The organism is Weissella sp. LMG 11983 (assembly GCF_025908495.1).
GTDB lineage: Bacteria > Bacillota > Bacilli > Lactobacillales > Lactobacillaceae > Weissella > Weissella fermenti.
In genome coordinates this window covers 458,578-514,253 of the sequence record NZ_JAOZFD010000001.1, presented here as the reverse complement: position 1 = coordinate 514,253, position 55,676 = coordinate 458,578, and the positions used below count along the sequence as shown (strand labels likewise).

64 protein-coding genes, 16 tRNA genes, 3 rRNA genes and 1 pseudogene (2 of these 84 only partly in view) are annotated in these 55,676 nt (G+C 42.3%); 53 read left to right on the top strand and 31 right to left on the bottom strand.

Going from position 1 to position 55,676, the window contains the following annotated elements:
• The 3 genes in view from OIT45_RS02790 to rpoZ are tightly spaced (at most 39 nt apart) and all read left to right on the top strand, a layout consistent with a single transcriptional unit that may run on beyond the window.
• Window positions 1-514, top strand: the final stretch of a protein-coding gene (locus tag OIT45_RS02790) for a patatin-like phospholipase family protein (protein WP_264339849.1). The gene continues 1,046 nt to the left of window position 1, outside the view; 514 of the gene's 1,560 nt are visible here — the last part of the coding sequence; its start codon lies beyond the left edge, outside the window; its stop codon occupies window positions 512-514.
• 39 nt (window positions 515-553) lie between these two features.
• The gene (gene gmk, locus OIT45_RS02785; RefSeq protein ID WP_003610267.1) at window positions 554-1,171 is read left to right on the top strand and encodes a guanylate kinase; all 618 of its coding nucleotides are present in this window, start codon (window positions 554-556) and stop codon (window positions 1,169-1,171) included.
• Complete coding sequence (rpoZ, locus tag OIT45_RS02780; RefSeq protein WP_003610265.1) at window positions 1,168-1,398, top strand: DNA-directed RNA polymerase subunit omega; 231 nt, start codon at window positions 1,168-1,170, stop codon at window positions 1,396-1,398. The genes gmk and rpoZ overlap by 4 nt, the downstream gene beginning before the upstream one ends.
• A 112-nt stretch (window positions 1,399-1,510) precedes the next feature.
• Here rpoZ and OIT45_RS02775 read toward each other — a convergent pair whose 3' ends face one another.
• The 3 genes from OIT45_RS02775 to OIT45_RS02765 form a co-directional block, all read right to left on the bottom strand.
• Complete coding sequence (locus tag OIT45_RS02775) at window positions 1,511-2,371, bottom strand: IS3 family transposase (RefSeq protein WP_264329905.1); 861 nt, start codon at window positions 2,369-2,371, stop codon at window positions 1,511-1,513.
• An 8-nt stretch (window positions 2,372-2,379) separates the two neighbouring features.
• Window positions 2,380-2,862 (bottom strand): helix-turn-helix domain-containing protein, encoded by a 483-nt coding sequence (locus tag OIT45_RS02770; protein WP_264339848.1) that lies wholly within the window; start codon window positions 2,860-2,862, stop codon window positions 2,380-2,382.
• A 62-nt stretch (window positions 2,863-2,924) separates the two neighbouring features.
• On the bottom strand, window positions 2,925-3,590 hold the full coding sequence (locus OIT45_RS02765; RefSeq protein WP_199405041.1) for a VTT domain-containing protein: 666 nt from the start codon (window positions 3,588-3,590) through the stop codon (window positions 2,925-2,927).
• Window positions 3,591-3,737: 147 nt separating this feature from the next.
• Between OIT45_RS02765 and OIT45_RS02760 the strand changes: the two genes are divergently transcribed.
• From OIT45_RS02760 to OIT45_RS02645, 24 genes are all read left to right on the top strand, one after another.
• A complete protein-coding gene (locus OIT45_RS02760; protein ID WP_135797377.1) occupies window positions 3,738-4,319 on the top strand; it encodes a peptidylprolyl isomerase in 582 nt (193 codons plus the stop codon).
• A gap of 62 nt (window positions 4,320-4,381) precedes the next feature.
• On the top strand, window positions 4,382-4,783 hold the full coding sequence (locus tag OIT45_RS02755; protein ID WP_135797378.1) for a CvfD/Ygs/GSP13 family RNA-binding post-transcriptional regulator: 402 nt from the start codon (window positions 4,382-4,384) through the stop codon (window positions 4,781-4,783).
• Between the two features lie 18 nt (window positions 4,784-4,801).
• On the top strand, window positions 4,802-5,188 hold the full coding sequence (locus tag OIT45_RS02750) for a hypothetical protein (RefSeq protein WP_135797379.1): 387 nt from the start codon (window positions 4,802-4,804) through the stop codon (window positions 5,186-5,188).
• Window positions 5,189-5,603: 415 nt separating this feature from the next.
• Window positions 5,604-7,180: ribosomal RNA gene (locus OIT45_RS02745) — 16S ribosomal RNA — on the top strand.
• Window positions 7,181-7,429: 249 nt separating this feature from the next.
• Window positions 7,430-10,343: ribosomal RNA gene (locus OIT45_RS02740) — 23S ribosomal RNA — on the top strand.
• 103 nt (window positions 10,344-10,446) lie between these two features.
• A 5S ribosomal RNA gene (gene rrf, locus OIT45_RS02735) occupies window positions 10,447-10,563 on the top strand.
• Together the 16S, 23S and 5S rRNA genes with 16 tRNA genes alongside form the textbook arrangement of a ribosomal RNA operon.
• Window positions 10,564-10,567: 4 nt before the next feature.
• A tRNA-Val gene (locus OIT45_RS02730) sits at window positions 10,568-10,640 on the top strand.
• Between the two features lie 2 nt (window positions 10,641-10,642).
• Window positions 10,643-10,715, top strand: a tRNA-Lys gene (locus tag OIT45_RS02725).
• 46 nt (window positions 10,716-10,761) lie between these two features.
• Window positions 10,762-10,834 (top strand) — tRNA-Thr (locus OIT45_RS02720).
• 4 nt (window positions 10,835-10,838) lie between these two features.
• Window positions 10,839-10,911 (top strand) — tRNA-Gly (locus OIT45_RS02715).
• 3 nt (window positions 10,912-10,914) lie between these two features.
• A tRNA-Leu gene (locus tag OIT45_RS02710) sits at window positions 10,915-10,998 on the top strand.
• A gap of 9 nt (window positions 10,999-11,007) precedes the next feature.
• A tRNA-Arg gene (locus OIT45_RS02705) sits at window positions 11,008-11,080 on the top strand.
• 38 nt (window positions 11,081-11,118) lie between these two features.
• Window positions 11,119-11,192, top strand: a tRNA-Pro gene (locus OIT45_RS02700).
• A 24-nt stretch (window positions 11,193-11,216) separates the two neighbouring features.
• Window positions 11,217-11,290, top strand: a tRNA-Met gene (locus OIT45_RS02695).
• Window positions 11,291-11,306: 16 nt separating this feature from the next.
• Window positions 11,307-11,380, top strand: a tRNA-Ile gene (locus OIT45_RS02690).
• Between the two features lie 21 nt (window positions 11,381-11,401).
• Window positions 11,402-11,491, top strand: a tRNA-Ser gene (locus OIT45_RS02685).
• A 31-nt stretch (window positions 11,492-11,522) separates the two neighbouring features.
• Window positions 11,523-11,596, top strand: a tRNA-Met gene (locus tag OIT45_RS02680).
• Window positions 11,597-11,633: 37 nt separating this feature from the next.
• A tRNA-Asp gene (locus tag OIT45_RS02675) sits at window positions 11,634-11,707 on the top strand.
• A gap of 7 nt (window positions 11,708-11,714) precedes the next feature.
• Window positions 11,715-11,787 (top strand) — tRNA-Phe (locus OIT45_RS02670).
• 29 nt (window positions 11,788-11,816) lie between these two features.
• A tRNA-Gly gene (locus OIT45_RS02665) sits at window positions 11,817-11,888 on the top strand.
• Between the two features lie 12 nt (window positions 11,889-11,900).
• Window positions 11,901-11,974: transfer RNA gene (locus OIT45_RS02660), tRNA-Ile, on the top strand.
• A gap of 26 nt (window positions 11,975-12,000) precedes the next feature.
• Window positions 12,001-12,088, top strand: a tRNA-Ser gene (locus OIT45_RS02655).
• Between the two features lie 386 nt (window positions 12,089-12,474).
• Complete coding sequence (locus OIT45_RS02650) at window positions 12,475-12,762, top strand: helix-turn-helix domain-containing protein (RefSeq protein WP_264339846.1); 288 nt, start codon at window positions 12,475-12,477, stop codon at window positions 12,760-12,762.
• 86 nt (window positions 12,763-12,848) lie between these two features.
• Window positions 12,849-13,316 carry a hypothetical protein gene (locus tag OIT45_RS02645; RefSeq protein WP_264339844.1) on the top strand — a complete coding sequence of 156 codons (468 nt, stop codon included), beginning with the start codon at window positions 12,849-12,851 and terminating at the stop codon, window positions 13,314-13,316.
• 44 nt (window positions 13,317-13,360) lie between these two features.
• Here the strand turns inward: OIT45_RS02645 and OIT45_RS02640 are convergent, their stop codons facing one another.
• On the bottom strand, window positions 13,361-14,305 hold the full coding sequence (locus OIT45_RS02640; RefSeq protein WP_199404889.1) for an NAD(P)-dependent oxidoreductase: 945 nt from the start codon (window positions 14,303-14,305) through the stop codon (window positions 13,361-13,363).
• A 321-nt stretch (window positions 14,306-14,626) separates the two neighbouring features.
• Here OIT45_RS02640 and OIT45_RS02635 point away from each other — a divergent pair, with 321 nt between their 5' ends.
• From OIT45_RS02635 to mobP2, 12 genes are all read left to right on the top strand, one after another.
• Window positions 14,627-14,788, top strand: coding sequence for a hypothetical protein (locus tag OIT45_RS02635; protein ID WP_199404888.1), 162 nt, complete (start codon window positions 14,627-14,629; stop codon window positions 14,786-14,788).
• Window positions 14,789-14,857: 69 nt separating this feature from the next.
• Window positions 14,858-15,784 carry a replication initiator protein A gene (locus OIT45_RS02630; RefSeq protein ID WP_264340016.1) on the top strand — a complete coding sequence of 309 codons (927 nt, stop codon included), beginning with the start codon at window positions 14,858-14,860 and terminating at the stop codon, window positions 15,782-15,784.
• A 17-nt stretch (window positions 15,785-15,801) separates the two neighbouring features.
• Window positions 15,802-16,038, top strand: coding sequence for a hypothetical protein (locus OIT45_RS02625; protein ID WP_199404886.1), 237 nt, complete (start codon window positions 15,802-15,804; stop codon window positions 16,036-16,038).
• The gene (locus tag OIT45_RS02620) at window positions 16,028-16,465 is read left to right on the top strand and encodes a hypothetical protein (protein ID WP_199404885.1); all 438 of its coding nucleotides are present in this window, start codon (window positions 16,028-16,030) and stop codon (window positions 16,463-16,465) included. Before OIT45_RS02625 ends, OIT45_RS02620 begins: the two co-directional genes overlap by 11 nt.
• A complete protein-coding gene (locus tag OIT45_RS02615) occupies window positions 16,455-16,871 on the top strand; it encodes a single-stranded DNA-binding protein (RefSeq protein WP_199404884.1) in 417 nt (138 codons plus the stop codon). The genes OIT45_RS02620 and OIT45_RS02615 overlap by 11 nt, the downstream gene beginning before the upstream one ends.
• Before the next feature lie 11 nt (window positions 16,872-16,882).
• Entirely contained in the window at window positions 16,883-17,899 is a 1,017-nt protein-coding gene (locus tag OIT45_RS02610) for a hypothetical protein (RefSeq protein WP_199404883.1), read from the top strand.
• 230 nt (window positions 17,900-18,129) lie between these two features.
• Window positions 18,130-18,477 carry a hypothetical protein gene (locus OIT45_RS02605; protein ID WP_199404882.1) on the top strand — a complete coding sequence of 116 codons (348 nt, stop codon included), beginning with the start codon at window positions 18,130-18,132 and terminating at the stop codon, window positions 18,475-18,477.
• 18 nt (window positions 18,478-18,495) lie between these two features.
• Window positions 18,496-19,257 (top strand): DNA/RNA non-specific endonuclease, encoded by a 762-nt coding sequence (locus OIT45_RS02600; protein WP_199404881.1) that lies wholly within the window; start codon window positions 18,496-18,498, stop codon window positions 19,255-19,257.
• A 53-nt stretch (window positions 19,258-19,310) separates the two neighbouring features.
• Complete coding sequence (locus tag OIT45_RS02595; RefSeq protein ID WP_199404880.1) at window positions 19,311-19,613, top strand: hypothetical protein; 303 nt, start codon at window positions 19,311-19,313, stop codon at window positions 19,611-19,613.
• A gap of 16 nt (window positions 19,614-19,629) precedes the next feature.
• Window positions 19,630-20,274, top strand: a complete 645-nt coding sequence (locus OIT45_RS02590) for a hypothetical protein (protein ID WP_199404879.1) — start codon at window positions 19,630-19,632, stop codon at window positions 20,272-20,274.
• A 5-nt stretch (window positions 20,275-20,279) separates the two neighbouring features.
• Window positions 20,280-20,600, top strand: a complete 321-nt coding sequence (locus OIT45_RS02585; protein ID WP_199404878.1) for a hypothetical protein — start codon at window positions 20,280-20,282, stop codon at window positions 20,598-20,600.
• On the top strand, window positions 20,584-22,074 hold the full coding sequence (gene mobP2, locus OIT45_RS02580; protein ID WP_199404877.1) for a MobP2 family relaxase: 1,491 nt from the start codon (window positions 20,584-20,586) through the stop codon (window positions 22,072-22,074). Before OIT45_RS02585 ends, mobP2 begins: the two co-directional genes overlap by 17 nt.
• Window positions 22,075-22,412: 338 nt before the next feature.
• On the opposite strand, the gene OIT45_RS02575 is transcribed toward mobP2, so the two are convergent.
• From OIT45_RS02575 to OIT45_RS02490, 18 genes are all read right to left on the bottom strand, one after another.
• Window positions 22,413-23,240 (bottom strand): IS3 family transposase, encoded by an 828-nt coding sequence (locus OIT45_RS02575; RefSeq protein ID WP_264329899.1) that lies wholly within the window; start codon window positions 23,238-23,240, stop codon window positions 22,413-22,415.
• 2 nt (window positions 23,241-23,242) lie between these two features.
• Complete coding sequence (locus tag OIT45_RS02570; RefSeq protein ID WP_264330248.1) at window positions 23,243-23,434, bottom strand: transposase; 192 nt, start codon at window positions 23,432-23,434, stop codon at window positions 23,243-23,245.
• A 191-nt stretch (window positions 23,435-23,625) separates the two neighbouring features.
• The gene (locus OIT45_RS02565) at window positions 23,626-23,955 is read right to left on the bottom strand and encodes a hypothetical protein (RefSeq protein ID WP_199405003.1); all 330 of its coding nucleotides are present in this window, start codon (window positions 23,953-23,955) and stop codon (window positions 23,626-23,628) included.
• Between the two features lies 1 nt (window position 23,956).
• Window positions 23,957-24,148 carry a hypothetical protein gene (locus tag OIT45_RS02560; RefSeq protein ID WP_199405004.1) on the bottom strand — a complete coding sequence of 64 codons (192 nt, stop codon included), beginning with the start codon at window positions 24,146-24,148 and terminating at the stop codon, window positions 23,957-23,959.
• A 97-nt stretch (window positions 24,149-24,245) separates the two neighbouring features.
• Window positions 24,246-24,578, bottom strand: a complete 333-nt coding sequence (locus OIT45_RS02555) for a hypothetical protein (protein ID WP_199405005.1) — start codon at window positions 24,576-24,578, stop codon at window positions 24,246-24,248.
• Between the two features lie 52 nt (window positions 24,579-24,630).
• Window positions 24,631-27,123: an SEC10/PgrA surface exclusion domain-containing protein gene (locus OIT45_RS02550; RefSeq protein ID WP_199405006.1), complete on the bottom strand. Its 2,493-nt coding sequence runs from the start codon at window positions 27,121-27,123 to the stop codon at window positions 24,631-24,633.
• 83 nt (window positions 27,124-27,206) lie between these two features.
• Window positions 27,207-27,575, bottom strand: a complete 369-nt coding sequence (locus tag OIT45_RS02545) for a hypothetical protein (protein ID WP_199405007.1) — start codon at window positions 27,573-27,575, stop codon at window positions 27,207-27,209.
• Window positions 27,576-28,063: 488 nt separating this feature from the next.
• A complete protein-coding gene (locus OIT45_RS02540; protein WP_264329899.1) occupies window positions 28,064-28,891 on the bottom strand; it encodes an IS3 family transposase in 828 nt (275 codons plus the stop codon).
• A gap of 2 nt (window positions 28,892-28,893) precedes the next feature.
• Window positions 28,894-29,154, bottom strand: a complete 261-nt coding sequence (locus OIT45_RS02535) for a transposase (RefSeq protein ID WP_264329950.1) — start codon at window positions 29,152-29,154, stop codon at window positions 28,894-28,896.
• A complete protein-coding gene (locus tag OIT45_RS02530; protein WP_264339841.1) occupies window positions 29,138-29,479 on the bottom strand; it encodes a hypothetical protein in 342 nt (113 codons plus the stop codon). Before OIT45_RS02530 ends, OIT45_RS02535 begins: the two co-directional genes overlap by 17 nt.
• 302 nt (window positions 29,480-29,781) lie before the next feature.
• A complete protein-coding gene (locus tag OIT45_RS02525; RefSeq protein WP_199404995.1) occupies window positions 29,782-30,306 on the bottom strand; it encodes a hypothetical protein in 525 nt (174 codons plus the stop codon).
• Between the two features lie 527 nt (window positions 30,307-30,833).
• Entirely contained in the window at window positions 30,834-31,097 is a 264-nt protein-coding gene (locus tag OIT45_RS02520; RefSeq protein ID WP_199404994.1) for a hypothetical protein, read from the bottom strand.
• Window positions 31,098-31,367: 270 nt separating this feature from the next.
• The gene (locus OIT45_RS02515; RefSeq protein ID WP_199404993.1) at window positions 31,368-31,637 is read right to left on the bottom strand and encodes a hypothetical protein; all 270 of its coding nucleotides are present in this window, start codon (window positions 31,635-31,637) and stop codon (window positions 31,368-31,370) included.
• A 193-nt stretch (window positions 31,638-31,830) separates the two neighbouring features.
• Entirely contained in the window at window positions 31,831-32,118 is a 288-nt protein-coding gene (locus OIT45_RS02510; protein ID WP_199404992.1) for a hypothetical protein, read from the bottom strand.
• Between the two features lie 17 nt (window positions 32,119-32,135).
• The gene (locus OIT45_RS02505; protein ID WP_264339839.1) at window positions 32,136-32,387 is read right to left on the bottom strand and encodes a hypothetical protein; all 252 of its coding nucleotides are present in this window, start codon (window positions 32,385-32,387) and stop codon (window positions 32,136-32,138) included.
• Window positions 32,388-32,716: 329 nt separating this feature from the next.
• Entirely contained in the window at window positions 32,717-33,181 is a 465-nt protein-coding gene (locus OIT45_RS02500; RefSeq protein WP_199404990.1) for a hypothetical protein, read from the bottom strand.
• Window positions 33,178-33,612 (bottom strand): hypothetical protein, encoded by a 435-nt coding sequence (locus OIT45_RS02495; RefSeq protein ID WP_199404989.1) that lies wholly within the window; start codon window positions 33,610-33,612, stop codon window positions 33,178-33,180. The genes OIT45_RS02500 and OIT45_RS02495 overlap by 4 nt, the downstream gene beginning before the upstream one ends.
• Before the next feature lie 11 nt (window positions 33,613-33,623).
• Window positions 33,624-33,926: a hypothetical protein gene (locus OIT45_RS02490; protein ID WP_199404988.1), complete on the bottom strand. Its 303-nt coding sequence runs from the start codon at window positions 33,924-33,926 to the stop codon at window positions 33,624-33,626.
• 434 nt (window positions 33,927-34,360) lie between these two features.
• Between OIT45_RS02490 and OIT45_RS02485 the strand changes: the two genes are divergently transcribed.
• Together OIT45_RS02485 and OIT45_RS02480 are read left to right on the top strand one after the other, a co-directional pair.
• On the top strand, window positions 34,361-34,861 hold the full coding sequence (locus tag OIT45_RS02485) for a KAP family NTPase (protein WP_264339837.1): 501 nt from the start codon (window positions 34,361-34,363) through the stop codon (window positions 34,859-34,861).
• 95 nt (window positions 34,862-34,956) lie between these two features.
• Entirely contained in the window at window positions 34,957-35,262 is a 306-nt protein-coding gene (locus OIT45_RS02480) for a hypothetical protein (RefSeq protein ID WP_264339835.1), read from the top strand.
• On the opposite strand, the gene OIT45_RS02475 is transcribed toward OIT45_RS02480, so the two are convergent.
• Window positions 35,236-36,228: an IS30 family transposase gene (locus OIT45_RS02475; protein ID WP_264329956.1), complete on the bottom strand. Its 993-nt coding sequence runs from the start codon at window positions 36,226-36,228 to the stop codon at window positions 35,236-35,238. The genes OIT45_RS02480 and OIT45_RS02475 overlap by 27 nt on opposite strands.
• Before the next feature lie 220 nt (window positions 36,229-36,448).
• On the opposite strand from OIT45_RS02475, the gene OIT45_RS02470 reads away from it, so the two are divergent.
• The 3 genes from OIT45_RS02470 (at window position 36,449) to OIT45_RS02460 (ending at window position 39,091) form a co-directional block, all read left to right on the top strand.
• Window positions 36,449-37,573: a hypothetical protein gene (locus OIT45_RS02470; protein WP_264339833.1), complete on the top strand. Its 1,125-nt coding sequence runs from the start codon at window positions 36,449-36,451 to the stop codon at window positions 37,571-37,573.
• A 95-nt stretch (window positions 37,574-37,668) separates the two neighbouring features.
• Entirely contained in the window at window positions 37,669-38,739 is a 1,071-nt protein-coding gene (locus OIT45_RS02465) for a hypothetical protein (RefSeq protein WP_264339831.1), read from the top strand.
• Window positions 38,717-39,091: an ASCH domain-containing protein gene (locus OIT45_RS02460; protein WP_199404583.1), complete on the top strand. Its 375-nt coding sequence runs from the start codon at window positions 38,717-38,719 to the stop codon at window positions 39,089-39,091. Before OIT45_RS02465 ends, OIT45_RS02460 begins: the two co-directional genes overlap by 23 nt.
• Window positions 39,092-39,154: 63 nt before the next feature.
• On the opposite strand, the gene OIT45_RS02455 is transcribed toward OIT45_RS02460, so the two are convergent.
• From OIT45_RS02455 to OIT45_RS02425, 8 genes and pseudogenes are all read right to left on the bottom strand, one after another.
• Window positions 39,155-39,391, bottom strand: coding sequence for an ASCH/PUA domain-containing protein (locus OIT45_RS02455; protein ID WP_199404584.1), 237 nt, complete (start codon window positions 39,389-39,391; stop codon window positions 39,155-39,157).
• A gap of 392 nt (window positions 39,392-39,783) precedes the next feature.
• Window positions 39,784-39,936 (bottom strand): IS3 family transposase, encoded by a 153-nt coding sequence (locus tag OIT45_RS12620; protein WP_199404608.1) that lies wholly within the window; start codon window positions 39,934-39,936, stop codon window positions 39,784-39,786.
• Between the two features lie 12 nt (window positions 39,937-39,948).
• Window positions 39,949-40,257: a DDE-type integrase/transposase/recombinase gene (locus OIT45_RS02450; RefSeq protein ID WP_264340015.1), complete on the bottom strand. Its 309-nt coding sequence runs from the start codon at window positions 40,255-40,257 to the stop codon at window positions 39,949-39,951.
• A gap of 6 nt (window positions 40,258-40,263) precedes the next feature.
• Window positions 40,264-40,380: pseudogene (locus OIT45_RS02445) on the bottom strand (IS3 family transposase); the annotation flags it as partial.
• A gap of 154 nt (window positions 40,381-40,534) precedes the next feature.
• Entirely contained in the window at window positions 40,535-40,753 is a 219-nt protein-coding gene (locus OIT45_RS02440) for a transposase (protein WP_242458287.1), read from the bottom strand.
• A 602-nt stretch (window positions 40,754-41,355) separates the two neighbouring features.
• The gene (locus OIT45_RS02435) at window positions 41,356-41,580 is read right to left on the bottom strand and encodes a hypothetical protein (RefSeq protein WP_199404586.1); all 225 of its coding nucleotides are present in this window, start codon (window positions 41,578-41,580) and stop codon (window positions 41,356-41,358) included.
• Window positions 41,581-42,160: 580 nt separating this feature from the next.
• Window positions 42,161-42,463, bottom strand: a complete 303-nt coding sequence (locus OIT45_RS02430) for a hypothetical protein (protein ID WP_199404587.1) — start codon at window positions 42,461-42,463, stop codon at window positions 42,161-42,163.
• Window positions 42,464-42,579: 116 nt separating this feature from the next.
• The gene (locus tag OIT45_RS02425) at window positions 42,580-43,374 is read right to left on the bottom strand and encodes a ParA family protein (RefSeq protein WP_199404588.1); all 795 of its coding nucleotides are present in this window, start codon (window positions 43,372-43,374) and stop codon (window positions 42,580-42,582) included.
• A gap of 432 nt (window positions 43,375-43,806) precedes the next feature.
• Between OIT45_RS02425 and OIT45_RS02420 the strand changes: the two genes are divergently transcribed.
• From OIT45_RS02420 to OIT45_RS02380, 9 genes are all read left to right on the top strand, one after another.
• Window positions 43,807-44,094 carry a hypothetical protein gene (locus OIT45_RS02420; protein WP_199404589.1) on the top strand — a complete coding sequence of 96 codons (288 nt, stop codon included), beginning with the start codon at window positions 43,807-43,809 and terminating at the stop codon, window positions 44,092-44,094.
• Entirely contained in the window at window positions 44,078-46,711 is a 2,634-nt protein-coding gene (locus OIT45_RS02415; protein ID WP_264339830.1) for a toprim domain-containing protein, read from the top strand. Before OIT45_RS02420 ends, OIT45_RS02415 begins: the two co-directional genes overlap by 17 nt.
• Complete coding sequence (locus OIT45_RS02410; protein ID WP_199404591.1) at window positions 46,712-47,341, top strand: hypothetical protein; 630 nt, start codon at window positions 46,712-46,714, stop codon at window positions 47,339-47,341. It abuts the gene before it with no gap.
• The gene (locus OIT45_RS02405) at window positions 47,342-47,563 is read left to right on the top strand and encodes a hypothetical protein (protein WP_264339829.1); all 222 of its coding nucleotides are present in this window, start codon (window positions 47,342-47,344) and stop codon (window positions 47,561-47,563) included.
• Between the two features lie 27 nt (window positions 47,564-47,590).
• Window positions 47,591-49,285, top strand: coding sequence for an AAA family ATPase (locus OIT45_RS02400; protein ID WP_264339828.1), 1,695 nt, complete (start codon window positions 47,591-47,593; stop codon window positions 49,283-49,285).
• Window positions 49,260-52,598 (top strand): type IV secretory system conjugative DNA transfer family protein, encoded by a 3,339-nt coding sequence (locus tag OIT45_RS02395; RefSeq protein WP_264339827.1) that lies wholly within the window; start codon window positions 49,260-49,262, stop codon window positions 52,596-52,598. The genes OIT45_RS02400 and OIT45_RS02395 overlap by 26 nt, the downstream gene beginning before the upstream one ends.
• On the top strand, window positions 52,595-54,763 hold the full coding sequence (locus OIT45_RS02390; protein WP_199404594.1) for a pLS20_p028 family conjugation system transmembrane protein: 2,169 nt from the start codon (window positions 52,595-52,597) through the stop codon (window positions 54,761-54,763). Before OIT45_RS02395 ends, OIT45_RS02390 begins: the two co-directional genes overlap by 4 nt.
• 71 nt (window positions 54,764-54,834) lie before the next feature.
• Window positions 54,835-55,350 (top strand): hypothetical protein, encoded by a 516-nt coding sequence (locus tag OIT45_RS02385; RefSeq protein WP_199404595.1) that lies wholly within the window; start codon window positions 54,835-54,837, stop codon window positions 55,348-55,350.
• A 128-nt stretch (window positions 55,351-55,478) separates the two neighbouring features.
• Window positions 55,479-55,676, top strand: the 5' portion of a protein-coding gene (locus tag OIT45_RS02380; protein ID WP_199404596.1) for a hypothetical protein. Its footprint extends 156 nt past the window's final position; only the first 198 of its 354 coding nucleotides appear in the window; its start codon is at window positions 55,479-55,481; its stop codon lies off the right edge, out of view.

Sequence of the window (55,676 nt, the reverse complement as noted above, 5' to 3'; positions counted from 1 at the left end):
ACCGCTGCTCGACTTTTTCCCCGATTTAAGTGCGACTTACGTACGTCTAGGTGAAATTAGAACCCGCCAAGTACTTGGTGAACTAGGTGGCTACTATTATGCGTTACCGGCCGACGTTGATTTTAGCTGGCTGGGTGGTAGTCAATTGGTTAAGTGGTTGGCAACCAATCCGGTGACAGCGCCAATTGCAGCCCTTCTAACTGATTTGCCAGTCTGGCTGGCTTGGCAACAGTGGATTCGCCGTGATGCCGACCCAGAACAAAAGGAGACGCCAGCTGGTCAAGGGTTAGCGACGGTCGAACGATTAGCAAGATTGTTAGATGTTGATAAGTTGACGGAGTATGATTTGACGTCCTTTATCGAAGCAATTGTTAATGCCGGTAAGGAAAATCGTAATGTGCTACCGATGCCAACTGGCACGGTGAGTCGCACATATATCCTAGCTAATTTAGATGTCGTGCTAAGTGCCGTGTTGTTCTTGTTGTCTAAGTCGGAAAAAACGAGTAGAATATAAAATTGATTAGCTAGAGAAAAAGATAGGAGTAAGAGTACCATGAAGCGTGGCGTATTGATCGTACTATCGGGTCCGTCAGGTGTTGGTAAAGGGACTGTGCGAAAGGCTTTGTTTGAAGAAACAGACATCGACTTTCAATATTCAATCTCAATGACCACACGACACCCCCGAGCAGGTGAAGTAGACGGAGAGGATTATTTCTTCGTAACTCGTGAAGAGTTTGAGGCAGAAATCGCCAACGACGGTATGTTAGAGTACGCCGAGTACGTGGGAAACTACTATGGCACACCAAAGAGTTTTATTGAAAAGACTTTGGCAGCCGGCCGTGACGTCCTATTGGAAATCGATGTCCAAGGTGCTTTGCAAGTGAAGGAAAAGATGCCAGAAGGTGCTTACATCTTCTTGACGCCACCTGATCTTGGTGCATTGAAGGAACGTTTGATTGGTCGCGGTACTGAAGCGATGGAAGTTATCGACCGTCGTGTCTCTGCTGCAACTGCTGAAATTCGTATGATGGCTAACTATGATTATGCTGTCGTGAATGACGAAGTACCTTTGGCGGTTGACCGTATTAAGGATATTATCAAGGTTGAACGTTTGCGCGTTAACCGTGTGTTGCCAGAATATATTGCAATGATTGAGGAGCTAGAATCATGATTTTATACCCATCAGTTGATAAGTTGTTGGAACGTGTTGACTCACGTTACAAGTTGATTGCTTTGGGAGCTAAGCGCGCCCACGAGTTGGAGCAAGGTGCATTGCCAACGTTGGCTCACTTTGACTCAGTTAAGCCAATTGGCCAAGCGTTTGAAGAAATCGAAGCCGGTAACGTTGTTATCGACGAAGAAGCTACTAAGTTGGAAGCCGAGCACTTGGCTGACTAATAGCACTAAAAAAGGCCATCCATTAGTTTGGATGGTCTTTTTGTATAGTTAGGTACAAAAAAAGGTCGCGACATCCAATCGCTGAACTGAACCCCAAAAATTGGAGTGAAGTTTAAGCAGATAACTGGTCGGAAAGATTTCGGTATTGAACCGGAGTTTTTCCGGCCAGTTTTGTTTTTATCCGCTTGTTGTTGTAGTAATAGACATAGTTAGTTATGGCGGACTTTAATTCGTCATAGCTTTGATAGTGGTTGTTATGTACCGTTCCTACCTTCAAGATGTGGAAGATACTCTCAGCCATTGCGTTATCTAGGCATGTCGCTTTGCGACTCATGCTTTGGAACACACGGTTAGTCTTTAACCGTGATACATACTCATAATTTTGATACTGGAAACCTTGGTCAGAGTGAATTGTCATTCGATAATTCAACTCTGGTCTGTTTTCTAGCAGCTCATCTAACGGCTGTGTGACAAACTCGACGGTTGGATTTAAATCGATATTCCAAGTGAGAATTTCACCACTATAAACGTCGATATATGCAGTGAAATAAGCACGTTCTGCCATTGTGCCTGATCCCCAGCGAACTTCCGTGACGTCAGTGAGAACCTTCTGATATGGACGGTCCGTTGTGAACCGACGGTTAACACGATTTGGTGATATGTGACCAACAGTGCCAGCGTAAGAATTGTACTTCCGTGTTAAACGTTTGAAAGCAGTACAGAGAAGCCCATTGATCTTCATGATTTTCAGCACAACCTTATGGTTGGTATTGAAGCCACGATTACTAAGTTCTTGTGTGACACGACGATAACCGTAGTCGGGGTTATCGTCACGAATTGATGTAATCGCATCGATCAACTCACGTGGATACTCCTTGTACGCACGCTTGCACGAATCGTGATAACTACTGCTAGACATCTCAGCTACTTGAAGAAGCAACTTTAATTTGCACTTCAATTCTTGCCTTAGCACAGTGATTACTACCGCTTTGTCTTGGTTTGTAATTTTTTCTTTTCCTGTGCTAAGGCCTCTAGTTTTTCCAGATAGGCCACCTTGATGCGAAGTAGTTCGTTCTCTTCAAGCTTCTTAATCTTGTCGTGTTCTTGCTTATTCATGGTTTGGTTCCGCCTTCGTTTATCAGGTTTTAGACGACCGGATTCCAACGCGCGTTCCCACTGCCAAATTTGAGCAGGAGTCCGTATACGGAACTTCTTCGCTGCTACAGGTAGAGAAGCGTGATGTTCTAATCGCCATCTTATAACCTTGATTTTAAAGGAGTATGAATAGTTTGTCTTGCTTCGACTTGGATTATTAAGACCTTCGATCCCAAGCATCTTAATGTTGGTTAGCCAATTAAGAATGGTGGCGTCACCTTTGATTCCAAACTTCTTCCGTATCTGCTTAGGTGGCACGCCTTTCAGATACATACTAACTGCTTCAAGTTGTACTTCCTTTGAAAACATAACAAAACCCCGTAAGTTAGATTTACTCCAACTTACGGGGTTCAGTTCACGCGACCTTTTTATTATTGTTGATTCATTTGCTTTTGCTTCTTGCTGATAATTGATTGACGTACCGCGCTGATGATAGCAGGCAATGCCGTTACCACCAAGATACCGATAATAACCAATGAGAAGTGCTCGCTGACAAATGGAATACCACCGAAGTAGTAACCGGCTTCAACGGCGACAACAACCCAAATAGTTGCAGCGATAACTTCAAGCATCAAAAAGTTTTTGTACTTGAAGCCTGAAATGGCAGCCGTAAATGGCACCAAAGTACGAATGATTGGCAAGAAACGGCCCAAAATAACAGCCATCTTACCGTGCTTTACGAAGAAATCGTTTGCTTCCGCTAGGTGTTCGTCCTTAATAAAGCGACCAAGTAGCGGGTGTTTAACCAATTTCAACCCAACCGTGCGCCCCAAGAAGAAGTTCAATGAGTCACCAGATACAGCGGAAATCCAGAACATAATCATTAATACCCAGTGGTTAAGGATGCTACCATGCAATGCTGAAATTGATCCGGCTGCAAAAAGTAGTGAATCTCCAGGCAAGAACGGGAAGATAACTGATCCCGTTTCGATGAAGATGACAGCAAAAAGCGCGACGTATGACCAAATGCCCCATGCGTTAACCAGATTGTTCAAATGAACATCAAGGTGCAGGAACAAATCGATAATGTGCATCATAATATTTGTTTACTCCCAGTAATCTGTTTGAATGTCTGTTGACAACCAGACTTTAGTTTACCATGTTTTCAGGGGCAGTGTGAGTGGTCTTAATGTTTATGTTATAATACAAGCAGTGAATTTTAAGATTTAGAGGAGAATGAAGATATGGCATTGCCACAATTTGATTTGGCTGCAGTAGATGGCCCAGTTGCTGTTTTGGAAACGACAAAGGGTACGGTTAAGATTCAATTATTCCCAGCACAAGCACCTAAGACGGTAGAAAACTTCGTTGGTTTGATTGAAAAGGGTTACTACGATGGTATTATTTTCCACCGTGTAATCAGCGACTTCATGATTCAAGGTGGAGACCCTACTGGAACTGGTATGGGTGGTGAGTCACTTTGGGGCGATTCTTTCGAAGATGAATTCTCAGATGAAGTCTTTAACTTGCGTGGTGCTTTGTCTATGGCGAACGCTGGTCCAAACACAAACGGTTCACAATTCTTTATTGTGCAAGCTTCACGTGTACCAGCGAACATGTTGCGTCAACTAAAGGGACTTGTACCTGATGAAGTTGTGTCAGCATACGGTGAGCAAGGTGGTACGCCATGGCTAGACAAGCGTCACACTGTATTCGGCCACGTTATCGAAGGTATGGATGTTGTTGATGACATGGCTAAGGTTCGTGTTAACTACGCAGACAAGCCACTTGAAGACATCAAAATTATCAAGGCAACGATTGCATAATGTTGTCACTCGGGGAATCCCGAGATACATATAGTAAGGAAAACTAATTAGAGGAGGTTATTATGACTTATCATATTGGTGAGGTCGTACAAGGAACCGTTACAGGTATCCAACCATACGGGGCTTTTGTACAACTAGATGATCATACACAGGGACTAATACATATTTCAGAGTGTCGTTCAGCGTTTATTCGACATGTCGGGGACGAATTGCACGTTGGTCAGGTGATTGACGTGATGATTCTGGATGTCGATCAGTATAATGAAAAGATTTCGTTGTCTCGTCGTAGTGTGTTGGATGCTAATCAAAAGGTACGTACCGATCGTGAAAACCAACGTGTTGATAACTGGCATCATCATTACTGGACTAATCAACACTTAAATATCGGTTTTGATACGATTGCTGATAACCGTGATGATATGATTGCGGAAGCATTGCAACGTTTGAACGCACACGTTCACTAATTAAAGGGGGATGGCATAATGTCACTAATTGCAGGAACAGTTGTCTTTACTCGAAATGATCAATCATACTTCTTGGTGACTGATGAAGTACCAACGCCACGTTTCTATACCGTTAAGATGCACAAGCATGACGGTGATACTGCATTGGGTTCGCTATTAACGGGGATGAAGGATGAACTTGGCTTTGATATTGACAATCTTCGTCTAGGAGAATTGGCGGCGTGGCATGGTCAAGGTCTGGAGTCGGCGGAAGATTTAATTTCACTGTATACATTTGAACCAGTAGATGCGACACACTTCAATATGGATCGTCTTGGCTTACTTGGCTTACAGTTTATGAATGCGAAGGATGCAGCTGACTTACTGCGTAACGTCGATATGACAGGCGTTGCACGATTGGATTAAATTGGGGCTTGCATTTGTTTTAGATGTTCGGTATTATATTCAAGTTGAGTTTTTCAAACGAATCTAATTCGCATGCAAAACAATGCAAAATGAATTGAAATTGGTTGTTGACAATCATGAATCAATTCGATATGATATATAAGTTGCTTGCGACGGGAAATATGTTCAAACTGTGAATGAGTTGTTTAAACAATTTGAAATAAGTTGTTGACATCTGCTTCATGAGTTGGTAAGATATAAAACGTTGCTGATGAGCAATGTCGAGATAGTTCTTTGAAAACTGAATATCGTTTCGATGAAACAAATGTGTAGGGTCATCAAGCTAAGCTTGATGCAAAAACATTTGCGAAGTCAATTCGCTAGTAAATTCGTTTAACTTCTGTTAAACAACAAAAATTGAGTTATACTCAAACTTCAAATTGAGAGTTTGATCCTGGCTCAGGATGAACGCTGGCGGCGTGCCTAATACATGCAAGTCGAACGCTTTGTGGTTCAACTGATTTGAAGAGCTTGCTCAGATATGACGATGAACATTGCAAAGAGTGGCGAACGGGTGAGTAACACGTGGGAAACCTACCTCTTAGCAGGGGATAACATTTGGAAACAGATGCTAATACCGTATAACAATGACAACCGCATGGTTGTTATTTAAAAGATGGTTCTGCTATCACTAAGAGATGGTCCCGCGGTGCATTAGCTAGTTGGTAAGGTAATGGCTTACCAAGGCGATGATGCATAGCCGAGTTGAGAGACTGATCGGCCACAATGGGACTGAGACACGGCCCATACTCCTACGGGAGGCAGCAGTAGGGAATCTTCCACAATGGGCGAAAGCCTGATGGAGCAACGCCGCGTGTGTGATGAAGGGTTTCGGCTCGTAAAACACTGTTGTAAGAGAAGAATGACATTGAGAGTAACTGTTCAATGCGTGACGGTATCTTACCAGAAAGGAACGGCTAAATACGTGCCAGCAGCCGCGGTAATACGTATGTTCCAAGCGTTATCCGGATTTATTGGGCGTAAAGCGAGCGCAGACGGTTATTTAAGTCTGAAGTGAAAGCCCTCAGCTCAACTGAGGAATTGCTTTGGAAACTGGATGACTTGAGTGCAGTAGAGGAAAGTGGAACTCCATGTGTAGCGGTGAAATGCGTAGATATATGGAAGAACACCAGTGGCGAAGGCGGCTTTCTGGACTGTAACTGACGTTGAGGCTCGAAAGTGTGGGTAGCAAACAGGATTAGATACCCTGGTAGTCCACACCGTAAACGATGAGTGCTAGGTGTTTGAGGGTTTCCGCCCTTAAGTGCCGCAGCTAACGCATTAAGCACTCCGCCTGGGGAGTACGACCGCAAGGTTGAAACTCAAAGGAATTGACGGGGACCCGCACAAGCGGTGGAGCATGTGGTTTAATTCGAAGCAACGCGAAGAACCTTACCAGGTCTTGACATCCCTTGACAACTCCAGAGATGGAGTGTTCCCTTCGGGGACGAGGTGACAGGTGGTGCATGGTTGTCGTCAGCTCGTGTCGTGAGATGTTGGGTTAAGTCCCGCAACGAGCGCAACCCTTATTACTAGTTGCCAGCATTCAGTTGGGCACTCTAGTGAGACTGCCGGTGACAAACCGGAGGAAGGTGGGGATGACGTCAAATCATCATGCCCCTTATGACCTGGGCTACACACGTGCTACAATGGCGTATACAACGAGTTGCCAACCCGCGAGGGTGAGCTAATCTCTTAAAGTACGTCTCAGTTCGGATTGTAGGCTGCAACTCGCCTACATGAAGTCGGAATCGCTAGTAATCGCGGATCAGCACGCCGCGGTGAATACGTTCCCGGGTCTTGTACACACCGCCCGTCACACCATGAGAGTTTGTAACACCCAAAGCCGGTGGGGTAACCTTCGGGAGCCAGCCGTCTAAGGTGGGACAGATGATTAGGGTGAAGTCGTAACAAGGTAGCCGTAGGAGAACCTGCGGCTGGATCACCTCCTTTCTAAGGAAAATCGGAAACCTACACATTCACGAAACGATATTCAGTTTTGAGAGATTTATCTCTCTCGAAATTAGTTCTTTGAAAACTAAATCATAATTGTAAATTTTTAAATTCATTTAATATTGTTAATCAATATAAATTGAGCCGAAAAAATACACCGCGTAATTTTTTGAGTTTTTTAAATTAGTTTAAAATCGCTTGTGGCCTTGAGCCACATACTCAAACTTATATCATCAACGTCAGTTGATAGGTTAAGTTATTAAGGGCGCATGGTGGATGCCTTGGCACTAGGAGCCGATGAAGGACGGGACTAACACCGATATGCTTCGGGGAGCTGTAAGTAAGCTTTGATCCGGAGATTTCCGAATGGGGGAACCCAACTTGTTATGCAAGTTATCACCTAATGAATATATAGTTAGGTTGAAGGTAGACGTTGTGAACTGAAACATCTCATTAGCAACAGGAATAGAAAGAAAAATCGATACCGTCAGTAGCGGCGAGCGAAATCGGTAGAGCCCAAACCAAAGTGCTTGCACTTTGGGGTTGTAGGACTGACATTGTGGAGTTACAAAGTTAACATTTAGCAGAATCAGCTGGGAAGCTGAGCGAGACAGGGTGATAGCCCCGTATGTGAAAAGTGTTGACCTCCCGTCAGGATCCTGAGTACGGCCGGACACGTGAAATCCGGTCGGAATCCGCGAGGACCATCTCGCAAGGCTAAATACTCCCTAGTGACCGATAGTGAACCAGTACCGTGAGGGAAAGGTGAAAAGCACCCCGGAAGGGGAGTGAAAAAGTTCCTGAAACCATGTGCCTACAAGAAGTTAGAGCCCGTTAATGGGTGATAGCGTGCCTTTTGTAGAATGAACCGGCGAGTTACGATACCATGCAAGGTTAAGGTGGAAAGACCGGAGCCGTAGCGAAAGCGAGTCTGAAATGGGCGAATTAGTATGTTGTTGTAGACCCGAAACCAGGTGACCTACCCATGTCCAGGGTGAAGGTGCGGTAAAACGCACTGGAGGCCCGAACCCGTGCATGTTGAAAAATGCTGGGATGAGGTGTGGGTAGCGGTGAAATTCCAATCGAACTTGGAGATAGCTGGTTCTCTCCGAAATAGCTTTAGGGCTAGCCTCGGAATGTAGCGTGTTGGAGGTAGAGCACTGTTTTGGTGCGGGGCCCATCTCGGGTTACCAAATTAAGATAAACTCCGAATGCCAATCACGTATGTCCGGGAGTCAGACAGTGAGTGATAAGATCCATTGTCGAAAGGGGAACAGCCCAGATCGTCAGTTAAGGTCCCTAAGTGTGTGTTAAGTGGAAAAGGATGTGGAGTTGCATAGACAACTAGGATGTTGGCTTAGAAGCAGCCACCATTTAAAGAGTGCGTAATAGCTCACTAGTCGAGTGATTTGCGCCGAAAATGTACCGGGGCTAAACACACCACCGAAACTACGGGTGCCACGTAAGTGGCGCGATAGGAGAGCGTTCTAAGGGCGATGAAGTCAGACCGTGAGGACTGGTGGAGCGCTTAGAAGTGAGAATGCCGGTATGAGTAGCGAAAGACAGGTGAGAATCCTGTCCACCGTATGACTAAGGTTTCCTGGGGAAGGCTCGTCCTCCCAGGGTTAGTCGGGACCTAAGGCGAGGCCGAGAGGCGTAGTCGATGGATAACAGGTTGAGATTCCTGTACCAGGTGAACATGTTTGAACGATGGAGGGACGCAGAAGGCTAACGGATCCCAGCTGCTGGATATGCTGGGTTAAATAATAAGTCTTAGATCGAGTTAAATGCTTTATCTTTTAAGGACAAGTTATGATGAGGACCGAAATAAAGTAGGGAAGTCCGTGATGTCACGCTGCCGAGAAAAGCTTCTAGTTAGTGTTTACCTGCCCGTACCGCAAACCGACACAGGTAGTCGAGGAGAGCATCCTAAGGTGAGCGAGTGAACTCTCGTTAAGGAACTCGGCAAAATGACCCCGTAACTTCGGGAGAAGGGGTGCTCAGCGAAAGCTGAGCCGCAGTGAATAGGCCCAGGCGACTGTTTATCAAAAACACAGGTTTCTGCAAAATCGTAAGATGACGTATAGGGGCTGACGCCTGCCCGGTGCTGGAAGGTTAAAAGGAGTGCTTAGCTTCGGTGAAGGTACGAATTGAAGCCCCAGTAAACGGCGGCCGTAACTATAACGGTCCTAAGGTAGCGAAATTCCTTGTCGGGTAAGTTCCGACCCGCACGAAAGGCGTAACGATCTGGGCACTGTCTCAACGAGAGACTCGGTGAAATTTAAATACCCGTGAAGATGCGGGTTACCCGCGACAGGACGGAAAGACCCCATGGAGCTTTACTGTAGCTTGATATTGAGTGTTTGTGCAGCTTGTACAGCATAGGTAGGAGCCGTAGATACCGGGACGCTAGTTTCGGTGGAGGCGTCATTGGGATACTACCCTCGTTGTATGACCACTCTAACTCGCACCACTAAGCGTGGTGGAAGACAGTGTCTGGCAGGCAGTTTGACTGGGGCGGTCGCCTCCTAAAAGGTAACGGAGGCGCCCAAAGGTTCCCTCAGAATGGTTGGAAATCATTCGCAGAGTGTAAAGGCACAAGGGAGCTTGACTGTGAGACTTACCAGTCGAGCAGGTACGAAAGTAGGGCTTAGTGATCCGGTGGTTCCGCATGGAAGGGCCATCGCTCAACGGACAAAAGCTACCCTGGGGATAACAGGCTTATCTCCCCCAAGAGTCCACATCGACGGGGAGGTTTGGCACCTCGATGTCGGCTCATCGCATCCTGGGGCTGTAGTCGGTCCCAAGGGTTGGGCTGTTCGCCCATTAAAGCGGTACGCGAGCTGGGTTCAGAACGTCGTGAGACAGTTCGGTCCCTATCCGTCGCGGGCGTAGGAAATTTGAGAGGAGCTGCCCTTAGTACGAGAGGACCGGGGTGGACGTACCTCTGGTGTATCAGTTGTTCCGCCAGGAGCATCGCTGAGTAGCTATGTACGGATGAGATAAACGCTGAAAGCATCTAAGTGTGAAACTCGCCTCGAGATGAGATTTCCCATTCTTTATGAAGTAAGACCCCTCAGAGATGATGAGGTAGATAGGCTAGAAGTGGAAGTGCGGCGACGCATGGAGCGGACTAGTACTAATGGTTCGAGGACTTAACCAAGTTGAAAACGTGGTGTAAGGCTCAAACGAAGTTTGAATTTAACATTGACATTATGATTCAGTTTTGAGATAATTAATCTCGTAATGCTAATTAAATTAGTGCGTGTCGTGACGATGGCACTGAGGTCACACCTGTTCCCATACCGAACACAGAAGTTAAGCTCAGTAACGCCGAAAGTAGTTGGAGGATCGCTTCCTGCGAGGATAGGAAGTCGCGATGCATATGGACGTTTAGCTCAGCTGGGAGAGCACCTGCCTTACAAGCAGGGGGTCACAGGTTCGATCCCTGTAACGTCCATTGGGTCGTTAGCTCAGTTGGTAGAGCAGTGGACTTTTAATCCATGGGTCCAGGGTTCGAGCCCCTGACGACCCATTTGGGTGACATCTAAATATTCCGTTATCCGGTGAATTATTATTACGCCGACTTAGCTCAGTTGGTAGAGCATCGCTCTTGTAAAGCGAGGGTCGAAGGTTCGAGTCCTTTAGTCGGCATCATGCGAATATAGTTCAGTTGGTAGAACGCTACCTTGCCATGGTAGAGGTCGCGGGTTCGAATCCCGTTGTTCGCTTTTGCCGGCTTGGCGGAATAGGCAGACGCACAGGACTTAAAATCCTGCGATGGAAACATCGTACCGGTTCGATCCCGGTAGCCGGCACTTATTAATGGACTTATATGCTAATTGGATAAACACCCCGGCTACGAACCGGGTATTGCAGGTTCGAGTCCTGCTAGGTCCATTAACAAACGAAAGTTTGTTATTATAGTTTAATCGTTTCGGGACGTAGCTCAGCTTGGTAGAGCACCTGGTTTGGGACCAGGGGGTCGCAGGTTCGAATCCTGTCGTCCCGATTTATAACAGAATATGTTATAGTTCGCGGTGTAGCTCAGCTGGCTAGAGCGTCCGGTTCATACCCGGGAGGTCGAGGGTTCGATTCCCCCCGCCGCGATTGACTCAAATAACAAGGACCTTTAGCTCAGTTGGTTAGAGCAGACGGCTCATAACCGTCCGGTCGTTGGTTCGAGTCCAACAAGGTCCATTATAGACCTTAAGTCTTTATGGAGAATTACCCAAGTCTGGCTGAAGGGAACGGTCTTGAAAACCGTCAGGTCGTGAAAGCGGCGCGTGGGTTCGAATCCCACATTCTCCTTTGATGTTAAATCATCATTATTATTTATTATCGCGGGATGGAGCAGTCTGGTAGCTCGTCGGGCCCATAACCCGAAGGTCGTAGGTTCAAATCCTGCTCCCGCAATTGATTAACTTAGTTAATCATTAAAACAGAAATGTTTGGTCGCATGGTCTAGTTGGTTAGGACGTTCGCCTGTCACGCGAAAGATCACGGGTTCGAATCCCGTTGTGACCGTTATAATGGCTCGGTAGCTCAGTTGGTAGAGCATACGATTGAAGCTCGTAGTGTCGGGGGTTCGATTCCCTCCCGCGCCATTGCTCGGAAGAGCAAATTGAATTATTTTGCGGATGTAGTACAATGGCTAGTGCTCCAGCCTTCCAAGCTGGGAATGCGGGTTCGATTCCCGTCGTCCGCTTTTTTGTTTTATGGGACTGTAGCTCAGCTGGTTAGAGCGCACCCCTGATAAGGGTGAGGTCGGAGGTTCGAGTCCTCTCAGTCCCATGGTTGAAAGGTTCAACTTTTGACATGGGGACATACTCAAGAGGCTGAAGAGGCGCCCCTGCTAAGGGTGTAGGTCGGGAAACTGGCGCGAGGGTTCGAATCCCTCTGTCTCCGCTACTGATGGTAGATGCTTATCTACCATTTTTTATTTGCAATTAAATCGACTAAAGATTAGGTGTTATCTGTTTGTCAGATAACACCTTTTTTATTTGTTACAGTGTCGAGCCCAGTAGCTAAAGTGTATTCTCTATTTAAAAGAATGCTACAACGGCAATTGTTAGAAAATGAAATATTAGCATAAGCGACTTTTCCGAGTTTCAACAGATCATGATTAGTGGATTTAAAAACGGCGTGGTATAGGCGATTATCGTCATTTTATATACGAGAAATCGTTTGAAAGGTTAATAAGTACGGGTGTTGACTGTCAATACAGTGAGCTTGTTAGTATACCAAGAACCGATTATGCTGAATGTATCTTATGTAAGCAAGGGGAATAGATTATGAAGTTAGTATCGGGGAGCTTGAAGCGCCGACGTGAGCAGTTGGGAATCTCACAAGCAGAGGTTGCAGAAGGCATTTGCCACCAATCATTGTTGTCTCGTATCGAACGTACAGACGAAGTTTCCAACATGACGGTGTTGCAAAAGTTGTGTGAACGTTTGCAACTAAACGCAACAGATATCGCACAAATTAATGAAAGTGCATCAACACCCTTAAGCGTTGTGCGTCGCATGATTGAAAAAATCAAATTGAAGAAGCGGAGGAAGCCCTGCTTAATCCGGCGTTGACGACCCGAATCCCAATCTATGCAATTCCTGAGTTCAATGTCCTACGAGCACGTGTGGCTTTGTACCATGGGCAAGCGGCTGAGGCTATGCAACTGCTTCAAGTCGCACTAGGAGATGTTGATAAGTACCAGGTTGAACTGACAATCGAAATATTTACAGAAATGGGCGCAACTTGGACCGCACAGGATAAGAATGAATTAGCTGCGGAATGTTTTGAACGTGCGTGCGGATTAATTCGTCGATCATCTGTGGATACACAAGTAGCTATGGCATCGGTTATTACACATACATATCGCCATCAAGCAGAAATGTATCTTGTTAGTGGGTTTGCAGACAAAGCTTTAGAACGAGTAACGGAAGCGTTACAGTTACTACCAACAACCACAAATTACCACGAGATGGTTGCTTTGCAAACGCTTCGAATGAAATGTGCAGATGCCCTGGCGCTATCCAATGAAAAGAAAGAAGCGCAATTATTGGCTTATGCGGCGGCTGAGTTTTCAAAGGACATGACGTTGAAAGAAGATGTTCGCGGATATGGTGTCTTGCTGTAAGAAAAAAGGTGCTACATTATGTAGCACCTTTCAGAGTCATTACATTAATAACCACGTGTGACATCAACGAAGTTCGTCGTTAGTGGTTGACCTGCTAAAAAGTCAGGTAAATTCTTCATGAATAGTGGGAAAAGATTACCGGCACGACCTGATGACTCGTGTTCTGCCCAAGTTGTGTGCTGTGTCAGGAGCAAATTCTCGTGGTGCCAGAGTGGTGAATCATCTGGAATAGGCTCTACTTCTGTAACGTCCAAAGCAGCATAGTGAATGTCTTGCTTATCTAACGCATCAAGTAACGCAGCTTGATCGACAGTAGATCCACGGCCAACATTAACAAACAAAAACAGCTTCTTGAAGTGAGCAAATGTTTCTGCGTTAAAGAAATGCTTGGTTGCATCTGTACCTGGTAACACGCTGATGACGACGGCGACATCTGGTAGTGATGACAAGTCGTCGATGCTAAAGGTGGCGTCAAAGCCGTCTACGGGACGCCCAGATGTATTGACGCCATAGACTGGTGTGTCAAAGGCTGATAAGTAGCGCGCAATTTGTTGGCCGATGTGACCTGTTCCGAAAATGACGGTAGGGAGTTCAGAAAGCATGTATTGATCTGTGAATTCTTCCCAGTGATTACGGTTTTGATAGACGTTGAGGCCACGGGCAAAATGTATCATGTAGCCAACGGTAGATTGTGCAATCGGCACAGACTTTAAGCCACTAGCATTCGTTAAGAGAATCCCTTGTTCTGATAAATCCTTTAGTGGCATATAGTCGACGCCAGCAGACATCGTTTGAATCCACTTTAATTGGTTATTAGGCGTTGCTAGGATTTTTGGTCCCAAGGTGGCTGACCACCCATAGCTAATGGTGACGTTAGCCAAAGCATCATCACTAATTGTGTCTGGTGTTGTAACAGTCACGCCAAGTTCGGTTAGTTGCGCAATGTCAGCATCACGCAGTGGTTGAACGGCGAGTAATAGTTGAGACATAGTCTAGCCCTCCTGTGGTTATTTACGCTAAGTTTATGACAAAATATCAGTATCGTCTATTAATATACACGGATTACCTTTTTGGCGCACTAAAACATACTAAGGTAATAAGCAAGAAATGCAGCAAAAAAATCTGCATATCTTGCTTATTTTTTTGCATATTTTTTCTAATGGACCAGTTTACCTGGTCTAAAAAAATGTAGAAAGTTCCAGTGAACGGTACTAAGAACAATGATATAGAAGGGATACGGACGTATGGGAGTTAGCGATGTCTTACGAAAGTTTCTAAAAGATAATTACATGACGCAAAGAGAGTTTCGGTTGAAGAATAACCTGAAACTTTCCAAGAGTGGTTTGAACAATGCTGTTAAGTCGGTAGATTATCAGCCACGACCAGAGACTCTGAAGGAGTTAGCAGCAGCGATGGGTATGACGACTGACGAATTAATTAGGCAGGCCGAATGGTTTGATGAAAACCGATAATGAAAGATGGTGGGGAAGATGGGAAGAATCTCTGTAAACTCATTCTCAACGAGTGATGATTTTTTGAAAATGCCACGTGCATTGTGGCGCGAAGAAGCGTACAAATCACTCAGGCTTGAAGCAAAAGTTGCCTACGGACTTCTATATGACCGAATGGGTCTTTCATTCCGGAACTATATTGACGAAACGAAGACATTTGAAGAACGCACTCGGTTTGTTGATGATGATGGGAACCTCTTTGTTTATTGGGGAAATGATTCTTTAGAAGAATTTCTTGGTGTAAAGACCACAACCTTGATAAAGATTAAAAAAGAACTGGCCGATTGTGGATTAATTGAGGAAGTACGGAGTGGTTTAAATAAACCAAACCGAATTTACGTTAACGAATTAGTTATCCACAGGTTTGAGCCCAGTAATGACACGGAACTTCAAAATTTGAAACTCCGGACTTTCAAAAAACGAAACTCCGGAACTTCAAAAATTGAAAAACCGGACTTTCAAAATTTGAAACCTAGTTATACTGAGTCTATTTATACTGATCTTAATCAGACTGAACTAGTAAGCAATGATGATGATGAACTTAAAGGGCGCACACGCGCGCAGCGTGCAGTCCATGACGTGACCACAAAAACAGCAGCAGATGTTGATGTTTTGCTGATGAGCGAAGTTGAACTGAATGATTACGTGGATTATCTGAGTGACATGGTAGCCGAAGATCCGACAACTGCGTACCACGTTTTGTCGGCGGTTGCAGATGCTTACTGGCAGCTCTCAAGAGCTTTAGACGAGGGCAACTCAAACATGATTAATCAACAACTCTTGTATGGCCGGGAAAAAGTTGTATCCGAGGTGACGTTGAAATTATTTAGCAAACAGTTTGAATACACCCGTCAAAATTTGAAAGTGGAGAGCCAGTTTGTTGGTTACTTTAGAAAGGGTCTAGAAGATTCGGTCAACATCTTTTTGACACAGAATAATACAAAGAGGCGAGTTTAATACGAGGGGGTAGCAAGATGACTGTCTATATTGCGTTAGATTTCAGCAAACAGAAAATATTGTTTGCATCAGAAAGCCGTCCGGAATTGAATCGCATTTTGTTGGAGGAACAGGCTAAAACTAGGGTTGGTCAAGCCGTATGGCTTGGCAAAATGACGAAGGAAACATTTCTACAGATTTCGAATAGGATGCTGAAAAAACATGAGACATTCAGCGTTGCAGCTAAAGCATTAGGTGTGAGATATGGACTATGAAGAGATAGAACTAGAGTTATTCCCCTGTGAACACATCGAACAAATTGAACTGGATATATTTGGCGACGTCTTGGCAACTCATCGGGGAATCTGGGCTCGAAAAGTGCTAGAAGATGGTTTAGGTGAGTATGATATTGTGCTTCTTCCTAGGGAGGTTGAAGTGTTTGACTCTGACCTCGTAGTCGACAAACACGATAACATTTTCGCGATTGAGCGCAGCATACGTAAGACGTATTTTGCTGTTTCACGACAAGACTATATTGATGCTTTAAACCGGCATGGTGCACAGTTTGTTAAACCGTTGGGAACAACATTGCAGGAGTTGATGCAAGACAAATTGCATAGCTTGGTAACAACAGTGAATAATGCATACGATTATGAACACGAAGATGGTATTGAAAACGGAGGACTTAACAATGCAAGTTAATCAACACGTAGGGCGCGTATCGGTGTTACCAAAACTCACACACGTCGGTCAAAAAAATTTGTCGAAAGTAACATTTGGATTAGCAATTGATTCAGACATCAGCAAGGACAAGACGAATTTTTTGTACTACGAAGCCATTGGTAAAACAGCTGATTTGATCAATAAATTTGTCAAAACTAAGGGAACAATTTTAGAAATTTCGTTCGAAATTCAATCGCGGCAGTTCACCAATTCCAATGGCGAACAAAGAACCGTCTATGCAAATCTTGTGACACAATTTAAAGTTTGGGCCGCTCCTAAGGCAAAAGAAAAAGCTGTCGTTGATGATCCAACAAGCAATGAAAACTTTGCCCCGATTCAACAAGATTTTTCTATCCCGGATGACTTTATTGACTATGAACACTAGGGAGGCCACTCATGCAGAAAATTCAAGAACGTCCAGGTAAAGCACCAAAAATCGACCCCAGCCTTAAAGGAATTCGCAAGATTTGGAACCGATACAAGGTATGGAAATATGATTTTAAGTATGACTTTTACGACAAAATTCGGCGAAATATGGTGCTGATTTTTTTATCGTTCACAGTTGCTGGTATCGGTTTGATTGTTTATACAAACGTCACACCTCGTCCTAGTTCAGTTGCCAGCACACCCTTAAACAAAGCACAATCATTTGGACCATCAGGAAAAACAGCAACGCTTTTTTCTAAAACTTTCAATCCGGACAACAACACATTATTGCTTAAATTTGCTTTAGCCAATGGATCAGGCGACGTCGATTCTGCCGTTGACACACGAAATATTAAGTTGGATATTGAAGGAAATGGGACCGGAGATGCGACGATGCACATTATTCCGACGTCAAAAAATACCGTGGCAATTTTGTTCAACAACGTGAACCCCAACTTCCAAAGTGTGACAGTCAAAGTAGCCGACAAGCAAACAAATGCTTTGGCATCTAGTGCACCGGATACGGTCAGCGCGTTGTCATCAAGTCGAGCAGCCGAATCTTCAGCTAAGAAAAATGATGATGGTATTGCAACATTTATTGTTAACTCTGACAAGCTTAAGACGGACAAAACTTTGGTCAATATGAACCAAAAGAAATTGGCTCTTCTCCAGGTTAAGTCAGATATCACTGATCAAAAGAAGTTGTTGGCCGCCAATAATTCGGCAATCAAAAACGCTAACAAAGATATCAAAGAACTTCAGAAAGATATCACTTTCCAAAGTGCTCAAAAGCAAAACGCAACAGCTGATGAGCAACAAAAATATCAACAAACTATTGATAACGATCTGAACAAGATTCAAGATTTGACTCAGAAAATTGCCACAACGCGTGACACTATTCAAACAATCAATCAAAAAATTTCAAACCTTGAGTCACGTCAGAGTGCAATCAAAAATGGACAGGTAAATTTGCCAAAGCCATATTAATTTCGCATATGGGACGAGAATTTGTAACAAAATTAAGGCGTCAAAATGGCACTAAAATTGACGCCCGGACACCAAAAAAGGCGTCAAAAGCGCCAAAAAGTGACGCCCGACACCTGCAGGGTGGTCCCAAAAGAAATGCCCGCACAGCGGGGTTATCCCACGGTGTGGGATCATTTCCCCTTAACCTGTTATCAAATAAGTTTTTTTGCTACTTGAAAGGTGGTTAGCACATGAAAAAACAAATGGAAATTCATATTCGAGGGCTAAGCGAATTTACAATGCATCAACTTGATGAGCGAGCAAAAGAGTTTAATCTTTCGCGATCGGCGTTCGTCGTCATGCTTCTAGACGACTTCGCACATGACAACGCAGCGGCCAAAGGAATCGAACTTTCATCAAATCGTTTGGATAATATGGTTTCGGTTTTGAATACCCTCACCAAAACTTTTAACGGCAATAATTCTGAAATTGTTAAAGCATTGAATCATTTGTCAGATTCATTTGACACGCTCACTAAGCAAATTCAGGAAGAAGAACTCACGATTAATGCCAAGCTTGATGTTCTTCTGGATGATTAAAGAAGAAGAGGTTTAAACATGCGAAGACGTCGATGGCCCCTTGTCATACTTATTTTATTTTTCGCTGGTGGCCTCTGGTTATTCAACAATAGGGCAACTATTTTTGGTGGCGTTTTTACAAACACAGCGCCGACAATTAAAGCCCCAAATAATGATGTTCACTCAACGGAAATAACAAAGCAAAACCTTTCGTCTTTAAATTTTTCTGGAACTCAGGTGATATCAGTGAATGACAATCAACCCGATTTTACGGTCAAAGATTTATCGCTGTCCGAAGGCGCATGGCAAAAACTTCATCCAAGAGATTGGGAAGGTCGCGCCCAAGTGGCGAACGCAATGTTGAACAAAAGTCTTATGCCTTCCGTTCAACGGGAGCCACTAACTTTCAATCCCTCGGGATATCATGTCTATAAAAATTCTGATGGTGAGTACCTTTACAACAGGTCACATTTAATTGGATATCAGCTCACGGGCCTGAATAATGAGCCAAAAAATCTCGTGACTGGGACAAAATCGTTCAATGCACTTCACACGACTGATGATCAACAGTCAATGGAAAATTTTGAAAACGTAGTTGCTGAATATTTGAAAAAAGATTCACACCGATATGTCCGTTATCGTGTTACGCCTATTTACAGAAATGTGGAACAAGTACCAAGGGGTGTTGAGATGGAGGCTCAATCGGTTACAGACGATTCAATTAAATTTAACGTTTATGTTTTTAATGCTGAACCTGGATGGCAAATTAACTATCTTACCGGTTTGGCAGCTAAACAATAATCAACCCCGGCTCGTGCCGGGATACATATCATTTCATGATGGGGGGACTAGATATGTGCGAATTAAAGTTAAAAACAAAATTTAAAGTGGGAGATATGGTTCATTTGATTCCAACCACGTACCTAAAATATTTTGAAGACCACGGTGCAATGGATGGAAAAATTAAACGGGTTTTGTCATCGGTACATTCAGAATATGTTCCGGAGTACATTGTTGAAACCGAACAAGGATTATTAAATGTACCGGAGTATTCAATGTTCCTTATGCGTAGAGACCGAAGTAATACTCACCCGTTAACTCACCCGTTACAAGTTGAAACTAACACGTATGCAACAAAAGAAATTTTGCTTTTTTAAGATGGAGGACAGTCAAATGGATATTAAAAAAGAGCACAATCAAGCAAGGTTAAAATTTCAATCACGTCTGACTGAAATCACCGAACCATGGAAAGAAATTCCATCCAATGAAATTCCTGAGCCGTTAAAAGATTTCGCAAAATATCTTTTAGCAATCACTACTTTTTTAGGCGAAGACATTGATGCAAGCAATCAACGGAAAAACATATCGTTTAAAAGATCAGATGATATTTGGCTATTCACATTGCTAACAAATTGGATAGAAACTAACCCCGTCATTCCTGACCAGGACAAAAAAGAATATTCAGGGACTGTCGGCGCCATCAGATTGGCCATGCAATTTTTTGCTGTAAATGTCATTTTGGATATCAATAACACGGGCTTGTCAATTGAGCAGCTGTCAGAAAAGTTAAAGGGAACGGGCACTATCATGGCGGAACAATCAAAGATGGAACGTCGACTTCGTGATATCGAAAATGAGTTGGGATTTTTAGTAGCGTTAGGCGTTGAATCATCAACTATGCCCAAAGGTGACTTGCGTCATCTACCAACGGATTTGGATAGAGAGTCATTGTCGAATGAAATCTATAACACTTTTAAGAAACGTCGGGGGAATGATAAGGTGCTTTTGTCTCGTAAACGGAAAGACCAATTAAGGTGATTAACATGGCAGATTTCGATTTAAAAAGCATTATGACGCAGCTCAGGAATTTAGAATTTAATGAACCAACTTATAAGGCTGAAACAGTCGCGCCCGAAACAAATTTTGAACCTGTGTACGATCCTGTTGTGGACCATCCAAGGTATTATTGGATGGCTCAACTTTGCCATATACTAAGTAAAAACTTTGATCTTTCGTATGCTGCAATTGGTAGAATTTTGAATGAGCCTGAAGCAAATGTACGTCGCTGGATCAAAAAAGTTGCTCACGATTTCAATTCATTTTCGGAGATACAGGAGGCTTTTTCGTATGAAGACAGGTGGTAAAGCCAACTTTGCTGTTAACGAGCACGGCAACGGTATGGTTATCATGCCAATGCAATTTGTAACGGCTAAAACGGCAAACGCACGTGGCCAAAAATTTGCGGATTTGGTCGATTACAGTTTAAGGGACGAGGCTATTCTGAATGAGAATAACGTTCCTGTTGATAAAACCAACGGCGAAGAATTGACAATAGATATTTCGAACCAGCTATCACAAGAAGGTTATGCAACGCGTGCAGATGCCGTAACTGAAACATACCCGCTTTTCAATTCTGAAAAACTCAATTTAAACGATCATGATATTTCGGAGCTTAAAAAGGACTTGCAAACCGCTCAGGATAACGGGAACACACTTCATGAACATGCATTCTCAATCCGCGCAGATTGGCTGATTGAAAATGATTTGTACAATCCAGACACAAAAGAACTCGATCAAAACGCCTTGAAACAAGCTGAACAAAACATTGTAAATAGACTTTTCGAGAATGGACAGGATTTACCATTAGGGGAGAGCCCAGACGACGTTGTTTGGTTTGGCGTCATTCACCAAGATACAGATCACTTGAACATGCATTTATGGTATGTGAAAAAGTCCAAAGAAACTCGACCAGAAATGCTTCATTCCAAGACTGGTGAACCGAAAGGTGTTGTCAAACTATCTGAAAAGAATAGAGGACTTGCCGACTTCAGGCGGCATCTGATGAGTAAAGGGGTAAAAGAAAAACGTAATCAGGTTTATGAACGTGTTGATAATTTACGAACCAACATTCGTGAGAATTCATTGGAAGTTTTGGATTCGACCAATAAATATTACGAGGATTTACGAAAGATATATGTTTTACTGCCACAAGACTTACGCGGCAGGTGGAAAGTGGGAAATACAGATCAATTAGTTACGGACCCACAAAAAAGTCGAATGGCCGATGCTAATATACAAATGGAAAAGTTGATTAACAAGTTACTTACGGATGATTTAAAAGATGATTATGCTGCCTTCCAAAGGGAAAACAACCGTCTGAATCAGATGGCAACACGCGATAATGGACAAATTCACTCACAAAGCATTATCGCTATCAGTGAACGCAACGATAGACGTTTACGTAAAGAGATGGCCAATCGAATTTACCGACAATTCAATGAAAACTTCAAATCGGCTAATTCTGATTCATCGAATAATACTGACCTGGACAAAAATCGCCGGGCCAACTATGTTCGAGAAGCGGATGGTTCTTTCGAACGCATCAAATTTGATGCGTTATCAAGTGGACAGGGACCCCAGAAAACCGTTGTCACGGTCGTAGCGGCTAATTCACTTAACCGTATCGCAAATGGGCTTAAAAGGGGTGCTAGGCGCGATTTAGAGACAATGCATAGATTTATCCGACAACAAACACAACTAGAAAATATGACCATGACTGAAGCTGCCGAGCATGCGACTAAAGAACAATTACGTTCTGACAAAGGTTTTAGACGATAACATGTGTATTATTCTGGCTAAATGGGCTCTGATGTCAAGACTCCGGACCTCTTTTTAGAGCCCGCTAGGGCTCGTACCACGAAAATTTTTCAAAATGACCTGATTTCGTACAGATTTTGGGTCATTTTTTAATGGGGTCCAGGGGTTTTGCCCCTGTGCCTGCCGGAGGCTATGGAGTTACGGTGGTCTAGTTTGGATTTTGTTGAATTTCACAAGTCTGAGGGTATAGCAAATAAGCACTTGTCAGAGTGATTTTTGGACTTCACAAAGTCAGTGCTTGTAAACGCCGGTGTATAGGCAAATTTGTATAATCGCGTTTATGTCATCTAGAAATTGGTCTAGGCGGCATCACGGAGTGATATACGATTGTTGTTATACCAGTTGACGTACCATCCAACAGCGGCTTGCACATCAGCGATACTCTCGAAATCCTGTTGGTAGATCAGCTCCCTCTTGAGTAACGAGTGAAAACTTTCGATGCGGGCATTATCGTAAGGGTGCCCTTTACGGGAGTAAGAGTGCCTAATACCTATGGACTCCAGTGTATTTTCAAACAATTCGCTGGTATACTGGCTTCCCATATCGCTATGCACATACAGTGGTTTTTCACCTCGTCTTAGCGCCTTAACGATTACTGAGGTTGCTAGTTGAGCTGTCATCGTATCTGCGATTCGATACGACAGCACCTTACGGTCTTCCGGATCATATGCACTAGCCATGTAAACCCATGTCTTATCGGTCAACTGGATATACGTAATGTCAGTTGTAATTACGCCACTTAGGTCATCCAGATTGATAATGAGATTTGGCATCTGATCTTTGTCATTGACTGTTGTAGGCTTGTTATATCGCTTTTGCATACGCGATTTCAAGCCAGCTTCACTCATCAATTGCCATACAAAGCGGTCGCTGATTGCTAGTTTGAATAAGTCGCGCATGGTTTTAGCAATTCGTCGATAACCATAAATGCCTTTATTGGCTGTGTAAATTGATTCGACGGCAATTCTCAATTTGTTGTGTTGTATTTCTTGTGCGCTCGGCTCCCAATGGATCCAGTCAGAGTAAGTGGACATTGGAATTTTCAAAGCACTCAGAACGCGTGTGATGCGGTGCCCCTGTACCAAATTTTTGTGGATAATTGGTAAAACAACACTTCTACCGCGCAAAACTAATGTTTTGCCAGCAACACCGCCGCACGTTTTAAAATTTCGAGCTCTTCTTTCAAAATTGCGTTTTCCTTACGCAACTTCTTCAATTCATCAGCTGATATTGATTCGCCATTCACTTCTACAGGCGCATATTTTTTGACCCAATTCCGAATTGAAATCGGCTGAAGGACCGTATTCCTTGGATAATTCATCGGGCCGACGGCCCGCTTTAACCATCTCCACGATGGACTTTTTATCATAAGAGCAATGCGTTTAAATCGTGTAAACTAATCCTTGGTTCTCCCATCAAGAGAACTAAGCAGCGTAAGATCTAGACAGTCATCCGCTGCTACCCATAAAATTAGCAAGCCCCAGAAACTCAACGAAGTTTCTGGGGCTTTTACTATGCCTTGGATTCGATTCTTTTTTCCTTATTGTACCGGTAGTGATAATGATTTCCCTTTAAAGTTCGAGCACTCAGGCCAATGATTTCTGAAATTTCATCATCATTTTTACCGTTGTCTCGCTCAATCTTATATGCTGCATACCGAGCTTCATATGCCGCTTTAATTTTCATGCGACTTATTTCATTTTGGGCCTGTTGGGTTAAATGTTGTGTTCGTGCATCGGGTACGACTGACTTTTTCTTTGCCGGTTGTTCGATTCTGACGTCCATATTGATTGACGATGCAAAGTTGTAATTGATAGGTTCGAAAAATTTTGAATCACTCATATTAATTAACCCCCTTGGATTCATGCACGGATAAGATAATGTGACCAACGGAGTTACTTTTGGCATACTTCAACGCCCGATCACGGTTCGCCGTTTCGTACACACGAGTACCATTCTGTGTTTGCACAAACCAATATGGTTTAGTCACTGTTAATGGTGTGGTAATTAATTTTTGCCATTCTGTCTGATTCATCGTGTATCAAGCTCCTTTACGTAAAAATATGATCATTTCTCTCCAAAATTAAGTATAGAATCATACTTCAAATTATATCACTCGTTTCATAGGCCGATTAGTTATCTTGAGGCTTGGTAGCCTTAAGTGCTGGAATCAGCTTGTTTTGTTCTTTGGTTTGAATAATCAAAGAATAAGGGGCGTCATTATTAGTATGTGCCTCAATAATATTAATAATGGCAAAATAGCCAGCGATGATTATAAGCAGCGTAATCAGCACTGCCACCAATAAACCAAAGCGATACCATACCCAAGAGAACAGCAGTAGGGGCAAAATGAAATGAATGTGGCGAATAACGAATATCGAAAATGCAATCGCACCACCGACAGCAGCAGCTATGAATCGCCATGAAAAAAAGATAATGACTGCCATGATTATTAGAAATGCCATGATTTGTCCTCCATTAGGATATATGTATCCCGGACGCAGCCGGGGTTAAAACTTATTTTTCGCGCTTCTTCATACCAATCAATGACAAGCCACTCATTAGGAGCAGGGCGACTGCAACACCGTTAGTAGACTTTTGAGATGCCCCCGTTTCAGGCAACTTTACATCGAGTGGTAGTGGCTTAGGTGCAACGGAAGTCGATGACTTTGTAGGAGATAGGGTTCCCGTTGAATCGTCTTCGCGTTGTACACTGACTGGGAGCAAATCTGTGTCGTCGACATTCGTCTTCAGCACATTTGAATCTCCTGTAACCTGCTGATCCAGTTGATTATTGTTGGCTGATGTGTTGACTGTCTTGTTCGAAGCATTAATTGCATCTTGGGCAGCCTTTCCAGCAGAAGCAACTGCTTCATTGGCTTTGTCCAAGTCTTGCTGCGCCTTCAGTAGTGCACTCTTAGCACTTTCCAGCTCGTTTTGTGTTTTTTGTAGCACAATCTTTTGTACGCTTTGAGTAGCTAGAGCATCTTCAAGATTGTGTTTAGCGTTTGCAAGTGCTGTTTCATCCTCTTGCAATTGATCATTCGCCGCCTTCAAAGCTTGTTGACGAATAGCCAATTCTGTTTGTAATGCTTGGGTATCAGATACCAATGTAAGTTTTTTCTGTGCATTAGCTAAATTATCTTTAGCAATTACTAGTGCGTGGGTTGCTTCAGTAACTTTATTCTTGTCGGTTTCGATGGTCTTAAGTGTGTTTTGTAGCTTGGCCTTTGCCGTTTCAAGTTCTGAATTAGCTTGATTAGCTGCCTTGGTAGCCGCGTCCAAAGCGCTTTGTGCATCGCTATTAGCCTTAGCCGCCACTTCCACCAAAGCAGTAGCATTCTTGCTGTTTTCAGTATCCGCTTTTAATTGATTTTGCGCGTTAGCTAAGTTTGTTTTAGCTTGATTTACTACTGATTGTTGCTTTGCATAAGCTGGGTTAGCAATCCAGCCAGTGTTTTGGTTGACGTAAGGAGCGTCAGTTACCGTCATGTCACTACGTTGAACGGCATAAGGTGTCATAACATAAAAGTCCATTAGGAAGTCTACTTCAGGCGTCCAGTAAGCTCCAAAGGCATTTGTGTAGGCGGTGCTACCATACTCTTTGTTCGAGTCAATTAGCAGATTATCACGGTGTCCCCAATCTTGGGCACCATCTTGATAAGCCATGGCAGTTAGGGCATTCAAAACTTGAACCTTAGCTTCAAGCATCGTACGTGGGGTAGACTGTCCCATGCCTAGATTTTGCGCAATAGACACATGACCGCGATTATTGTCTGAGAAGTAAGAATCTGACGTGTAGTGGTTGTTCTTGGTATTAGCGGTTGCTAAACGCTTATTCATTTCGACGAGGGCCGCTGCTTGTGATGCGTTGGTGATGTGCAGGGGTGATAGTCCATTCTGAGCACGGAACCAATTAATTAGTGTCAATTCATAATTGGCCAGCTCTAGTTGTTGTGCATCGGTCATTCCTGAAACTGAAATGATATCAGAGGCATCCAATCCATTGCTACCATCATATGAATACCAATTTGAATAGAACGGATCATATTCGTGGGCATCTGCATTATCCGGCCTTACTAACTTATCCGGCAATTGGTTGACTTCTTGAATCGTGTTAGCGGCTGTAAGTGGTGACCCAGTCGCCGCAGGTGTTGCAACAGGAAGGGCAGCAATGCTAGTAGGTGTGTTATTCAACTTATTTTCTTCCTGGTTGAGTTTATCTTGCGCGGTATTGATTGCTTGTTTGTCTGAAGCAATTACTGAAGCAGCGTCATTTTGCAACGCATTTGCTTGATCTAGGGCAGCTTGTGTTTTATCGGCTGCCGACTTTGCAACTGCCTCAGATGAGTTGGCCAATGATGCATTGCTTGAAGCAACATTTACAGCTTGAGAATCGGTAACTGCTTGGTGATTACCCTTAGCCAAGGCGTCATTCGCTGAATTCAAAGCAGCGTTTGCACTATCAACGGCCGCAGACTTTTCAACGACAACTGAAGATGCTGAAGCAATTGCACTAGGTTGATTAGTGATTGCTGATTGAATTTCTTGAACACTGTTGCTTGCATTTACAACGGCAGTCTGGTCGCTACTTACAGTGTTTGAAGCAGTAGTAACATCACTTTGTGCAAGAGATACAGCATCATTTGCTGAACTTAACGCACTATTTGCTACGTCAGCATTTGATTGGGCTACCGCAACATTTGAGGTAGCGACTGAAACTGACGCTTGCTTATCCGCTACTTGTTGACCATCTGCTTCAGAAGAACGAGCATCATCCGCGGTTTGTAGTGCCCGATTTGATACGCTAGCGCTTGAAGGCATTGCAATTGAATAATGCTGATTGTCTGTTGATGCACTAGAAGTTGGTACTACCGATACAATTTCCTTTTGCGACACAGATGAAACGGTATCCGCGTTTGCTACCATTGTTGTCCCAGTTACTCCGGTAAACGCTACTACAGTTGAAACAACCCACATTTTACCTGACTTGTACATTTTCTTGTGCATAATACATACTCCATTCTTAAAACCTATATAAATGTATCCAATGGCGATCTTTTTATGGCAGCCACATTCCAAAAAGCAAAAATCTAATCAACAACGTTAATCAACTGGGGATATAACCAAGCAGTAATGACTTCACGATCTGTAAGGGGCGACCAAAAACTTTCGTCCATACTGATTTCTGGAAATCCTCCCGCTGTTAAGATGTCGTTAATGTCGTTAACTGGCCAGAGCTTACCGGTTAAGCCGTCAAATTGTTGTCGAGTCATTTCAATTTTTGGGCCAATCATCTTGCCCTCTACCTTGATAGGCTCATACTCGTCAGCGTCTTCCACCAACTCACCATCTTCGTTGAAGAAAGCATAATTCTTAATAATTAGTGCCACCATGAATTGTGATAGCTCAACAGCAACATTTCCGGGATTACTAACTTCGTAATTTTCAGTCTTTGACATATTGTTACCTCCGATAATTAACCATATTTTGCATAGCAGTCAGAAACCGTGACATAAAAATGTCATTATTCACTAACTGTTCACCAATGCTCTTTTTGATGTCTACACTCCGTAAGGATTTAGAGCAAAATTACATTGATGCTCATATATCTTTGTTTCAACTTTGATGAATCAAGTGGGACCTCATTGTTCTTTTCATCCAGTCCTAAGCCAACTTCAATTCCTTCATCGTTGAAATAAGGCTCTGATGTGATTTCGTACAGATTTTGGGTCATTTTTTAATGGGGTCCAGGGGTTTTGCCCCTGTGCCTGCCGGAGGCTATGGAGTTACGGTGGTCTAGTTTGGATTTTGTTGAATTTCACAAGTCTGAGGGTATAGCAAATAAGCACTTGTCAGAGTGATTTTTGGACTTCACAAAGTCAGTGCTTGTAAACGCCGGTGTATAGGCAAATTTGTATAATCGCGTTTATGTCATCTAGAAATTGGTCTAGGCGGCATCACGGAGTGATATACGATTGTTGTTATACCAGTTGACGTACCATCCAACAGCGGCTTGCACATCAGCGATACTCTCGAAATCCTGTTGGTAGATCAGCTCCCTCTTGAGTAACGAGTGAAAACTTTCGATGCGGGCATTATCGTAAGGGTGCCCTTTACGGGAGTAAGAGTGCCTAATACCTATGGACTCCAGTGTATTTTCAAACAATTCGCTGGTATACTGGCTTCCCATATCGCTATGCACATACAGTGGTTTTTCACCTCGTCTTAGCGCCTTAACGATTACTGAGGTTGCTAGTTGAGCTGTCATCGTATCTGCGATTCGATACGACAGCACCTTACGGTCTTCCGGATCATATGCACTAGCCATGTAAACCCATGTCTTATCGGTCAACTGGATATACGTAATGTCAGTTGTAATTACGCCACTTAGGTCATCCAGATTGATAATGAGATTTGGCATCTGATCTTTGTCATTGACTGTTGTAGGCTTGTTATATCGCTTTTGCATACGCGATTTCAAGCCAGCTTCACTCATCAATTGCCATACAAAGCGGTCGCTGATTGCTAGTTTGAATAAGTCGCGCATGGTTTTAGCAATTCGTCGATAACCATAAATGCCTTTATTGGCTGTGTAAATTGATTCGACGGCAATTCTCAATTTGTTGTGTTGTATTTCTTGTGCGCTCGGCTCCCAATGGATCCAGTCAGAGTAAGTGGACATTGGAATTTTCAAAGCACTCAGAACGCGTGTGATGCGGTGCCCCTGTACCAAATTTTTGTGGATAATTGGTAAAACAACACTTCTACCGCGCAAAACTAATGTTTTGCCAGCAACACCGCCGCACGTTTTAAAATTTCGAGCTCTTCTTTCAAAATTGCGTTTTCCTTACGCAACTTCTTCAATTCATCAGCTGATATTGATTCGCCATTCACTTCTACAGGCGCATATTTTTTGACCCAATTCCGAATTAAATCGGCTGAAGGACCGTATTCCTTGGATAATTCATCGGGCCGACGGCCCGCTTTAACCATCTCCACGATGGACTTTTTAAAGTCCTCTTCATAACGTGTAACCATAAATAAAAATACTCCTATGATGATATTTTACCAAACTAGAAAAACTAGTCCGGAATCTCATCATAAGAGCATAATGCTTAAATCCCACACCACCAGCAATCATTTCAATATCGTCTGTGAAAGCAGCAAACGCAAATCCTTGACCAATTGGTGCAAGGCTAGTAGATATGACAATGACTAGAGAAGTGGGAATATCTCCAAAATTCAAGTCATGCTCATAGAGCCTGATAACCATCGTTTGAATGCCATAACCTGTGTACTTAGCTACACTACTGGTTTCAATAAACAAACCGTCATCGCTTAATGAACTATTCGTTTCTTGCAATAACTTCTTTAGTACAAAGTAGTCATCAAATACCTTTTGAAAGTCATTATTTGTTACGATTCGACTGTTGATTCCTGATAAATCTTGCGATAGTTAGGGTCTTGTGCGATTTTTTGTAGGTTCTTAGTTACCTTGTCCATTATTTTTCTCCTTGATCATTTAGCTCAAGCGTTCCTAGTTGTCTATGCGTCTATCATTTTTGCTTTGTGTGCGTCGCGTGTACGTGTCATCGGATTTAATTATTCCCTGTTGCAACAATTCAAGTCTAAGCACGCGATCTTCATAAACTTCAGTGTGGATGCTTAAAAAACCATCTGGGGCGACACGACTGAATAGTCGTTTGAATCGCTGAACGGATTGTCTAACCATGTTTGTCCCTCGAAACTTTCTTGTGCAGTCGAAGTTGTTTCGGCCGAGTGTTTATCAATCGCTTCATCCAGCGGACTCCATTTTTCATATGTGGAGAACGGAGAGGAAAAACCGTATTTTCGATCCAACTCAACCAATTTATTCTCCAAGTTTTCCGTGCTTTCTTGGTTTCTGGCTTTTTGTTCTTCAGACAGGTTCTTTTCAACCTTTTTGACGTAACTCATATACGTGGTTAATGACCCAAAGTCATCATTAATCCGCTGCAATTGGTGACTAAATGTTTCTTGCTGCATTTCGGAAATTTTGTATTCGGCCTTGGCCAGTTCAGAAACGCCCACGGAATCTAGTTCATCCTGGTGGGCGATATACCAAATTTTTCTTGGTGATCCATGCAACCTTGTCTCACGATTGAACGAATCACGCAGTTCATCAGAGAAATCTGACAATAGTTTTCGCATATTTCGTAATCCTTTCTAAGGGCTATCACTGACTGGGACAAAATCACCACAGGCAATGGTGGATGCACTTTATAAACCATTCATTCTAGGTGCCAAGGGCTTTGTGCACTATTTATCGGGCATCTCATTCAGTAGTTAGCTAATTTGCGGTCTATTTTGGCGCCCACTTTCCATATGTATCCGTCCGTGAATGCGGGACGGGAAGTAAATCAGTTAGTATCCTTAAAACCTCCTTTAACTTTTCCCGGTCCTCTTTTGTGACCATCGTTGTTTCATTTTGACGAGTCTGCAAAACGATAGGCGGATTTCAAACGCAAGGTCGGCAAAGCCGAACGTAGTGGTGCCTTGCGTTTGAAACTAGAGTTACTTTGTGCGTTTAGCACTTAGTAACTCTGCCTGTCGTATTGTGGGATTGGCAAAAGGAAACGATGGGTAAAAAGTGGGCGGTGGAGGAGTTGATTTGACCCCCGCTTGCGGGGCCTGGGGTGTGGGGTGGTCAAATGTCAGCTCACATTTGACCGGATAAATTAGACATACTTCTCGGCAAGCAAGACAATATCTTCTGGTTCAAAAAAATCCGTGATAATACCTTGTGTACCGTCCCAACTAGTTAAAAACTTATCTGCTGAAACAGGGCGCTTATTGTGGTCTAAACGCCAGGAACGAATTGAAATGTACCCATCTTCGGGTTCCATATCGGCCCAGATGGCTATAGTCTCATTCACAATCATTGGTTCGGTCCCGTCTGACTTTAAAAATGCTTGGGCTTTTTCAAATAGGGTCTTGTTCATTTTTAGTTTCTCCGTTTTCTCCCGGCCTTTATGGTCGTTGCTTAATTTGTCATGTTGACGTGATAGCATTACGTCAAGGAAGTTCAGAACACAAGGGCGGCAAAGCCGTTTATATACCCTTGTGTTTTGAACTAGTGTGCTTTTACGCTTTAGCGTTTAGGCACACTCCTTGATGTATTGTTAGCTCGGCAATGTGACAAGCAACGATCATAAGGGCGGTGGTATGTAATTAGAACCCCAGTGGGGGCTGGGGGAATGAGGCAAAGCCTCCTATTGAATAATCCAGTTTCGTAATGAACCTTGTGTGATGATGGAAAGTTGGTTTAGAAAATTCACTAAGGGCATGCGAGACTCAAATTGTTCTGCTATTAAATTGGCAACGTAGTTATACTGAACGAACGACATTGCAAAATCGCTAGCTGTAAGTTTGAACGTCGTCTCAGTAAATAAATCACTTGAAAGGACAATTGAAACTGTGGACGCGGTATTAGTAACACGGAATGAAAAGTTTCCGCTTGGTGTTTGGACCGTCTTAATCATGCGCTTTCCCCCCAAAAAATGATGTTTCAAATATAATAATAATTCGGTGTAATTAACCTGGAGAAAATGGCGGAAATGAATGCGAAACAAATCCGATCCCGCTTGCGGGGCTGGGGTATTAGAAAAAAGGCCGAAGCCTTGTCCTTATGTTTCTAATCAAGAATTTCTGAATACGCTTGTTCAAACTGTGTTTTCAGTTCGCCGGTTGCGATATTCCATTTTTTAAAAACAGGTCATTCAATGACTCGTAGTTTTCTGAATAAATCTCCATGTATTCTTTGTTGCCTATCTCGTAGAAATGCCACAAATTGTGGTTTAATGCTGCAACCAATTCAGCCAGGTAAATGGGATTTTGGCTGTCATTAACAAACGCTTTTAACCGTCTAATTGTTTCTAAAATTTTCTTTCCACCGAAGCGGTTGGCGATGGCTAAATCCTCATAAACCGTTGTTTCTGTTTGTCGTCCAAATACTACTGCCATTTTAAAGTCCTCCTTATCTACTTAATCGTCACGTCTACACTGTGAAATGTGTTTCGACCGCCCAATAGGTGTGGATAGTTACCCACGGTTACTAGAACTTCTACACCTACTGGGAAGCTATCTAATTTAGCTCCGTTATTGGCCGTATACGTTCCGATGAAACCGGTTTCATCAGCAATCCTTACAAATCCACGTGCTAAATGACCTACTAATACGCCGTTGAACTGCACAAACATGTTTTCACCTTCAAAATACACATTGTTAATCATTGCAAAACCTCGCATTTCTTTTGTCCTGGGCCAAGCCTGATGCGGCTGGCCTATCTCGTTGAGACAGGATGTTTATTTCAGGTAACGGCGGTATTTGCAAAGCCGGCGCAGCCGAACGTAGTGATGCCTTGCAAATACTGCTAGAGGCACTTAGTGTGTAACACTTAGAGCCTCTGTTACCTGATATAAATTGATGGCTCATAAGAGAGGGGACAGACGTATTGGGCGCCCAGGCGGCGAATGCCGGCAGTATTTGATCCCCGCTTGCGGGGGCTGGGGTTTAGGGCAGAGCCACCCGTTGGGGTGGATGCCGACACATTTATTCAATTTCAATCTTTCGGCGTAACGTTAAACCATTTGCCGTTTTTAAATAAGTAGGCGTATTCAATCATGGCTCCTAAGTTATTCAACCATTCATCAATGCTTGAATAAATCACTGCGTCTACACCAGTTTCGCCTCTGTCTCGTCCGTAAAATCTTGAATAGTCGAACGATTGATACTCATCCTTGATACGTCGAACTTGCTCCGCTGGTAGTTTGGCAAGCTGTTCAGCGTATTCTGGAAGGTCTGGCATAAAATCAAAACCAAACAGTTTTACGCCCTCACTCGGTTCGATATAACGTCCAATGTAACTTGCGTCACCTAAATTGATTAAAGCCGTGGCTTTCTCCAATGAGTTGTAATAACTTTTTAGAGTTTTCAAAAGGTAATCAGGGTATCCGTCCCAATGGCTGTAAATCACCTTGACCGTCCCGCCTTTTTGCAATACGCCAACATTCGCACGTGTACTCATTCGTCGTCCTCCTTTGGGTTAAGTGTGAATTGCAAGCCGTTTTCTTTGGTAGTCTTAAATAACTCCAAATACTTAGGGTCTAACATTTGCTTAGATTTGTTTGTTTCTCGGACACTCCAAACGTGCTCCATTGCCTGATATTCATCAGGGGCAATTGTAGACGGCTTGACGGCCATATCCAGTAATAGCAAAGCTTGATAGAACAACTTAGGGCTTTCCTTTTGTAGGCTGGCGAGGGTGCTGTGAATGGTATTCACTAGGTTAATTGATACGCTTGCTTCTACAATTTCCTCGTAACCCTTTGAAAGCATTGCCTTGTAGTGCTTCTTTGGGACGCGGGTTTCCTTGTATTGGTAAGTCATATCAGAGATTGATTGGGACATCTTATCCAAAGTTAGCTTTGAAAAATCGTCGTAGTATTGTCGTGCCATGTTTCGACCTCCTAGTAGAATTGACCGTAAAATCGACGTAGCGTTTGCAAGTCTGATAGTGTTAGCCATGTTAGGAATTTCGACGCCTTACCGTGACGAGGGCGGGGGATACGGGTTGCAATCATCACCTTGTTACCCAACTTGCCCTCGTAATCTTCTTCGTAAAGTCCGACCTCAAACATGACTGGATTATTAGTGTTATCGACCAATAGGGCATAACCGTTTCCAAACGATAGCTTGACTGTTCCATGGCTCTCCAAAAAAGCCTTGGCTTGTTCAAGGAAATACTTATCCGACATTTTGTTGTGCTTCATACAGACGCACCTCCACATAATATTTTTGTCACCCTTGGCTTTGTACCGGCTACTGCCTGTTGTAGCTGGCTTATCTCGTTGAGACGTGAAATTTATTTCATGTAGCGGGTGAATTTGCAAGGACGGTGTAGCCGAACGAAGTGGTGCCTTGCAAATTCACCTAGAGACACTTAGCGTGCATCGCTTAGTGTCTCTGCTGCATGTTATAAATAATCGGCTCATAAGAGAGAAGACAGATATAACAGGTAGTCTGGCGCATGCCAGTTATCAGATCCCCACGTTTTCGTGGGGCCTGGGGTCGCATACATAATGGGTAACGAATATCATATGAAGTGATGAAGGAAATTTAAGCGGTGGTAAAATTAAAATGTGGCATTTTACTTATAAGTTATGTATGGTGTTGACTTAGAAACCGACAGGGGAGAAAAGCAGCAATGGTTGATTACGGAAGAATTTTGAAGGATTACATTGAGGATGAGTCAGATCAGTTTATATTACAATTCAATGGTTCGTGGGGTTCAGGCAAAACATACTTCATCGAAAAATTCATCGCAAAACAAAGAAATACCCACGAAATAGATGGCGGACATATTTATGTCAGTGTATCCGCTAATGGCGTGGGTAGTATTGAAGAGTTTAAACAGCGACTAACGGAAAAGCTCATAGCTGAGTTGATTAAAAATGATGACAGCACAAAAAAATTAGCGTTTAAAACGCTAACTATGGCAAGTAATATTTTGTCTTCAGACGGGTTGAATTTAATCTTAAGCATGGCGGGATCAGACAAAAAAATAGATGCAGCTAAAAACGTCGGGAAAAATGCGGTTAATAGCTTTGCAAATAAACTTCTGACAAAAATTTCCCAACAACGATTGGTACTCGTAGTCGATGATTTTGAAGAATCACTAATGTTGCCACCTCACGTGCAGTTTTAGGAGAATTATTAGAAAACTATGTTCACTTACAAGCTGCAAAAGTTATTCTGATTTCTTCTGAGCGAAACATTCTGAACGATTCCAAAAGTACGGGCGTGCAAAAAGACGTGGATTTAGAAACCAATCAAAATGATGCTGTCGCCCCATGGTTCCAAGAAGTGCGAGAAAAGTATATTGGGCGTTTAATACAGTACAGACCAACCTATAAAGCAACACTTAAATCCATTGCTAACGATATTTTAAACCGTCAACATGATGATTATTTTTCAAGGTATAGTGCAGCCATGGTGGCACCTTTGGAAAAGATAGGAGACAAGCTAGATGAATCTGATTTTTACGGACTAGATGGAGGGCAATTTTTTAAAGGTGAATTGTCAATTCAACCGGAACACTTGAGATAAATAATATTCTTTAGCCGATCTCCAGCCGAAAAGCTTTCGAGGTCGGCTATTAATTTGCTCAACCATTTGTTCAATGTATTCGTCTGAATAATCTTCGATTGCAGTCCCTTTAGGGACGTACTCACGGATTAGCCCATTTGTATTTTCGTTGGTCCCACGTTGCCATGGAGCGTGGGGATCAGGAAAGTAAAACTGGACATCGAATTTCTTTGTTATCTCATCTTGCGCACTGAATTCATTTCCGCGGTCTGGAGTTAAAGTCTGTATCTGACTAGTTGGAAGGGAATCTAGCATTGAACCTATGATTCTCATAACATCGACGGTTTTCTTTGATGCCGCTCGTTTTGAAAGTAATATTCTGGTCTTCCTATCAACCATTGTGACCAATACTTGACCGCCTTTACGGCCAATAACAGTGTCCAGTTCCCAATCTCCAATTCGAGAGCGACAACCTGCTTCTGCAGGTCGCTCGTCAATCGTATTTGGAATTCTAATCTTACCTCGACGCTCGACATGACCTTTAGTATGTCGAGTTTTTCCTCTATGCCGAAGCGCACGAGCAATGCCCCGAGCTTTGTGACTTTTCACCGGCTGGCCCAAGTTATCTCTATAAATCGCTCGGTAGATTGTATTTGCGCTAATAATCGTATGACCTTTTGATATCTTTAGTCGACCAGCTATCTGTTCAGGCGACCAATGTTTTTGATTAATTCCATATATAACTAGTTCTCGCAGTTCAGTGTTATCTAACTTTCGGTGTTTATGCGACTTCGTTCGAGCAAGCATGTGCTTTTGATCGGCATCCTCAGCTTCATAAGTTGAGCCAACACAGCGGGCAATCTCACGAGAGATTGTCGAAGCGCTTCTACCAATTTCTTTTGCAATGCTACGCATTGACAACCCTTCTCTGAGTAAAACTTCTATACGTCCGCGATCAAATGCGGTAAGCTGATGATAATGACTCATAATGTTTCCTCGCGTTCTGTATGTTCTAGACAAACTACATTTTACGCTGGTTCATTATGAGTCAGTTTTTATTTAGCTTAGTGTTGCACTTGAATTGTAAATTCAAGAACTTAAAAATTTAAGACATTCACAAAGGGCAATACACCAGTATGTTAGTTTTTTTAGGGAGGTCACCCGATACTCTGTTGATTTAGATAACGAGTTTGCTGTACTAGAACGATTGCAAACTCAGTATCTTCCTATAATTTTTACTATTTCAATACTTGATATAGAAGCACAAATTAACGGCAATAATATTGGCGAGCTGTTAATGGAAAACAGCACTTCAAAAAACAGCATTTCTAACGTGTCTGAGGCAAATGTCCCAGAACACAGGCTTTGGGATGCTTATGAAAAGATGGCTAGACCATTACTGTCAATACTTCACGGCGAGTCAGAAACCTTTTTCCGTCCTGGACAAAGGTCACTGCTTCCATCGTTGGAAAAGCCAATCCTTAATTATTTGATTCTAGGGCAAAGGGACGACACAAATGAAAAGTTCTTCAAAGAATTAGTTGATACGACAAGCAAAGATTTAGAAGCTGAACGAAATCGCGTTGATACTCTTTATTCAATTGGTCAAACCTGGTTTAAGGAAAATAATGATTCTGTTCTTATAGACGAAGAACGTAAAATACTATGTTCTTTCGAAAAGGAGTTATCTAGCAATACTTTGTCAATATATTCGACTCATGATTTCAACAAGTGGATTGAATTTTTGATAACAACAACCGGTACAGAAGCAAATGGATGGTTTTTATCTCCATACATATACGAATACCACCTATCGAGAATTTTTACAGAGCTCATGAATAAAGCTAAAAATGAAAATCACGATCCTAAACAGGTAATACCTTGGCCCCTATATGATGATATTCTTCCTGAAAGCGAAATTTCCAAAGTGAAAAAAATTTTTGAAGTGGCGTTGGACGTTTGGATACGTAGCCAGCCAAAAGACCCGGAAGAAAAGTTGCTCCAATTAATTTTAAGTTCTACAGGTCCATATCGAGACTATGACATGACTGTTGAACAAGTTGATTATCTTACTAAATCAATCAATAACAACCCGCAAAATTTTGATTTAGAATTTTATTGGAGAATTAGGTTTGCTTTTGATGAAACTACACTTTACGAAATCAAAAGTGGCAAACTTCCAAAATTGAAAGATGCAATTAAAAATCTAACTCTGGCTATGCATAATGCTTCGGAATACTTAGCAGCCATTGATAATACAAAAATTAAGCGTCAAAACATTGAGCGCGGACTTACTGGTAAGAATGGTCTTGAAACAATTTTGCACATATGACGACGTTACTATCTCGAATGAATATATTATTTTAAATTTAATTCCCACGTTCGGAAATTATGATAAAATCATAATAGAAAAAGGGGTAGTTTATAATGGTAAATTCAAAAAATAGAGATATTATCCGGCAAATTCGATTCTCAGATTTGGACGTGAACAATAATTTTTTTGACAGTCTAAGGGCGGACTATCCAAACTTTGACAACTGGTTTGAAAACCATGCTGATAGCCCTGCGTTTATAATCAATAATCAGACTGAGCTAAAGGCTTTTATTTACGTCAAACAAGAAGCCGGTGAACCAATTGATCTTTCAGCCGGTGAGTCGATGGATGGGACAGCTAGATTCAAAATTGGCACATTTAAAATCAATTCAACAGGTACCATTTTGGGTGATAAAATGCTTAGCTACGTTTTAAGACGTATGGTCGAGGGTGGCAGCAACGCTGAAGAAGTATACGTCACGGTATTTGCAGAAAAACAAGAGAAGTTAGTTCGCCTATTTGAGCGTTTTGGATTTATTTACCAAGGGAAAAAAGAAAACGGTGAGTCTGTGTATGTGAAGAGATTTAAACAACTTGTTGGAGAGCCCTACAAAGATTTTCCAATGGTCAACTTGACTGGTACACAACGCATTTTTAATTTAGGGATTTATCCAGAGTTTCACGATCTTTTCTTTAGCGAAGGTCACTCAATGAATGAAGTAACTAAAGTTGCTGATGAGGCTGTATCTAATACCGTTACCAAAACATACTTAAATATGATGCATTCGATGGACGAATTGGGGATTTCAAAGGGTGATATTCTAACCGTCTATAGGACAGGAGGAAATTACGCTGGTGTAATAACCTCGGTTGCAACAGTGGTTGATTACAAACGTATTTCAGATTTCGCCACATTCGACGAGTATAAAAAGTTCATCGGAGCAGGTACAGTATTTACCGATCAGCAAATTACTAATTTTTGGAAAACCAAAAAATTCCCATTCATGGTTAAGTTTGTATACGACTACTCAGTAAGTATTCCGCGTCCAAATTTGGATTGGTTAAGAAAAAACTTAAAAATTGAGCCAGAACCCTACTGGGGATTTTTTGAATTGAATAAACAACAATTCTCTCAAATTATTGGTAAAGGAGGAGATCGAGATGGACGCTTTGTTATCTATTAAGCCTGAGTTTGTCAATGAGATACGCCTTGGCAAGAAGAAATATGAATTCAGAAAAAGAATCTTCAAGAAACCAAACGTTGAAAAGGTAATTATCTATGAAAGTTCCCCTGTATCAAAGATAGTTGGAGAGTTCGCGATTACCAAAATTTTGGAAGAAAAGCCGGATGTTCTTTGGGAAAAAACAAAAAATCATTCCGGCATTACAAAGCGTTTTTTTGACCAATACTTTCATGGTAAAGAAACCGCGATTGCGATTGAATTTGAAAAATTTGAAGAATACTCAGAGCCTAAAACTTTAAATCAATTAGGATTAAAATCCGCGCCGCAGTCTTTTGTGTATATAGAAAAATAAATTATAAAAAGCGATTGACTTACATTTGTGTAGTCAATCGCTTTTTGTAATTTATATGCGAAGTTACTCAGCGTTGAATAAGTTCATTACAACGTATCCGTCTTTTTGTTGATAGTCCGTCAAGTATTGAATCTCGCGTTTCAATTCACGGCCTGTATACTTTCCATTAATCCATTCTCGCAAAATAATTGTGTCCCCAATCTGGTAATTACGATCATTGTATCGAATCTCAAAATTCTTACGTCCCGCTAATGCGGGTTCAAAATACTCAGGCAATATCTTTAATTCATGTGTTATCATAGTAGACCTCACTTTTGAAGATCAACAATCTGTTGCAACACGTCTACAACGTAAGCGGATGTACTCGTGTACCGGCGCTAATGTCAAGATTATAGACAGTTTTTTTCGGCACCGAGAGGTGCCGGTACCCCCCCCCCGGAATTTTTTCAGAACCCGGATTTCAGCCTAAAACGGCGTGATTTCTGGGTGTTTTTGTAGGTGGAGCAGGGCTCGGCCCCGCTGGTGAGAGAAAACAAGTGGTATAGATTGTGAACCGGCCGGATTTCACAAGTTGTAGCGTGCAGTAAATAAGCCTTCACAAGGCGAATTTTTGAAATTCACAAGTGACGGCTTATAAACGGCGTCGTACCGGCTAGTGCCGATAACCGAGATTAAGTAAATTAGACATTGGTCTATGCGGCTCGAAGCCACTCAGTGCGTGAATTAATACGTTCATAGTTGTACCAGTTCACGTACCATTTGACGGACGCCCTGACATCATCAATAGTCCTGTAGTCTTCGTGATAAATCAGCTCACGCTTGATGAGTGAATGGAAGCTCTCGATACGCGCGTTGTCCTAAGTATGCCCCTTGCGCGAGTAAGAATGAACTACCCCAGCGTTTTGTAACGTTCCTTCGAATAGACTAGAAGTGTATTGGCTTCCCATATCGCTATGAATCATCTTTGGTTTGCCGTTGGCGCTTAGAGCCTTAACGACAACAGATGTTGCGAATTTCTTGGTCATATCCGAGCTCAACCCATATGAGACGACTCGGCGGTTTTCGGAAACGTAGACTGTCGCCAAGTAAACCCAATCATGATTCATCAGTTGGATGTAAGTGCTGTCAGTCGTTAGAACCTCACTCAAATCATCCAATCCCTTCATGAGCTCCCAAACCAAACGATCGCCAACTTCAATGTGCAAAATGAACCGCAAAAATGCAGCGATGCGTCGGTAGCCGTAGATGCCACGATTGGTGTTGTAGATAGATTTAATTGCCGTTTTAAGAGCGTTGCGACGTGTTTCTGTTGACTAGGTTGCCAGTTTTTCCATTGATAATAAGTGCTTCGAGCTATGTTCAAAGCTGATAAAACGCTTGTTATGCGGTGTCCCATTGCGAGCGAACGGTCAATGATTTCCAGTCCTAACTCGCGATTTTGCGTTAGTTGTACTTCGAAAGCAACACCGCGGATCGTTTTAAAATCTCAAGTTCTTCGCGAAGTTTGGCGTTTTCCTTTTGTAAGGCGTTTACATCAGCTTGCGTCCATTTTTCTCCGTCCACTTCGTGGACCGTATACACCTTGACCCAGTTACGGATTGAGTCTACCGACGGTCCGTATTCAGCCGATAACTCAGTATATGAACGGCCTTGGTTGTGCATTTCAACTAAAGACTACTTAAATTCTTTTTTATATCGAATCATATTAAAAATTCTCCTATGCGATTAGTCTACAGGGCAGAAGAAAATCTGTCCGTAAAACTATCATAAGAGCAAAGAATTGTTAAGGGGTACACTGAAAACGGCGTTATTATTGGTGAATCTGAGATACCATTGCATAATCTATGGTGGGCCGCCATTAAATAGGTAATGTCGAATGGTATTGTATACTAACTTTGTAGCAAAATCAGATTAGAATTTGCGTTTCTATAAGTAAAGATTAACTCGTTTTTCATGACTGATAGCACACATGATTAACGGTTTTTTCTTTAAGAACACTATCTAACTAACGATGGCTCCAGTTGATTCATCAAACAAAACAGCTGTTATACTTAACCGTATACGATAGCGTATAACAGTACGTATACGGTTAAACATGTTTATTCATATGTGGATTTCTCATCTGATTTTCAGCCCGTACAGTACCCCATAACGCTAAATAAAAAAGGTAACTCAGAATTGGTATCTGGTTACCTTTTGTTGTATACTATGGATGTAGCAAAGTCCGAGAAGGCTTTGCGTTAGACGTTTAAGAAAAACGCTCGCTAATCTCGGTGACCAAACTTTCGATTAGCGGGTTTTTCTTTACAGTTTTTTGGATGGCCACGATTGTTAACCAAACGCCGTATGGCGAATGGGTTAAGCAATGTAGCTATAACATCAACAATGCGTAGAGCGACACGTGAACGTCGTTCTGGCGGGGCGGTACAAACCGCAATGATGCCGAAACCGATTAAAGAAAGAACCAGCACGGCTGCAATTAAAAGCATTATGAGTTACCTCACTTTCAAAAAGCAGCCTTCTCGAACTTTGGCAGCAGAACTTTGCTACGCAAATTATTATACAGGAACATTGGGCCTAGTGCTTAAGTTATTTAGGTTCATAATGGATCATGGTTGCCGGGTTAGTTTTTGAGTGTGTGGAGTGTTAAAGATTTAACATGTTGCGTTGACAGTGGCATAATTACGTTGCATCTAAAAAACACTCTACTCTCTATAAAAACTCGGTCGTAAACTGAGTTGTAAGTCCTTTATTTTGTGTGTCTGTAATATGTTATGCAAAATTATTACTCAATTAAATTGATGCGAATCGAGTATTTTATTGTTCACTAGTTCATATCCGGCTAGTGGACTTTTTTGTTTAAATCGTTATATTTTCAAGTACTCAAGTCAATACATATTAACTAGTATACGCAACAATATGCTTAATCGTATAATGTCAAGTATACGCAATAGTATACTTATAACTATAATTAAGCGTATACGTATAACAGAAAATATCATTTATCGTGTTAGATGCACAACAAAAAGCCGGGCGTTGATCCCGGCTTTTCAATCTGATTTTTAGATTTTATTTGTGCAAGTTACTTGCTTCAATGACGCCATCTAACAACTTGGTTACGTATGCTGACATTGATCGGAACCCATTTTGTTTTGCCAACTTGGTTAAATCTTTCTTCATTGATGGAGTCATTGTAATTGAAACGGAAGCTTTACGTTCAGCCTTTTGAGCGACCACCTTAGATGGATCAAATCCATCTGGCAACAATGATGATGAGGTATCTTCAGAAAACACTTCAGAAAACTGCTCCTTAGCAGCCTTATCATTTTCACGCATCGCATTATCAAATCGAGTTTTATTATCAATAGCCATCTTCTTTTTTCCTCCCAGTAAGTCGTATACGCAACATTATGTCCATAAGTATACGTAATAGTATGCTTAACATTATACGCTATCGTATACGTTTAATCATGTTTTTGCGTATATTATCAGACTTCATCCAGCATGACTGCATCTAAAAGTGCTTGAAATTCGGGCTCATATTGATCCACAAAGCCTTTATAAGAACGCAAATCTGCTGCTGTCATATCTACAATTGGTGTCTTAAATAACGTTGAAAGCTTAAACGGCTCACGCTTATTAAGCAATGCAACTGCGTTAGGTAGTTCACGCATAACTTCTTCAAAGGATTTAGAAGAATTGGTTTGTGGTTCAACTTTATTACCGACAAACAAAACCTTAGCAGTAATATCCGAAACGCCTGTACGAGGGTCAGTAGCATCTTCACGGAATACCTGCATACGCTGTTCAAATTGATTCTTTGATTGTTGGAACCCATATTCGGATGGTTCTAGTGGTACAACCACATAATCACTAACCGCAATCATATTCTTAGTTAACGTACCAAAATCAGGGTGCGTATCAATAATAATGAAATCAAATGTCTCCAATTCGTGACGGTTAGTGCGCATCCACTGAAGCATCTTATATTCACGATACATTTCAGGTTGTAGTAACGTTTCAATTTGATCCAAATCTGGTGAGGCCGGGAGAATGCATAGATTTTCATCAATCTTGCGAACCTCCGAATTGCCCATCATAATCGCATCAAATAATGTACGCTTCTTAGTCAAGAGATCAAATGTCGAACTCAAGTTTGCTTGATAATCTGCGTCGATAAGGAGCACTTTATGTCCTTGACGAGCCAACCAAGTTCCCCAGTTGTATGTTAGTGTAGTCTTTCCAACGCCACCCTTAGAAGCAGAAAAAGTAATAATTTTCATCGTAATTTACCATCCTATTTTGTAGTCTAATCTGTCAAAACGAAACTAACATGATGGTGATTTTCGGGTTACTCAACTTATTACAAATACTATTATATCGCTTATTTTCTAGTGCGTATACTATATAACATGTTTATGAGTATACCTTAACGTATACTTAACATTATACGTCACAGTATACTAATACGTATACTTCTAAACATGTTTATGAGTATAGTCATGCGTATACTGTATCACTTATTGTTTTAAATACACGTGGAAGTTAGTAATGACGGTTATTTTCCCGGAACAATCATTAAAATTTGTAGCATTCATTTTGCCTCTGGAGCATTGTTTCCAGGGGCTTTTTTCATTTCCGCCACTTTCATTTTTCACTACTAATCTTTTCTATACTGAAAATGTAAATCATTAAGGAAAGCAGGGGTCAATGACATGGCAACAAAAAAGCAAATTAAGAAATTGGAAGAACAAGTAGCAACAATGCAACTAAAGTTGCACCAAACCCAAAAGGAGTTGGAAGCAGCCAAGACGGAAGCTAAGGCCGAACTGGGAGAAAAGCTGATGAAGTACTTTGGTACAACTGACGTAACTCAAGCTACCGATTTATTGGCCGATATGCCAGCTTATGTCCCAGTTAAGGACGACAGTGATGCACCTAAGGTCACACATGACCAATCCGAACCAATGGTAGGAGGTAACAGCAATGGCGGTACTAACTAATGAGCAAAAGCAAGTGTTGAAGTCGTTACCAATTCAAGGATATTTAGATTGGCGTGGCATCGAATATAAGCAAACATCACGTCGTCAATTGGCGCTACTTGACCACGATAGTCTCGTGGTAGACATGTCCAAGAACTCCTTCTATTGGAATTCTCGTCAAGTTGGTGGTGATTTGGTGGCATTTATTAAAGAGTACAATCAGGTGGATTTGAAGACAGCATTTAAAGAACGATTAGCCTATGCCCGTTACTTACAAGGTGAAAACATTGACGTGAATGAGAAGTACCAGCGTCCGGCCGCCAAGTCGTACAATTTTGATTTCTCTAAGTGGCGTCTATCTAAAAATCAAGAGACGGCCAAGGCTTATCTCGTTGACGTTCGTATGTTGGATGCAACATTTGTTGAACGACTAGCAACGGCCGGATTCGTGCAACAGGGCGTGTCATACAAGGACAAGGCCACAGGAGAACGTGTGTCCGCACCAGTGATTTTTCCCTGGTTTGATTCAAATAATAAAGTCGTGGGTGCTGATATTCAGGGTACTGAAATCAACTTTGAAAAATTTGAGCATCGTGGCACTGAGAAACGTATTGCTGGTGGCTCGGACGAGGATAATTTTGGATTTAATTTTAAGTTCGGTGATGGTAGCGAAAAGCTTTACGTCTTTGAAACGCCAATTGACGCACTAAGTTATACGCAGCAAAACTTAAGCTCACTGGCTAAAGAGAATGCAACGATTTTGTCAATGTCAGGTCTCAAGCAGCATAAGGTCTGGTCAACAATGAATTGTATGTTCGAAACGTCTAATCGCACGCCGTCTGACTTAATTATTGCAACAGATAATGATCTGGCGGGTTATCAATTTGCGAAGCGCATGAACGCCGTTGAGTATGAAAACTTAAATATGATTCGACGCATTCCAGTTCAGGGGAAGGACTGGAATGAACAACTACAAGCCGGAAAACGTGGCTATCGAGATATGGACATGGCTGCAAGTGAGCGACGGTTAGCAACACTTGAGGCATATGCGGCACAAAATGCCGAGCTAAACGAAGCAAATAACGTTGATCGTTCAAAGTCTGTTCTGGTAGAAACTACCGCAGAAGCAAGGCAGCAAACTGATCAACTAAAGAAAGAAAAGACAGCAACGTTAGATACCCGACAAGTATCAACTGGACAACTGGGTAAGAGACATCGTACTGCTGCGTCACGTGCCGAACGTAAAGCAAAGATTCGTAAGCAAAATGAAACTATCATCCAAGATGCGCTTGCAAAAGTAAAAGCATATAAGGATGATCCCGGTGAAATTAAAAAGTATTTGGACTTTATCGCTATCGGCGGTAATTTTTCTCCCCGTAATTCAATATTAATTTATGCCCAAAACCATGAAGCAACACTCGTACGAGGCTACAAACAATGGGCAAAAGATGGTATTCAGGTTAATAAAGGCGAAAAAGGAATTAAAATTTTTGCTGCACCGACGCAACTGCGCACAATCATCGATGAAAAAGGGCAACCAATTTATTGGCGTGACGCCACCGATGCCCAAAAGAAGGCCGCTGAGGCAGGCCAACTTAAGACAACTTCATTGAACTACTATCCAATCGAAACAGTATTTGATGTTAAACAAACCAATGCAACGCTAGATCAATTACCAAAGCTATTGCCTAACCGCCCAATTGACCTTGCCACTGATCAATCTGTTGAACACTTAGAAAACGTCTACAACGCGCTAATTCAGTACGCAGGTGAACATGACGTTGTTGTTTATGACAAACAGACTGTGGCACCTTTACGTGACCAAATTAGCCATAAAGGGCAATTGGACAACAATGGCATTGCCAAAGGTGTATTCATGCGAAATCGGGACGAAAACGGGAAGCAAGCCATCTTGATTCGTGATGATTTGCCTTTGACTGACAAAATTGCAACGTTGGCTCATGAAGTTGGACACGCTGCATTGCATTCAACCGTAGAAGCCAGTCAATTGTCCCAGGGCGTTAAAGAAGTTCAAGCCGAAATGACAGCCTACGTCGTGCTAAAAAACATGGGAATCGAGCCTGGTGAGGTGAGCGAACGCTATATGAACTCATGGTTTTCTCGCAGTAAAGAGCTAAATCCCGCCCAAGCCATCAAAGGATCCGTTGCAACTCTTGAAGTCATCAACGAAAAGAATCATGCCTTTAATCTCGCGCATGGTGAACAAGGAAACCGTGTGAATGAGAACGTAACATTGGCCGACGTGAAGGTTGCAAAAATGCCTGAAGGTGGACCAAAAGACGTTGCGGATCCAAACCTTATTGTTGTTCGCCAACGAAAAGACAATGATGGTCACTTACACCTTGATTACTACACACCAAGGGCATTTGAACAAGCAAAGACTGACTATGCTAAAAAGCATGAAGCTGACGCGGATCGCAACTTTGAACAAATTATGGGTGAAGTGACGCGAGCTTCTACATCCGTCACAAATTTTTTAAGCGATCGACTTTCCAAAGGAGAATTGCAGTATCGAGAGCAGAGCCAAGCTCAGGTAATCAATCGAACGCAAAACAACAATTTGGTGCAAGATTCGCAAATTAAGCAACCAGTGCAATCAGCAGGAAGAGGTAGATAAATGACAGTCCAACGAATTACAGGACAAATTGCCACTATCGGCATTCACACAGGACGATATGCCCTTGAAATCGTACCGTTTGGTGACGGTGAACATCTTATGGGGTTAATGACGGCAGAACATTATCATGATTTGTTCCCGGCAGGTGACCCAGATTTAACCAGCCAATTCGAAATTGAAATCGAGGTTGATGATGAGACAGGCCAAATGTCCATTTTGTCCGTATTCGATTTAAACGCCGACGTTATTCCAGCAGCCGACGTATCCGAATACAACCAGATGGCAGAATTTGATTTACAAGGAGAAAAGCTAATGAATTTCAACAAACGTCAAAAGCAACGTCAAGCATTGTTAGACGGAATTGAAAAAGATAATACCGCTCAAGAAGCGATTGAGGAACAACTCGCTGAAGAAGCGAGTCTTACTAAGCAACGTATCGAAACTTATCAAAAAACTAGTGGTCTTGAAGTCCTATTCAACGATGCTGAAGTTGCATCGATTACAAATGCAGAATCAGATGGTGAACAACCCGGCCAAGATGATGCTCAATCAGAAGACAGCGAAAGTGCAACTGAACCAACAGGATTTAATTTAACGGTTGCTGCCCGCAAAGTGGGTGAGGAGGAATAAATGGCGAACGAGACAACATATTTAGAGCGGTTTACGGAGAACTTGACCTCAAAAGTTGCCTCAGATCCACAGAAGTACACCATATACGGTCGCGATAAAGAATTCCATCGTCTGTTGGTTATTCTGAATCAGGAAATTCAAAACTCTCCCGTATTGGTGGGTGAGGCTGGTGTTGGTAAATCGGCGATTGCAGAAATGCTGGCACTAGAGCTAGCGATTTAGCCTGAAAAATACGGTGTGCTCGGTGGTATGCAAATCTTGTCACTACAAATGGCAACACTTATGGGACAAAATGCCGGTGAATTCGCACAAAACTTTGAAGGCGTTTTGAAAGAGATATTGGCCAACCGTGACAAATACTTACTGTTCATTGATGAGGTCCATACAATTGTCGGCACAGGTTCTGCCAACGGATCGGCTGTCGATGCCGGTAACATGTTAAAACCAGCACTTGGACGTGGTGAAATCCGCGTAATCGGGGCTACAACGCTTCCAGAGTATCACGACTATATCGAGACAGATGCCGCGCTAACAAGACGATTCGCAGCGGTTCAGGTGGATGAGTTAACAGTTGAAGATACAACGGCGTTGTTAACTAAAATCAAGGGCCGTTTTGAGATGGCAAAAGGGATATCTATTCCTGATAATATTCTCCCTGAAATAACCCGCCTTGCTGGTCAATATGACACGACACGTTATTACCCTGAAAAAGCGATTATGTTACTGGATGCAGCCGTTTCAACTGCATCACTAGCTGGTAATGGCGAGTTAACGCTAAGCGAAGTTCGTTCAGTCATTAGTGACCAATTTGGCGTTCCACTGACGGTTCTCAATGAAGCAGCTGATACGCGCCTCCAATCACTAGAAGATAAGATTAAGAAACGCGTCATTGGCCAGGACGAGGCAATTCATCACACCGTTGGTCGTATTAGAGCACGTGAAGCTGGTCTGGGCGATATGAGTAAGCCATTATCAATTTGGTATGGAGGCCCAACTGGTGTTGGTAAAACTGAAACTGCTAAAGCAATTGCTGAAGGTTTGTTTGGTAGCGAAGAAGCGATGATTCGATTTGATATGTCTGAATTTAAGGCAGCTGATTCTAATCGCAATATTTACGAAAAATTCCGTTCACGCTTAACCCGTGAGGTGCAATTCAAGCCGTATTCACTATTACTGTTTGACGAAACTGAAAAGGCAGCATCCGACGTATTGGATCTTCTGTTACAGGTTTTGGACGATGGACGACTTACAGATGAGTACGGTCGAGTGATTAACTTCAAAGATACCATCATCTTATTCACATCCAACATCGGTCACAAGCTCATTGAAGAACGCAGTGCAAAATCTGAAGAGTTTCGCAAAGATAAGCGACGTAAGGCAACTTTTGAAGATGAGTATGAAATGGCTATGTTGGGGGCTAATCTACGTCAAGAATTTATTTCCCGGCTGGGCGCAAAGGTTATTTTTGAGCCACTAGATAAATCCGCAGTATTGCAGATTATCGACTTAAAACTATCCCGACTTGCTAAGCAAACTGAAGCATCAGGGTACCACTTAATTTATAAACCTGAAGAAGTCGCTCAACTTATCCCGACGTTCATGGATCATTATGAAGAAGATGGTTCAGGTCATCGGCTACCTTCTTGGCCAATTAATCAATTCATCATGGATGAGGGCTACCGTCCTAGTCGAGGCGTCCGTCCGATAGACGACACAATTTTCGAAGCCGTTGAGAGTGTTATAGCCGATGCCATTTTGTCAGACCGTATTTCTAACAAAAGTAATGGCAATACATTTATGTTCAGAGCCTTTGGTGTAGCACCGGACAAAACGCACCCACACGGAGACTGGCACGCTGTTTTCACCCAGTTTGATATGTCTAAAGGACAGTTAGAAAAGCTTGAGAAAGGAGAATTAAATGAGGTTCAAACTATTGCCGGATAAATGGCAGTATGAACGAGAACGCGCTGCCACGCGCCAAAATTATACGCGATTACGCGGACGATTCTGGTTTCAAGCGCTAGTCTTTATTGGGCGTACCATTCGAAACTTTATCTTTAGTTGGTTAATAGGCGTGCTCTTTAAAGTAAGCGGTTATATTGTTATCTCGATTGGCTATGTGATTTCTTCATTTATGCAACAGATACCTAACCCAGCACCTTTTAGTATGGATTATTTGGTTTTGTTGTTTTGGCAATCGGTTAGCGGGCCAGCCATCCTGGAGGATATTTCTATTGTCATTTGGTTGCCGATGATTTTAGTGTTTGGATTTTTGGAAATCCGCGCTTTAATTCGTGGGTGGGGGTGGCATCAACTATATACACCTAACACGCAAACAACCGCACGATTCGCTACTTTAGCTGAAATTGATGCTGTATACAAACTCATACCCGACCGCAATAAGTTCTATAAAGGGTCGCCTGGACAACCAATGGCTCACATTTCAGGATTATCAGCGGCGTTCTTATTAATTCATCCGTTGCTTTGGTTGAAACAAGTCATAGAAGCCGTCCTTTGGCTTGACCGTGAGGATTTTCCCGGTTGGTATGCAAACATCGTCCGGCCTCGATTGATGAGAAAGTTTCCCAAAGCATTTGAAAACCAGAAAACAGTCAAAGGTGGTTTTAGAGGTTATTACTTCATAGACTCCAAGCCTACCCACGGTAAAACAACTGGAGCTACTCGTTCAGGTAAGGACCAGATACGTGGATATATCTTGATAGATATCATTCGCCGAGCATTGGAACCGTGGAACATTGTGGATACCGACGCCAAAAACGAAGATGCCAAAATGTCATTTCGTGCATTACGTGAAGCTGGTTTTGACGTCTTAATGGTCAATATTGATGACGTTGACTGGTCTGAATCATTTAATCCTTTCCAAATTGCCATTGATTACATGCAAGATGGTGATATTGATTTAGCAAAAGATGAGGTAGCAAAGATTGTTCAAGTGGTTGGTAATGGATCAGGTGAGCAACAAGACGAAGTCTGGGATCAAGCAGCCCAATCAACGCAACAATCAATCATTCTGATTCTACTTTGGTTGGCACGAGAACATGATGATCCGTCTATTGCGACGCCAGCCGGTGTACCGGCATTTATTAATTCAGTGAATGCTTATTCAGATAAGGACAGCGATGGTCTCACTAAATTCTATGAAATGCTGCGTAAGCTGAATGAAATGTCAAAAGCCGAAGGCAAGGGTATTGATCCATTAGTCAATGAAATACTAATGACTGCTGGCTCATTTCTAGGATCAAGTGGTGAGACAAAAACGTCACTGATGTTCACGTTGCAAAATCGCATTTCCCTATACTCAAGTGAGACAATTGCGCGACTTACTTCTGAATCAACTATTCGTGTCATGGATGTTGGATTCCCTCGGATGCTCAAGCTCCATTTCACACCCGAATTTGCGGGATTAACAGCCGTATTCGAGCTGTATGACCGGGACAAAGAGAATCCGTCTAAGGCCCATGTGTTTTTCTACCGGTTGCAACATAACTTGAAGCATCCGATTCATTTGTTGAAAGATTGGAAAACACTCCCTAAGCCGACTGGACTTATTGAGACGGATCACTTAAAGGTATCACGTACTGGAACAATCCAATATCCGGTTCATGCACTTTTCCCAGAAAATTGGCGAATCAAGGTTCACTTTGACGAGCCAAATAATCCTCAGCATTTTAAAGATAGTGCAGTAGAGATTACAGGGGTAAAACGTGAGAAACGTAAAATTGGTGGGGCTGTGCGATTAGATCCATATTCAAAGCAGCCAATCATCCGTAATGTGATTCAAAAACAAATCAATCATCTTTGGAACGGTGCAAAGGCAACACTAGACTTACGTTATTCAGAAAAGCCTATGGCTGTGTTCTTAATTACTCCGCAAGACAACGACAACTATGCCGCTCTAGCGTCACTGTTCGTTTCTCAAGTGTTCTCAACAACCACTAGTCTGGCTACTAAGATGACTCGAAAGAAGTTGCCTGCTCCGATTATTTACAAGCTCAATGAATTCTCAATGTTTCCTCGTATTCCGGGCTTCAATAACTTGTTAACGCGTGGACTTACATATGGGCACATTGTTGACATGTATCTTCAAAACATGTCGCAACTAGAGAATCAATATTCTAAAAATGAAGCGAAAGAAATCGACGGAAACATGATGAACTGGTGGCACATTCAAACTCCGGAACAAGAAACCAATCAATTACTATCTGATCAACTTGGAAAGGTAGAAGTGGTTACTGAATCCGTTAACTCTCAAGTAGGGCACGATCGACAGGATAAAGGAAATCGACAAGCAACCATTCAGTCACGTCCTTTGTTGGATACTAAGGAACTGGCCGAGCTCGGACTTAATGAAATGATTGTTATTCGACTTGCTGCACGTAACGATCGACGTGGCCGTCGTGTTCGACCTTGGCCGATTTTCGATACTGAAGATACCTTGATGCCGAATGCTCGCGATTTGATCAGTAACGAATTCTCGTTGGATTACTACACAACAGACCTACGACTTAAGAATAAGAACGCTCACCTAGAGTACGAGGACTTGTTCAAGGACTTCCAGCCGTTCTATGAAGAACTTGCAGAAGAAGTAGGGGTGGATGCCCAAAACAAAAGGGGTAATTCACCGCTTGTTTCTACGCTCACTGAAGAACAAATGTATCAAAAGCTCCGTGAAATGGACGAGCAATCCAATATAGATCGTCCCGTATATGACCTGGAAGAACAGGCGGCATTTGACCAGTGGAAAACAGAATACGATAAGCATTTAGATGACCCAATTTTGGGCGAGGAACAGTTAGCTGATGCGGCATTTGTTGATATGTTTTATAGCACGTTGGCTGGTCTTCTAAAGCAAACGTACTACGCACATCGTTCAGCTGAAGTCGTTCGTATTCTAAATTCATTGTTGCCCAACGTTGCAAATCCATGGTTAGAGGGCGCTCCTGAAGAAAACAATTGGGCTTTCTTGGATAAGCTTTTAAACCACAATATGCATAAGCTTTGGTCGCTTGAAAAAACGATTCGTCAGTACGGACCGCATACCGACTCAGACGATAACTTAGATGAGGCGAATTTTGAGTCTTCTCCTGGAGCTTCGTTTGGCCAAACTTTCAACGAAAACTCATTGGACGAGGACAACAATGAATCAGAGCCAGATTATGACGAGGACGATTCTAAGTCGCCTTCAACACACAAATTTTTGGCAGATATTAAGGAAGGACAAGGATTACTTGGATGATCAATACAATTTTAGTATCGTTACCATCTTTGCCTAGTACAGGGCCAAATGCTGATTTCTATCAACAATGGTCCACGTACCTGCAAGCTGCTCCACGAGTATTGGTGGTAATGTACGCTACGTTAATGCATCTACTGGCAATGGGTGCATACTGGTTAGCAAATGGTATTTTTACAGCATGGAAGTCGGCCTGGAAGCTGATTGAGTTCAGTTCGATATTCACATCATCAGACGGGAAAACAGATATCACTAACGGGTTTAATTTGATTCGACTAATTCCTATATTTTTAACATTGGGATTAGTCATCATGGCTATTATGATGGCCATTAGTTTACTAATGTTTATCATTACTAATGGGGAACGTGGAAAAGATTGGCCGCGTGGTTTGATTCTCACCTTCTTCATTATTGGTCTAATGCCCACACTTTTGACAGGTGGTATGAAGATTGCGCAAGCAGCAAATGACACAATCATGACCACAAACGGCCAACAGAATGTATTGCTGCAACTTTGGAAAAACAACACTGTTGATTTGAATAGTGCGGCGACCCGTAATTTTAATACTGATGGTAATACACCAACATCAAAATTCAGCCCACTAATTAATCAGCAAACTAACAGAGCATTTAGTGATGAAAAGGCCGAAAAAATTGTGACAAATCCTGCATTTGCTACAGCAACGATGTCTGATGACACAAGTTTGAAGGGGTTGAACGATAATCAGAAAAAAGTATTTCAAAATGAATCAAGTCTATATGATGACACAATAGAGCCATTAGCCAAAGGTTCTTGGGCTACAGGCGGTGTATTTGATAATGTATATCCACGTATTAGAGTAAATTGGGCCGGATTGATTGCGGGACTGTTAGTGTTTGCAGTGACCGGAGCCATTGCCATCTATCAAATGCTATTGCGTGTCTGGCGTTTGGCATACTACACTCTAACAATTCTATATTTTGCGTTCCGAGATCTTTCTGGAAAGAAAGCTATGCAAATTCTTCACTTGATTGAAGGTAGTATCACTGGTATTGCGCTGTTACCACTTGGCTTAATTATGTTTTTTGCCTGGGTGTCTTACAGCATTCCTACAATTTCAGGTATGAATCTTGGTTGGTGGCCATTCACTATTCTCAGTGTTGCAGCTATGTTATCTGGCGCTCGCGGTCTAATGACTGGGTTCCAACTGGTCGATGAGTGGACTGGTATGCCTAGTGGTCAAGGTGCTGGTATGTTACAAGCTATTAATACTGCGGCTAATACTTTGAACGCATTGCGTGGCCTAACAGGAAGCGGTGCCCGACGAGCCCAAATTGAAGCGCAGCGAGAATCCGCTCGAGACACGGCTAATAAGTTGGCTAATGGTTCTCACCTCCAAAAAATTGGTGATATGGCCGGTAAAATGAGCGGTTTGAAAGACAATGCCAAGGATATTCCAGGTGCGGCAGTGAAAGCCTTGGGAGACAAATTAGCGGATGGCGTAAATAGCAAAGTAGACGATCTTAAGAAGGGATTCCAGTCTGGAAAAGATGGCGTTGACGATTTCGTAAATAAACACTCTGGATCAGACGGAGAAACACCGTCAAGTGAAGCAGCGTCTGGAGCAAGTGGTTCCGACAATGTACCATCTTCTACTGCAAGTGGCTATTCTTCTCCAAGTTCAGCACACGCTGACTTAACTCCAAGTTCTGAAAACACCTCAATGCAGTCGGCCGGTCCAAACGGCAGCGAAAGCAACGCGCGTTCTAACCAACTCGCATCGAATGCACCAGAATCTGTTGGTGCTACCCGCGTACCGATGTCAGGTGGCAATTTTGGAGCTTCTCATGGCACAAAGGCGATAAATAATCCAACTGCGGCAGGCAATTCTGTTGCGCCGAACTCACAGGGGTATACAACAAACTCAAACATTTCTGAAGGTACGGTACCAACCCAACCAAATGGAGGGAAGTTCACTCCATCAGAAAGTATAAACGCTGAATATGAGTTTAATAATTCGGATAACAATAGTGTACCTATGACGGAGATTTCTATCCCTGATGATGATTACTTCAATAGAGATATAAATCGTGTGCACATTACTGATAGTGATTTTGATATTGAAATGCCAGAAGAACCGTTAGAGTTCCACGCTTTTAGTCAAGACCACACTGATAATAAACTTTAATAATTGACTAGCGGATTGTGTTTAAAAGTAAGCACAATCCGCTATAATTTTATGTAAGGGGGAATATGCATATGTCTGATAACAAAAAACATAATAATCAAGGCCCATTAATATTTATCGGTATTGCAATTGGTATTGTCGCAATTTTGTTAGGTGTCCTGATTTATCAAAAACATGAATCGTCACCTGAAGTTCAAAGTCAAAAATCTTCAATTTCTTCAAGTAAAAAGAATGATAGTGAACAAGCCTCATTAAACAATTTAATGTCTAAAAAGGAAAAGCAATTTAGAAATGCTCCTAAAGGCAATTACCTTGTGTTAGGAACCCACGTATACAAAACGAATTGGTCAAAAGAACAATTAAAAGATTTTCTTACACAGAAAATTTCCGATTACGACCAATACAAATTAGATCCTTTTACAACTGACTTTGGAACAAATAAAGTAAAAATAGATATTGATAAAACTCAACCTGACGCCCGTGAATACCTGCAAAACCTGTTATCAAATTTAGATAACGAATATTTTACTTCCGCATATGCGGCATGGAAAAGTCACCCATACTCTACAACTACACTCGTAAAATAGTATTCCATACAAAAGCATCGACACGTATTTTTTGTCGATGCTTTTTTCATTTCCGCCACTTTATTTTTTATGTACTCAGCGCACCTACAATAAGACAGTAAACATAAATAGGTAAGGAGGAACATTCAATGGCGTCTGTAGATAAAGATTACAAGAGTTTCCAACCAGGACGAAATGTTTGGAAAAAGATGAGTCGATTTTTGTTTTTGAGTGCGGAGCGCATTGCTATCGCATTTGGCATGTTTGTGGCAAATTACATCATCGTTCGCGCCGTATTTCCATATACATTTCCGTGGCCAAAAGTTTTGTTCATCTTTCTTAGCGTT

Excerpts from the sequence above, each read along its gene's own strand:
- OIT45_RS02430 (WP_199404587.1), bottom strand. The coding sequence starts at position 42,463 with ATGGCTATTGATAATAAAACTCGATTTGATAATGCGATGCGTGAAAAT.
- OIT45_RS02495 (WP_199404989.1), bottom strand. The coding sequence starts at position 33,612 with ATGGCACGACAATACTACGACGATTTTTCAAAGCTAACTTTGGATAAG.
- OIT45_RS02535 (WP_264329950.1), bottom strand. The coding sequence starts at position 29,154 with ATGGTTACACGTTATGAAGAGGACTTTAAAAAGTCCATCGTGGAGATG.
- OIT45_RS02585 (WP_199404878.1), top strand. The coding sequence starts at position 20,280 with ATGGCAGATTTCGATTTAAAAAGCATTATGACGCAGCTCAGGAATTTA.
- OIT45_RS02555 (WP_199405005.1), bottom strand. The coding sequence starts at position 24,578 with ATGGCATTTCTAATAATCATGGCAGTCATTATCTTTTTTTCATGGCGA.
- OIT45_RS02640 (WP_199404889.1), bottom strand. The coding sequence starts at position 14,305 with ATGTCTCAACTATTACTCGCCGTTCAACCACTGCGTGATGCTGACATT.
- OIT45_RS02610 (WP_199404883.1), top strand. The coding sequence starts at position 16,883 with ATGCAGAAAATTCAAGAACGTCCAGGTAAAGCACCAAAAATCGACCCC.
- OIT45_RS02630 (WP_264340016.1), top strand. The coding sequence starts at position 14,858 with ATGCCACGTGCATTGTGGCGCGAAGAAGCGTACAAATCACTCAGGCTT.
- OIT45_RS02750 (WP_135797379.1), top strand. The coding sequence starts at position 4,802 with ATGTCACTAATTGCAGGAACAGTTGTCTTTACTCGAAATGATCAATCA.
- OIT45_RS02465 (WP_264339831.1), top strand. The coding sequence starts at position 37,669 with ATGGTAAATTCAAAAAATAGAGATATTATCCGGCAAATTCGATTCTCA.
- OIT45_RS02410 (WP_199404591.1), top strand. The coding sequence starts at position 46,712 with ATGACAGTCCAACGAATTACAGGACAAATTGCCACTATCGGCATTCAC.
- OIT45_RS02550 (WP_199405006.1), bottom strand. The coding sequence starts at position 27,123 with ATGCACAAGAAAATGTACAAGTCAGGTAAAATGTGGGTTGTTTCAACT.
- OIT45_RS02560 (WP_199405004.1), bottom strand. The coding sequence starts at position 24,148 with ATGAATCAGACAGAATGGCAAAAATTAATTACCACACCATTAACAGTG.
- OIT45_RS02400 (WP_264339828.1), top strand. The coding sequence starts at position 47,591 with ATGCAAATCTTGTCACTACAAATGGCAACACTTATGGGACAAAATGCC.
- OIT45_RS02600 (WP_199404881.1), top strand. The coding sequence starts at position 18,496 with ATGCGAAGACGTCGATGGCCCCTTGTCATACTTATTTTATTTTTCGCT.
- OIT45_RS02420 (WP_199404589.1), top strand. The coding sequence starts at position 43,807 with ATGGCAACAAAAAAGCAAATTAAGAAATTGGAAGAACAAGTAGCAACA.
- OIT45_RS02525 (WP_199404995.1), bottom strand. The coding sequence starts at position 30,306 with ATGCGAAAACTATTGTCAGATTTCTCTGATGAACTGCGTGATTCGTTC.
- OIT45_RS02395 (WP_264339827.1), top strand. The coding sequence starts at position 49,260 with ATGAGGTTCAAACTATTGCCGGATAAATGGCAGTATGAACGAGAACGC.
- OIT45_RS02455 (WP_199404584.1), bottom strand. The coding sequence starts at position 39,391 with ATGATAACACATGAATTAAAGATATTGCCTGAGTATTTTGAACCCGCA.
- OIT45_RS02385 (WP_199404595.1), top strand. The coding sequence starts at position 54,835 with ATGTCTGATAACAAAAAACATAATAATCAAGGCCCATTAATATTTATC.
- OIT45_RS02425 (WP_199404588.1), bottom strand. The coding sequence starts at position 43,374 with ATGAAAATTATTACTTTTTCTGCTTCTAAGGGTGGCGTTGGAAAGACT.
- mobP2 (WP_199404877.1), top strand. The coding sequence starts at position 20,584 with ATGAAGACAGGTGGTAAAGCCAACTTTGCTGTTAACGAGCACGGCAAC.
- OIT45_RS02755 (WP_135797378.1), top strand. The coding sequence starts at position 4,382 with ATGACTTATCATATTGGTGAGGTCGTACAAGGAACCGTTACAGGTATC.
- OIT45_RS02760 (WP_135797377.1), top strand. The coding sequence starts at position 3,738 with ATGGCATTGCCACAATTTGATTTGGCTGCAGTAGATGGCCCAGTTGCT.
- OIT45_RS02565 (WP_199405003.1), bottom strand. The coding sequence starts at position 23,955 with ATGAGTGATTCAAAATTTTTCGAACCTATCAATTACAACTTTGCATCG.
- OIT45_RS02645 (WP_264339844.1), top strand. The coding sequence starts at position 12,849 with ATGCAACTGCTTCAAGTCGCACTAGGAGATGTTGATAAGTACCAGGTT.
- OIT45_RS02620 (WP_199404885.1), top strand. The coding sequence starts at position 16,028 with ATGGACTATGAAGAGATAGAACTAGAGTTATTCCCCTGTGAACACATC.
- OIT45_RS02500 (WP_199404990.1), bottom strand. The coding sequence starts at position 33,181 with ATGAGTACACGTGCGAATGTTGGCGTATTGCAAAAAGGCGGGACGGTC.
- OIT45_RS02510 (WP_199404992.1), bottom strand. The coding sequence starts at position 32,118 with ATGGCAGTAGTATTTGGACGACAAACAGAAACAACGGTTTATGAGGAT.
- OIT45_RS02520 (WP_199404994.1), bottom strand. The coding sequence starts at position 31,097 with ATGAACAAGACCCTATTTGAAAAAGCCCAAGCATTTTTAAAGTCAGAC.
- OIT45_RS02615 (WP_199404884.1), top strand. The coding sequence starts at position 16,455 with ATGCAAGTTAATCAACACGTAGGGCGCGTATCGGTGTTACCAAAACTC.
- OIT45_RS02605 (WP_199404882.1), top strand. The coding sequence starts at position 18,130 with ATGAAAAAACAAATGGAAATTCATATTCGAGGGCTAAGCGAATTTACA.
- OIT45_RS02595 (WP_199404880.1), top strand. The coding sequence starts at position 19,311 with ATGTGCGAATTAAAGTTAAAAACAAAATTTAAAGTGGGAGATATGGTT.
- OIT45_RS02450 (WP_264340015.1), bottom strand. The coding sequence starts at position 40,257 with ATGAAGGGATTGGATGATTTGAGTGAGGTTCTAACGACTGACAGCACT.
- OIT45_RS02505 (WP_264339839.1), bottom strand. The coding sequence starts at position 32,387 with ATGATTAACAATGTGTATTTTGAAGGTGAAAACATGTTTGTGCAGTTC.
- OIT45_RS02545 (WP_199405007.1), bottom strand. The coding sequence starts at position 27,575 with ATGTCAAAGACTGAAAATTACGAAGTTAGTAATCCCGGAAATGTTGCT.
- OIT45_RS02460 (WP_199404583.1), top strand. The coding sequence starts at position 38,717 with ATGGACGCTTTGTTATCTATTAAGCCTGAGTTTGTCAATGAGATACGC.
- OIT45_RS02485 (WP_264339837.1), top strand. The coding sequence starts at position 34,361 with ATGGTTGATTACGGAAGAATTTTGAAGGATTACATTGAGGATGAGTCA.
- OIT45_RS02650 (WP_264339846.1), top strand. The coding sequence starts at position 12,475 with ATGAAGTTAGTATCGGGGAGCTTGAAGCGCCGACGTGAGCAGTTGGGA.
- OIT45_RS02765 (WP_199405041.1), bottom strand. The coding sequence starts at position 3,590 with ATGATGCACATTATCGATTTGTTCCTGCACCTTGATGTTCATTTGAAC.
- OIT45_RS02415 (WP_264339830.1), top strand. The coding sequence starts at position 44,078 with ATGGCGGTACTAACTAATGAGCAAAAGCAAGTGTTGAAGTCGTTACCA.
- OIT45_RS02515 (WP_199404993.1), bottom strand. The coding sequence starts at position 31,637 with ATGATTAAGACGGTCCAAACACCAAGCGGAAACTTTTCATTCCGTGTT.
- OIT45_RS02770 (WP_264339848.1), bottom strand. The coding sequence starts at position 2,862 with ATGTTTTCAAAGGAAGTACAACTTGAAGCAGTTAGTATGTATCTGAAA.
- OIT45_RS02590 (WP_199404879.1), top strand. The coding sequence starts at position 19,630 with ATGGATATTAAAAAAGAGCACAATCAAGCAAGGTTAAAATTTCAATCA.
- OIT45_RS02440 (WP_242458287.1), bottom strand. The coding sequence starts at position 40,753 with ATGCACAACCAAGGCCGTTCATATACTGAGTTATCGGCTGAATACGGA.
- OIT45_RS02435 (WP_199404586.1), bottom strand. The coding sequence starts at position 41,580 with ATGCTTTTAATTGCAGCCGTGCTGGTTCTTTCTTTAATCGGTTTCGGC.
- OIT45_RS02405 (WP_264339829.1), top strand. The coding sequence starts at position 47,342 with ATGGCGAACGAGACAACATATTTAGAGCGGTTTACGGAGAACTTGACC.
- OIT45_RS02570 (WP_264330248.1), bottom strand. The coding sequence starts at position 23,434 with ATGAATTATCCAAGGAATACGGTCCTTCAGCCGATTTCAATTCGGAAT.
- gmk (WP_003610267.1), top strand. The coding sequence starts at position 554 with ATGAAGCGTGGCGTATTGATCGTACTATCGGGTCCGTCAGGTGTTGGT.
- OIT45_RS02625 (WP_199404886.1), top strand. The coding sequence starts at position 15,802 with ATGACTGTCTATATTGCGTTAGATTTCAGCAAACAGAAAATATTGTTT.
- OIT45_RS02475 (WP_264329956.1), bottom strand. The coding sequence starts at position 36,228 with ATGAGTCATTATCATCAGCTTACCGCATTTGATCGCGGACGTATAGAA.
- OIT45_RS02490 (WP_199404988.1), bottom strand. The coding sequence starts at position 33,926 with ATGAAGCACAACAAAATGTCGGATAAGTATTTCCTTGAACAAGCCAAG.
- OIT45_RS02390 (WP_199404594.1), top strand. The coding sequence starts at position 52,595 with ATGATCAATACAATTTTAGTATCGTTACCATCTTTGCCTAGTACAGGG.
- rpoZ (WP_003610265.1), top strand. The coding sequence starts at position 1,168 with ATGATTTTATACCCATCAGTTGATAAGTTGTTGGAACGTGTTGACTCA.